This is a genomic window from Pectobacterium sp. CHL-2024 (assembly GCF_044751765.1).
Classification (GTDB): Bacteria; Pseudomonadota; Gammaproteobacteria; order Enterobacterales; family Enterobacteriaceae; genus Pectobacterium; species Pectobacterium brasiliense.
Genome location: NZ_JBIXKO010000011.1, coordinates 1 through 56,462, shown reverse-complemented (window position 1 = coordinate 56,462; position 56,462 = coordinate 1). Strand labels below are relative to the sequence as shown.

Below are 56,462 nucleotides of genomic sequence, written 5' to 3'. Positions count from 1 at the left end.
GGATCTAATTCTTATCTGGCCGCGACACCGGAATCGGGCATTCAGCGCATTGAAGACCTACGCGGCAAGCGGATTGCGGTCTACAAGGGGACGGCCGATCAGCTGTCGTTTGAACGGGCGATTAAAAGTGTCGGGCTGAACGAGCGGGACGTGCGGGTGATCAATCTTGACTGGACGGCGGGCAAAGCGGCGCTGGCGGCCAGACGCGTGGATGCGGTGTGGGGCGGTGTCTCTCTGCTGGCGCTGCGTAAGCAGGGCATCAATATTGTGACCACCAGTCGGGCGCTGGGCTGGCCGAACACCACGCAGGCTGCCGTGCTGGCGACGCAGGACTTTATCGACCGTTATCCGGGCACGACGCAGCAACTGGTGAATGTGCTGGTGGACAATGCGCAGTGGATCGGCGATGCGCAGCACCTGCCGGAATACACCGCGCTAATGGCTGAACAGAGCCAGATTCCGCAGGCGATCTTTCAGGAAGAGCTGAAAGCGGAAGATCTCCCTTTCCAAAGCTCGCCGCGTCTCGACCCCTTCCTGCTCAGCAGCTTGCAGGACAGCATCGAGCGGGCGAAAGCAGCCGGGCTGATTCGCAATACGTTCTCGGCCAGCGACTGGTTTGCCGGCCAGTTTGTTGATAGGGCGCTGAAAGCCAAAGGGCTGGAATCAAACTGGGCGGTGTATGACGCCAGCGGTAGTCCCACGAAATAATCACGAATGCGCTCACAGGGTCGGCAGTGCCGGAGCCGGTGAGCGCAGCCTGTCCTGCGCCAGTATGGTTTCAATCATCAGTTCAGCCAGCGGTGGCAGCGTTCTCTGCAAACAGGTGACAATACCGAAGCGGGTTTGCATATTTCCCCATTCCGGCGGCGTGCCCGTCAGCGGAATTTCTACCAACTGATGGCTTAATCGTCCCAGCGCAAAGCCATCCTCGCTGGCAAAACTGATGGCCTGCGTGTGTCGCAGGATGCTGAAGACGGAATAGATATGGTCACACTGAATCTGTGGCCGATAATCGGGCTGACGCGTTAACGCCGCCAGCACCTTGCGCATGCCAACGGGCATAAAAGGGGAGGCGAGTGGAAAGCGCAGAAGATCGTCCGGCGTCACGTTTGCCTGCTGCGCCAGCGGGTGTGAAGAGTGGCAGATAAAGAAGCAGCGCTGCTGGCTTAATGGCTGTACGTGGAGGTTGGTTTCCATTTCGGCCTGCCAGGTGTCGGCAACGATAAAAGGCCACTCATCGGCCAGCAGCCGCTCACGCAGGGACTGCCAGTTATCCACACTGTAGGTGACTCTGGCGCGCGGACGAAGGGCATGGAAATGCGCGACCGCTTTGGGGATCAGCGTGGTCGACGGTGCGGGGCCGCAGCCAAACGTCAGTTCGCCTTCCTGTGCCTCGCTGATTTGCCGCATGTCGGTCATCAATTCCCAGGACAGTTCCTGCATACGCCGCGCAAACGGCAGCAGCGTATTGCCCTGCCACGTCAGTGCAAAACGGCGGCTCTGACGGTCGATAAGCGGATGCCCCATCGTTTGTTCCAGCGCCTGAATGCTGCGACTGAATGCCGATTGCGACAGGCAGACAGCCTCTGCGGCTTGTACAAAACTACCATGTTCGGCCAGTGCAAGAAAATTGCGTAATTGCCGTAAATCCAGATGCATGTTGCAGCTACCTAACATATCGATTTTCCCCACTTTTTAGGCGGAGGTCGGCTGGCAACGCAATGAACAAAAAGTCATAACTTATAGCGAATTGATTGCTATAGGCCTTCGGCGCACGCAGGCCGCTGTCTGGCGCGGTCAGCGGCTATTTCGCCAGCGCACAGGAAAAATCCTGAATTTCTTCCACGGACCCGAGACTCATATTGAATACGTCAAGGCTGCTGGCGAGCAGTACCTTTTCACCTGCTGGCGTGGAGACCATCGCAAGACCGTATTTGCCGATAGATTCATCCCGCTGCTGGGCGTAGCGATCGAGTGTTTTGAATGGATCGCTTTGCGTCAGTTCGTTCGCCGTGAGCGTTTTTGCCAGATAGGTATGCCCGTTGATTTTGACCGGCAGCGTTTTCCAGTCGGCAGAGAGTGTCGGGAATTGCTGATTCAACGTTTGATAAATTTCCGGGCGCAGGCAGGCAATGTGGATATGCAGCTGGTTTTGCGTGCGTCCATAGCGTGAATTAATCGCTAGCGAGAGGTAGTCATCTTTGATTGGTTTGCCCGCTTCACGTGAAAGATGGCCGCGCCGATCCCACGCCTGCATAAAGAAATTAGGTACGTTTTGCTGCAAGAGTTCAGGGCTCTCGATGCCGCTGATTTTATCTGTTGGGAGCAACAGGTCGTGATAGGGACCGTTTCTGTCATCGAAGAGCACGTAGCCCTCTGCCAGATTAACTTCCAGACAAGGGGCCGGATTGCCATTGCGTTGCTGATTGGGCACGCATTGTTCACTGACGATCTCCCACAGTGCATTGCTGTTTCCCCGACTAACCTTCCACCCTATTGCCGTGGCCGCCGTGAGTACAATGATGGCAGAAACAGTGAAGATCAAGATCGTGTTGCGTTTCATGACGGGTCTCCGGCAGGCGCAGAAAGCGCTAAGTAGCGGGGAAAAACGGGGCATGATAAATCAGTGATAAGCCAGTATGGGGCAGCGGCGATGTCATTAATATGACTTTGGTGAAAGGAGAAAGGCTAATCGGTAACGGATTGTAAGAGAGAACGGTGGTGGAATGGCACATGACACGGCCTTTTAACCTACACAGTAATGTGATTAAAAGGCCGCGGTAAAACGACAGGAATCAGAACAAGTCGACCCGCACGTCCACGCCAACGGTTCGGCCCTCGTTGACCTGTGCGTAGCCTGATGTACCACTCATAAAGCCAAAGGTGCGGTAGCGGCGGTCGAAGACGTTATCCACATAGCCAGCAATATTCACTCGATCGGTGGCCTGCCAACTGAGGCGCAGGTCGGTGGTGGTATAGGTGCCCTGACGCAACGCATTGTCGCCGTCGAAGTAGTGCGGCCCTACCACGTTGAAGGCTAGACGCGGCATTAACGCGCCGAACGAGGTATCGATCAGTCCGTTCAGGCTAGTGCCAGCCCCGTAGCGCGGGACGAAAGGTACACGTTTATCCTGATAGCTCTCGCTGTCGCCAGCGAATTCAGAGCGGACATAGGTGCCGTTGATATCCCATGACCAGTTAGGAACGAACTGCCACTTCAGCATCATCTCTACGCCACTGGCATCGGCGCTACCTGCGTTGCTGAGCGTTTGCATACCGACCGGGCCGGAATACAGCTGCATATCACGCGTATGGGTGTGGAACACTGCGCCCTGAAGCTGCACATCGCCGCTCTGATAGCGCGAGCCGATTTCATAGTTAATCGATTTCTCTGCACTATACGGAATGGCCTGCGTGCCAGCGGCAGGTGAATAGTTAAAGCCCGTTGGTTTGTAGCCCTGCGCGACGCGGGTATAGACACGCCAGTCATTATTCAGCAGATAGCTGGCGGAGAGCTGTCCCAGCACCTGATCGTCATCGACACTATTGCGGTCACCCACGTTCATGCCGGAGAACTGCTGGTGGTAACGGGTTTCGGCTCTATCGTGCGATACGCGCAGCCCGCCGCCCAGATCGATGCGGTCGGTCAGATGCCAGGTCAGATCGCTGTAAGCGGCTAACGTCTCCGACGATGTGTTGGCATTGCTTTTCATAAACGGAGAACCAGCCTGGATGTAGGTCAGATCGAGTTTCTGACGCGTGTTCTGGCGGTAAAGGCCGAACACCATATCCACCGTGCGGCCTGCGCCGTGCGTGGCGGCTCGCAGTTCCTGCACGTCCTGATTCCAGCGCTCCGGCATGTCGGCAATCAGCGTACCGTTCGGGAAGGTGCGGTCATAATTCTGCTGCTGCCACGCGCCGATCAGGCTGAAGATCCAGTTATCGGTGGTGTATTTTCCGCTTAGCGACTGGCTGTGCGTGCAGCGGCGTAATGTAGGATCGGGTGCGCCCGCGGCGATCTCCAGCGTCCGGTTTTTGGCATCGCCAAACGGCAGATAAGTGTCCTGCGTAGCGCGCGTGCAGTCTTCCGTCAGTGCCAGACTGGTTTCCCACGGCTGATCATCGGGGGCCAACCGGAGTCGAAGATTCCCGACGCTGGATTTTGTTCCGCCAAGGTTATCGCTGCCCGTGGCGGGGTTGGTCATCGCGCCTGAATCGACCTGACGTAGCAGCGTGACGCTGCCATACAGCAGGCCATCCTGAATGGGGCCGCTGAGGTTGATTTTGCCGTGATAGCCGTCGCGGCTGGCAACGCCGCCTTCGACATAGCCACGCGGCGTGCTGTCCGGCTGCTGAGTCACGATGTTGATAATGCCGCCCTGGGCGCTTTTACCGTACAGCGTTCCCTGCGGACCTCGCAGCATTTCGATGCTTTCCACATCGGAGAGTGCCTGCACGGTGTTGGTGGCGAGTTGTGGCACGCCGTCCACGTAAACCGTCACCGCCGGACTGTAGAAATCCTGGGCGGAAGACACGCCGCGCAGTGAGATGGAAGGGAACAGCAGGCTACCGTTATTCCCGAGGTTCAGGCCGGGCATCACGCGGGTCAGCTTGTCGGTGCTGGTCACGCCAGCGTCTTTCAGCTCCGGTGCCGTCACGACGGTAGAAGAGACGTTATTGGCCGAGGCGGAATAGGGCGACTGTTTGCTGGCGGAGACAACAAGCGTATCGTCCTGAGCGGCAAAGGCGCAGGAAGAGAGAAACACGCCGGTTAAGGCGAGCGGATAAAGACGCATTATTTTCATTATTAAATCCCTGAAAAGACTAAAATCGCTGTCAACGTAACGGCTTTCATCACGACGCGCTTTAGTACAATACGGAAAGCTACAATACGGAAAGCTACGGTACGAAAGCGTGTGAGACAGAGAGTGATGAAAGTTAAATGATAATCGTTTGCGTTTTTTGAGCTACCCGTATCGGGTCTATTTCAACCCGAATACAGCAGACTTCTTGCGCATTTTCCTGCCTTAATCCTGCCCCCGCTGGCTTGCTGTAGCGGGAGTGATTCCCTCTGAAAACGCGCGGAAAAGCCGCACAGATAGCCGTTTGGCGGGCCACAGGCTGGCGACGGCGAAGCAGGCCAGCACGCCCAGCGTGGTCTGGTAATTTGTGTGATGCGCTAACTGGAGCGCAGCAATCGACACGATCATGGCGACAGCTGCATCGGTCGATTGGAACAGCGCATAGTCGGAAGCGGGCTGATGCGGTCTGACTAAGCCCATCAGAACGTTGTATAGCGTGACAAACCCGACGGCGGCAGCCAGATTGACCACGCCAAAGAGCGCGATCCAGGCGTTCAATGAATACAGCGGGTAGCCGACGGCCAGCACAATGGCGAGTAGAGCGTGCACGACCATGACGGGCAGCAGACAGCGCAGCGCGCCCATACGGCGAATCAGGACGTTGGCGAGCACAATCCCGATGCCGCTGACGGCGGTGCTGTATACGGTCATGACGATGCCCAACTGGCTCAGGCTAAGCTGTCTGTCGATCAGCATGACGGTCTGTAGCGCCATCATGCCGCGCATCGCCAGATAGAAAATGGCCGTGAAGGCTACTACCGGCCAGAGCGCCTTAAGCGTCAGACGATTTAGCGTCGGGCGTGCGGCTTGCTGACTCTGACGAGCCGGACTCTGACGATCCAAAGTCTGACTGTGCTGGATAGGGGACTGCTGGATATAGCGCAGTGGCAAGATGAGCATCAGAAGCGATAGCCCCGCCAGCGCGAAGAAGCCGCCTCGCCATCCCGCCTGTTCCGCAATACTCAGGAATGCATAAGAGCCGAACAAAATACCCAAATAGCTGCCGCCGACCTGTGCAGTATTCGCCAGCGCGCGACTGGCGGCGTTGGTCGTGCAGATCGTGATGCCGTCGGCATAGATATCGTGGCTGGCGGAGAGCAATGCCAGCAGCATCAGCGCAATGATGATAGTCAGGACAGAGTGCTCGGGGGAGATGACGCCAATCACGACCAGCGTTGCCGCCATCGCGATCTGGAGCAGCACCAGACTGCCTAAATAGGGATTACCGCGCAGAGGAAGCGCGTGACGCTCGCCCCACGGTGCCCACAGGCATTTAGCAATCCACGGCAGAAAGGTCAGCGACAGCCAGCTTAGCTGCGCAAGATCCAACCCCGCGTGGCGAAAATAGCCTGCCACGCCTTGCATAATGAGTGCGGTGATCATGCCCTGATGGAGGTAGAAACACCAATAGGGCAGATAGCGTGTCATCGGGTTGTGCGTCATGGTTTGTCGCGATCCAGCAGCATTATCGCCAGCGCCTGTGCTTCAAGCGAGGTGGCGACGACAAAATAGGCATACGGCGCCTGCCCAGACTGCGCCCAGTTCTCCGCCCATTCCACGTACTTTTGTCTTTTGGTTTCGTCGCTTTCGATGCGAATCGCACCCGCACAGTATTGCTGTTGCAGGCTGACGTTATCGCGCGTCCACTGAAGATAAGCATTCATAAAAATAGGGGAGCGATGGGGCAGGTCGGCACCGGTCATACAGAGAACAAAGCGTTCTTGCGCGGCATACAGCTGCGCGATCTGCGCCATATAATCCGCGGATTCCTCGTCGGGCACCTGTTCTGGCATATGCAAGAAGACCACCGGCCAGGCGTCTGTATCAAGGAAAGGATGTGGCGTTGTAATGGAATCGGGCATAGCGGTTTCTCCGGTTTATTATGGAGAAAATGATAATCATTCGCTGTTACGGCGCTACCCGAATCCAGTCTATTTGTACCCGTATCGGGATGAACGGGACGTTGGTTTTCAGCTAAATGTTCAGGCGCTTGAAAGCAGAAGGCGTGACGCCAAACTGCTTTTGGAAGGCGGCGCTAAAGTGGCTGGCGTTGGCATAGCCCAGATCGGTGGCGACCACCATGACGGGTGCGCCTGTGACAAACAGCCGACGCCGCGCTTCGTGCATACGTTCGGCCTGAAATAACCCATAGATGCTGTTATTGAAGAGTTGGCGAAATCCGCGTTTCAGCTTGAGTACGCTTATTCCGGTTTCTCTGGAGAGCATGGCGATAGTAGGAGCCTGTGACAGATCCGCCAGCAGCAGATCTTTGGCCCGCAGCAGCTTTTGGCGATCGGCCAGGCTGAGCGTGTCCTGTTGGGGAACCGCGTCGGCATGTCCGGCGACGGCGAGGCTAACCAGAATCATGCTTTGCCCCAGTAGCCACAGGGGCGCATGACGGTTTTCACCAGCCTGCTGCGGGTGCGTCAGGCTGGACAGCGCGTGGCTCAATACCTGCGCGGTCGCCCGCATTTCGGCATTGCAGTCGCAGTGGGTGCAGAGCCGGCCGGAATCTAACTGCTGTTGCAGGTTACCGGTGAGATTCGGCACCCAGTTAGCCAGTAACTCAGGGCTCAGTGACACCGTGACGCTTTCAAACTGTCCGGCGTAGGATGACGTGCCCTGACAGTCTGGGGTGTAGCTAATACAACCCGATCCTTGCTTCAGCACGTGTTCTCGTCCCCGATCGCCTTTCAGTGCAAATTGCGAATCTCCTTGCAACGAACAGGAAAAATTGATGCGTCCCCAGTCGTCATGCAAATGCATGGTAGTGGGCTGTCGGAACTGTCCGCGCCACACCAGAATATCCAGCCCTTCCTGAAGCGTAGCGCGCAGCAGGCTACAGTCCGCACCGGTATCCGGCCGCATGACGTGCAGTTCAGCGATCAAATTTGAAATGGTGACTTCAGGCTCGCTGGTGGCTTTCAGTGGGGAGGCATTCAATGGACAGACTCCTGAAGAGACGGGTTGCGGTCATCGGACGATCCGGTAATTGGACGATCATCGCACCGCAGTTGATGACGGTAACCCGTACCGATTCGGGTAGAAATCGGCTCGAATCGGGTAGATACGCAATTGAGAATAGTTATTATTCCTGACTTTATTGCCGCCGTCGAGTTGATTTGCTTGCGTTACGGGTAAGCGACTGTGCGGGAAGGAGAAAAGAGAACAACTATGCCACATTCCGCTGTTGAGGGCGGTTCATCCGCTGCCACGCCGCCTTCTACGCCACAGAACCGAGCCTGGCACATTATGCACCCCGTAAGAGGGCAAATTCGTCTGGCGATGTGCCTGTCGGGGCTGTCGGTTCTGGCTGGCATCGCATTTCTGCTTTTTCTGGCGTGGAGTATCCAACTGCTGATCGTGCAATCCGCGTCATGGCCGCTGTTGACCATGGTCGGAGCGTTGCTGTGCCTGTGCGCCAGCTATCTGCTGCGTCTGCTGGCTTTTAATCAGTCTCACTACGCCGCGTTTCGGCTGGAAAATCAGATTCGCAGCGCGCTGGCGGAGCAGCTGGCGCGGATCCCGCTGGGTGAGGTGCAGCGTCTGGGCACCGGTTCGCTGGCGAAGATCGTGCAGGATGATGTCAAAGCGCTTCACCTGTTTGTAGCGGACAGCACGCCGCTCTATGCCCGCGCCTTTGTGGCACCGCTGTGCACGGGAGCGTTACTGTTCTGGCTGGACTGGCGTTTAGCACTGGCCGCCTTGCTAGTGCTGGTCATCGGTGCCGTGGTGCTGATGCTGGCGATGCGCAATGCCGGCGAGATGAACCAGCGCTATAACCACGCGCGGGAAGAAGTCAGTACCGCCGTGATCGAATTTGTGCAGGCGATGCCGGTGGTGCGCACCTTCGATACCGGCGCGTCAACGTTTGGGCGCTATCAGCAGGCGCTGGAAAATTATCTGGACGTGCTTACGCGCTGGTATCAGCAGGCGGGGTTCTCGGCGCGTTTCTCCTTCGCGGTGCTTAACCCGCTTCCAACGCTGCTGGTGCTGTGCTGGGTGGCATACGGTTTCTATTACGCCGGCGAGCTGGACTTCAGCCTGTGGGTCGCGGTGCTGCTGCTCGGTAATGGCATGGCAGAAGCGGTTATGCCGATGATGGCGCTGAACCATATGGTAGCGAAAACCCGATTGAGCATCAGCCGGATTCAGGACGTGCTGGCGCTATCGCCGCTGCCGGAAACGGAAAGCGATGCCTTGCCTGCCGATGCCAGCGTGAGCTTTGAACAGGTGAGTTTCCGCTACGACCAGCACGCGAGCGACTGGGTACTGGAGGACGTTAGTTTTCAGGTGCCAGCCGGATCGGTTACGGCGCTGGTAGGGGCGTCTGGCGCAGGGAAAACCACCGTGGCGCGGCTCATTCCCCGCTTTTGGGATGTGACGGTCGGGCGCATTTTGATTGGCGGCGTTGATATCCGGCAGATGAAAACCGCCACGCTCATGCAGCAGGTGTCGTTTGTTTTTCAGGAATCCTTCCTGTTTGCGGACACCATCGCTAATAACATCCGGCTCGGCTTGCCGGAAAAAAGCATGGAAGAGGTGATTGCTGCCGCGACGGCGGCACAGGCGCACGATTTTATCATGGCGTTGCCGCAGGGTTACGACACGCTGGCGGGTGAGCGCGGCCAGTTCCTGTCCGGTGGACAGCGCCAGCGTATCGCCATCGCGCGGGCGCTGTTGCATAACCGGCCGATTCTGGTGCTGGACGAACCGACGGCCTTTGCCGACCCGGAAAACGAGGCGGCGCTGCTGGCGGCGCTCGGCGTCCTGATGCGGGGTAAAACGGTCATCATGGTGGCGCACCGCCTGTCGACGATCCGCGATGCTGACCAGATCGTGGTTTTCGACCGTGGACGGTTGAGCGAGTCTGGTCGTCATGACGTGCTGCTGGTCGCACAAGGTCGCTATAGCGAACTGTGGCGACACTATGAGCAGGCGCAGAACTGGGCGCTAGGTAACGCACCGAGCAACGGACAGTCAGGAGAGCGCGCGTGATGAACAAAAACCATACCGTCATAACGACGCAGTTATTCGCATGGTGGCACACGTATCGTCAATTGGAGCGGGTGACGGGTTCACAATCTCGACTGTTCCGTCGGTGTTGCGTAAGCCTGCTGGCAGCGGCTGTTGCGCAGGGGTTAGCGCTGGCGTGCCTGTTTCCGCTGCTGTCGGCGTTCACCCACGCGGCGGCTTCCCACGAGATAGCGATCTGGCTGGGACTGATGACATTTCTGAGTCTGCTGACGCTGGTGCTGCGCTGGTATGGCCAAGGGTTTGAATATCGCGGGCAGCTTGCGGCGGCAACCCATGAACTGCGTATGCGTCTGGGGGAACAGCTGCGGAATATGCCGCTAACCACGCTCCAGTCCGCGCGGGCGGGGGATATCAACGCGCTGCTGCTGGGCAGCGTGGATGAGAACCTGAACTATATGCTGGCGATAGTAAACCAGCTGCTGCTGGCTATCGTGACGCCCGTCATGATAGCGCTCGTCATGCTGATGGTGGAGTGGCGATTGGGCGTGAGTCTGTTGCTGATCTTTCCCGCCATCGTGCTGCTTTATCGCTGGCGGCGACCGGCATTTGCGCGCACGATGCAGGCGCTGGCGGAGGCGAATCAGCAAACCAGCGCCGATATTGTGGAATATGTGCAGGGGCTCGCCGTTCTAAGAACCAGCTGTCAGCAGGCTGAACGTACATCGGCGCTGCGCCAGCGTTTTCAGCATCTACAGCAGATACAAACGTCAGCTCACCGCAGCGGTGTCAAACCCGGTGCGGTGGTTGCCAGTGTCGTGGAGTTAGGTCTTCAGGGCGTACTGATTCTGGGTATCAGTGGCGTTGTGGTGGGCGCGTGGGATATAGCTATCGTCGCCGCGATGATGGTGATTGTGGTTCGCTTCTCTGAACCGCTGGCGACGTTTGTCAGCTATACGGCCGTGCTGGAATTGATTAATACGGCGCTGCACCGCATTGACGATCTGCTGGCGATTGAACCGCTTCCTGTACATCGACCTGTCGACGTGCCGCTGACGTATGCGATTACGTTCGAGCAGGTGAGTTTTCGCTATGCCAATGAGGCTGAGGCGGTGCTCGATAGCGTGGACATCGCGCTGCCGGAGAAGGGGATGACGGCGTTGGTTGGGCCGTCGGGCTCGGGGAAAACGACGATAACGCGACTGCTCATGCGCCATGCGGATCCGCAACGCGGACGCGTGTGTATCGGGGGCGTGGATATTCGGCACATGCCAACGCGTGAAGTAAATCGGCTGATTTCCGTGGTGTTTCAGGATGTCTATCTGTTTGATGATTCAGTGCTGGCAAACATTCGGATGGCCCGCCCGGATGCCAGCGACGCAGAGGTCGAGCGGGCTGCCGAGGCTGCCCAGTGTCTGGACTTTATTCAGCGGCTGCCGCAGGGATGGCAAACGCGGCTGGGCGATATTGGCGGCAGATTATCCGGCGGCGAACGGCAGCGTATTTCGATTGCGCGAGCCTTATTGAAGGACGCGCCGATTGTGATTCTGGACGAACCGACGGCGGCGTTGGATACCGAAAGCGAGCTCGCCGTACAGCGGGCGATTGACAAGCTGGTTCAGGACAAAACGGTTATTGTCATCGCGCATCGGCTATCGACAATTGTGGGCGCACATCGAATTCTGGTTGTCGAGAATGGGGGGATTTCCCAGCAGGGAACGCATAGCGAATTACTGCGTGTTGAAGGCCGTTATCGCGCGCTGTGGCACGCGCAACAGTCTATCTCACTAAGGTGAAATAGACTTGATAATGATTATAACGGTTCAGGCTTGATAAGCTGTAATTCTACGCCCAGTCTGATGGCGTGTTTGGCATTCAGCACGCCCAGTTTTTTTACCACATTACCAATATGGAATTTCACGGTGCTGATTTTGATATCCAGAATCAGCGCAATTTCCGGGTAAGTTTTTCCCATGCTGGCCCAGTACAGAATTTCGTTTTCGCGCTGGGAGAAAATCTCTTTGTCACCTTGCTTTTTGCTTTGAGGGCTTTGCGTCATCTCTTTGTAAAGCGTGGTAATTTTCTCATGAACGGCAATCAGCAGCATTTGCAGTTTGTCTTTGTTTTCCTCAACAATATTTTCCATATCCGTTGGCGCGTGCTCTTCAAACATAATCGATAACGCTGCCAGATTATTATTGTTGTCATGCAAGACAAAGGTGTAGCCATTAACAATATCGTACTCTTTTGACAGATTAAAAATCTTGGAGAACTTCAGCTTAGAGTTAATAACGATGTTGTCTTCCCAGGAGAACGGCGAAACTTTATTTATCGCCGTCAAAATAACCGGATCAATATGCTGATAGTTATTCTCTTTATAGGTATTAACCCATTCCTGCGGGTAATTTGAGATGATCACAACCTGAGAGGGGTTCTTCTTGTTCATGATCATGTAGGCGTATTTCAGGTCGCCATACTGCTTTAATTTTCGGCCGAGATAGCTTTTTATCGTGTTATTGATAATTTCATTGTCAGAGCAAAATACAGACATGTAACGGCCTCAATAAAAGCAAGAAAGTACCCATGATATAGATGGCATCCTAAAAGTATAGTGCTGACCTATACCTAAGTCTAACTACTGTTACCCCATGATATCACTTATAATTTTTTCATGAACAGGACAATTTATAAAAAATTTAAGAAAGTAAATTTTAAAAAAATTGTTACAAATTGATTTGCCAACCCAGGGAATTACCCATAATTTTGTTCCTGTTCTGTCTACTGAATTTAGGGTGTGTGGTATCAAGCCACACGCCCTAAAAACAGGGATCCCGTCATTCGGAGCTGGATAGTAAATAATCCGTTTTCGCTTATCAACCCCCGTCGTCCTTTGCTGTTCATCGTCATGCCTTTCTTGTTCTTCTCCCGCTGTTACAGGCTGCAATGCTGCGTTATGTAAAGAGGCGGCGGCGAGGCTAATGTTTTGATAATATTGCTATATCGAATCCTATTTTGCTCGTCAGCATCGGCTGGCAGGAGTGGTGATGAAAGTCCGCACTAAGGCTCGCCGTGAGGCCATCGTTAAAACGGCGGCGCAGCTTTTTCAGGAAATGGGCTATGAACGCGCCACCATGAATGAGCTGGCGAAGCGGGTCGGCGGTTCCAAGGCGACGCTGTATGGCTATTTTTCAACCAAAGAAGAGCTGTTTACGGCTGTCGTTCGCGAACATGCGACGATGCATCTGTCCGAAGCCACGGCGGAGCTGATGACGGACACGCTGGCAGCCGAAACGCTGGACGTGCAGCTGACGCGCTTCGGCGAACGCATTCTCTACGTGTTGACCAACGATAGTAGTGCGATGGCGATTTATCGGATGGTGGTGGCAGAGGCCGGGCATTCCGATATTGGTTCGCTGTTTTATGATTCTGGCCCGAAAGAGAACGTCGATAAACTTTCCGAACTGATGGCGGCTGCGATAGCACGGCAGGAACTGAAGCCGGGAAACCCACGTTTGCGGGCGCTACAGTTTTTGGCGCTGCTGACGGCAGAAATCGATGATCGTATTTTCCACCGTCATTTACGGCCAATAAGCCTCGAGCGTATCCGCGAGATCGTCGGGGATGCGGTCAGTATGTTTATGGCCGGCGCGGCGGCGTAAGGCAGGTGCCTTGGCGATCCGGCATCCAGCGGGTCGCCGTTGCGGCGATCTGCTCCGCTAGCCGAGCGATGATCTGCTGCTGAGCGTGCAGCATGGCGGTATCACTGCCCACCGCCTGCTCGGTAAACTGGCTGCGACAGATCAATCGTGCGCGCCCATTTTCTTCTCCAACGGCGCTAAGGCTCCAGTCGGCGTCGAACGCCACCGATTGACCGGGCCAGCTATCAAATCGCCGAACCTGAAGGTGAATTCTGACCACCGGCGTGTCTGCCGAACGCACCAAGCCTGAAACATCCTTCGTGTTGAGACGCTGCGTCAGATCGGCGGAAAGCGCGGTACGGATTTCTTCATTTAGCGGGCTGAGCCAACGCTCGTTATCCAGCACGACAGCACCGCTATCCCCCTGTCGAATAACGATCTGCGACGTATCAAGCTGTGCCGGGACGCCAACAGGCAGCACATCGATGAAAAAGGGTGCCGCGTGCGTTGTGTTTGCCATAAAGGATAAGGTCGCAACGGGCGAGGCGGGCGTCAGCAGCGTGTGGTAACGCACCGGAGGCGACGAGCAGGCGCTCAGCAACGCAATAACGGTAAGCGATAAGAGTGGTGCCACTCGTTTCATCTTGAAGATCCTTCTCGGGAAAGGGGATCGCGGTTCAATGCCGCCGACGAGGCATCACTTGGTCGCCCTTGTAGCAGCGACTCCGGATGACGGTCAATCTGCTCGGCCAGGCTGCGCAGGGCGCGTAAGGTGCGCTGAATTTCCTGTAGTGACTGCGTGATGCTCAGTTGTAGCGGCGAATCCTCTTCCAGAACATCCTGTGCGCGGCGTGTGGCCTGCTGCATGTTTTGCATCAACCGATTGGCCTCCGGCAATGTCTGCCCGTTAACCTGTCGCAGCGCTTTATTGGCTTCTACCAGCGTAGTGTTCATGTTGCGGCCGATCGCATCCAGCGGCAGGCTATCGATCTTGCCGATGATACTCGCCATCTGCGTTTGTAATCGGTCAAATCCCCCATCGACGGTGGGCAGCACTAACGGGCGGGCGTTGAGATCAAACGGTGTCTTTGCCGCATCGGGCACAAAATCAAGTGAGATATAGAGCTGTCCGGTCAGCAAATTGCTCGGTGCCACCTGTGCACGCAGGCCATGTTCAACCAGATCGCGCGTAAACTCAGCCGTTTGCTGTTCGAGCGACGTCGCCTGTTTAGGTAACTTATCCAGCACGTTGCCGAGACGGTTAGGAAACACGTCAATGCTGACGACGGTTGGAAAGCGGTAGCCCGTTTTGCTGTAATCCAGCTCAATGGCGGTCACATGGCCGATTTTGACGCTGGAGAATTCCACGGGTGCGCCGATCTCCAGACCGTGCAGCGAACGGTCAAAGCGGAGTTTGAAGCGGGTAGGCGGGCCATCCGGTGGTGACAGGGCAGATTCCCGATCGCTCGCCAGCTTGTAGGTGGTCAGCGGTTCCGGTCGGGCAATGGCGTTGTCCAGATCGGGCGTGGAAAATGCGATGCCGCCGGCCATGATGGCCGCGAGGGTTTGTGTTCTGAGACGAAAACCGTTGGCGTCTACCGAGAGATCGACTCCGCTGGCATTCCAGAAGCGGGTATTTGGCGTAACAAAGCGGTCGTAGGGCGCATCAATGAAAACCTGAAGCTGGACGCTGCGGCCATCGCGATTCAACTGGTAAGACGCGACGCGGCCGACGGGGATGCGGCGGTAGTAAACCGGCGAACCGTTATCCAGCGATCCGAGATCGTCCGCCTGAATGATAAAACGGCTGCCCGGCATGCCGTTAATCACCGCAGGTGGCGACTCTAAACCGATAAAGCGAGTTTTTTCCTGAGTCGATTCGCCTTTATCGGCCCCGATATAAGCGCCGGAAAGCAGGGTATCAATCCCCGTCACGCCGTTGATGGCGACGCGTGGACGAACCACCCAAAAACGGCTATCGGCATGCGCCAGATTTTCCGCATTTTTATTGAGCTGTACCGTGACGAGAACCTGCTGACTGTCCTGACTCAGCGAGATGTCTTTTACACTGCCTACCACGACGTCTTTATATTTGACGACGGTGCGGCCCGCCTCAAGACCGCTTGCGCTCTGAAAGGAAATCACGATTTCCGGCCCGGTGTCCGACCAGGTGTGAATCAGCATGGCAAGCCCCGTTAGCATGGCGAGCGCCGGTACCAGCCAGATTAATGCGATTCGCCAGCGTTGGCGGATAATCACCGGCTCGCCGGGTTGTTCGTGGATCATTTCTTGTCACCTTTCCAGATAAGACGCGGGTCATAGCTCATGGCAGATAGCATGGTCAGTATCACCACCAGCCCAAAAAAAAGAATGCCGCTGCGAGGTTCCGCTTCACTCAGCGGCGGAAATCTGACGAGCGCAGAGACGGCGGCAATGACGACGACATCCAGCATGGACCAGTAACCCACCCATTCCGTTAGCCGATACAGCGCTGCACGCTCGGCCATCGCTTTACTGCTTTTTTGGCGAGACATGACGAGCAGCAGGCCGAGAATCAGAAATTTCATACAGGGGATGACAATGCTGGCGGTAAAGATCAGCAGGGCGATGCCGTAATCGCCGCTGTGCCAGAAATCCATCACGCCGCTTAGGATGGTGCTTTCGCTCCCCAGCCCGAACAGGCGGGTATACATCACGGGCAACACGTTAGCGGGAATATAAAAAATCAGGGCGGCGACCAGTAACGCGCAAGAGAACGTGGTGCTGTCTTTGTGGGAAGACGTCAGCCGCGACCGGCAGCGTGGGCAGCGCGCCGCGTCGTGCGTGTCGGTATCATGCTGGCAGACGAGCCCGCATACCGGACAGGCAACCAACGGCTGGGCGGATGGATTACTTTTCATGGTTGACCACGCTGCGGTTTCTGTCCGTGGGCATCAGCGACCACAGCGGGCGCAGATCCAGACTGTTGACGACAACGAGCAGCAGCATCAGCGCCGCCAACGCCCAGCAGCCCGCTCCCGGCATGACCTGCATAAAGCCGGAGAGCTTGATGGCGGCGATCAGAAAGCCCAGCGTCGCAATCTCCAGCATGCTCCAGGGACGAAGCCACAGCAGTATCTTCATCACGGGAACAAAACCGGGCGCACAGCGGCCTTGGTTGGCGAACATCAGTACCCAACCGGTCAGCATGATTTGCAGAAACGGGGCAATAATCAGGAGAAAAAAACAGCCTATCGCCAGCGGCAAGGTCGCCCCGTTAGCCAATGCGAGCGCCGCTTGCCACAGCGTGGCCGTATTCTGTAGCGCATGGAAACTAACGCGCAGTACCGGATAGCTATTGGCGATAAAAAACAGGATGGCCGCCGTTTGTATCAGCGCCAGCCGATGCCCGATATTCATCCAGCCTGAACGATAAAGTGTGGCCTGACAGCGTGTGCAGCGTGCCGCCTCACCGGGATTTAACGCCCGGTAATGATGCACGCTGTCGCAGTGCGGACAGATAATTAAGTGGGGATAGATTGTCATCATGCTGTTCCGCACCGTTATAGTCGCTTTTCGCTTACTTCAGCATGTCCGCCAGTTCTTCAGCGGCTTTATCGATACCGACTTCCGCAGCACTCAGTGCGCCCACGCTGGCGCTGACATTCATGGCGTTCGGATACTGCTTCGCGACATAGGCATTGAGCAGTTTGTTGGTCGTCGCATCATAAATTTCAACGGCATAGTTCACGGATCCGTTGAGCAGACCTTCTTTGCCACGGATGGACTGCACGATGTTGTAGGGCCCGCCAGCCAGGTCGAATTTGGTAAACGTACCGGCAACCGGCGTCGTGGTATCGGCACCCGTCAGCGTCAGTTTCAGCCGCAATGTGCCGGGGGCAGGCGAGGTCACTTCGTTGAAACGAGAACGCAAGGTTTTACTGAACGTATCCTGCATATAGGCGGCCAGCGACTGCTTGTCCTGCTGTGACATGTCCTTGAACTGGTTATCGCTGCCCTGATAAATGCTGACCGGGTCGATGATGATGTGAGTGTATTGCTTCCAGTCGACAGGCGTAGTGTAGCGGTAAGGAATGCGATCCGCGTGCTCACCTGAGTTTTGCGCCAATTGCGAAGACGATGCGATGCCGCTGTAGCGCACGGGGGGATTGCTCGCGCAGCCCGTGAGTACGACAGCCAGAGCCAATACGGTAGGACGTGCAACCCGGGATAATGTGAACATATGAGAATCCTGTAAAGAGAACCGCGAAAATAGCGTGATAACACGCAGCCTTAGCCACACGACGCCCAGTCACGCCAGCCGCTTAGGTGTCAGAGCACCTTCACCGTTGCTATGCGTAAATGTCGGCATGCGTACTTTTTATAAAACTGAACTGTACGGTATGTTTTTAGTTTTTTCTGACTGCGGTGTCAAGAGAGGTGAGAGGTTTTCTTCTCAGGCAACATTTCTGTCACGATTTGGGATAAGGTGTTGGCAAATTCTGCCGATATTAATGATTCAGGGAATGCTATCTGCACCTTAAGGATGCTAGCCGACTGTTATACTGAAGAGGGCTGATATCCCGTCTACTGGTCCGATGATTTGCATCGTTGGATGATAAGGTTGACACACTTAATAAATATTTACGTTTGACGCTGGATAAGATTGAAGAACACGACTATCACGTACAGTGGAGCGGTCGGATGTTGGTTCCTGTTTGCTCACATCTCGAATGTTGCCTTGTTACGGTATACCTATAATGACAATGACTCGCACTGAGGAAAGCATGGATAATTTTCAAAAAGAAATTGATGAGAGAACAAACCTCACCTCTGCTAATAAATTTGAACTCTTATTATTCCAGCTGGGCAAATCACCTGAAGGTGGCAAATCTGAGCTGTTTGGCATCAACGTGTTTAAACTGCGTGAAATAGTGCCGATGCCTACGCTGACCAAAGCGGCTGGCATGAAATCGCCTATGCTGGGTATGGTCAACATTCGTGGACAAATCATTCCCGTTATCGATCTTCCTGCCGTCGTCGGCAGTTCATCAGAAACCGGTCTGAACATTCTCCTCATCACTGAGTATGCTCGTAGTACGCAGGCATTCGCCGTGGAGTCAGTCGACGATATCGTTCGTCTGGAATGGAGTCAGGTTCTGGCCGCTGAAGCGGGCGTGAGCAGCTCCTATATCACCAGTATTGCGCGTCTTGATAACGATAAAGACAGCAACCGTCTGGCGCTGGTGCTGGATGTTGAACAGATTCTGTTTGATATCATTCCTGGCGATCGCGAAACCAAGCTCAAGAACGCAGAAGAGAAAATTTACCCTTATACGCCAGGTGCGATTGCGATTGTGGCGGAAGATTCCAAAGTCGCTCGTTCGCTGCTTGAGCAGGGGCTAACCCAGATGGGCATTCCGTTTAGTATGCACATCACCGGACAGGATGCCTGGAACAAGATTCGTGAAATTGCCCAAGAAGCGCAGTCAGAAGGACGACCCATTTCGGACAAGATCTCAATGGTTCTGACCGATTTGGAAATGCCGGAAATGGACGGCTTTACGCTGACAAGAAATATCAAGCGTGAAGAATATCTGAAGAATATTCCTGTCGTGATTCACTCTTCACTGTCCGGTAGCGCGAACGAAGACCACGTACGCAACGTGGGTGCAGATGCTTACGTCGCGAAATTCGAGATCAATGAACTGTCGACGGCGATTCAGACCGTGCTGAATAAAGTGAAAGTCCGCCGCTAGTTAGTCAAGCGCACGTATTACCCTATTCGGCCTTTGCCTCCTCCTTGGCGGGAGAGGGCAGAGGCCGATTTTTTTAGTCGCTAGTTATCTGAATAGCGTGCTTTCTGGCTCCTGAATACGCCAAACCAGAAAGGTGTCGCTGTCAGAAAAATATGACTATCAGAATGAGGTGGTGACCCCCGCATAGTAGGCACGTCCCGGCTCATTGTAGGTAGACGCGCCTTTCGCCTCGCGATAAATCTGCTTATCAAACAGGTTACTGATACCTGCATTGACGCGCAGGTTCTTGTTGAACTGATAGTTCACTCCCACGCCCGCAACGGAGTAGCTGCCGATTTCGCGCGAAGAAAGCCCACCAGCCTGGCTCTCTATATGGTTCGTCGCGTACTGACGCGGTTTTTGTTTGCCGTACATCGTCCAACTGACGTTGGCAGACAGCTTGTCCGTAGCCTGCCAGTCCAGCATCGTATTGACGGTGTATTTCGGGATGATCGACAGCGGATTGCCGGTATCTTTATTTTTCGATTCAATCATATAGGTGGCGTTGGTGCTCCAGTCCAGCGTGTCGTCAATCACCGGCACCAGCAGGTTGGCTTCCAGCCCTTCTACCAGCGCTTTACCGCCATTTTCCCAACGCAAGATCGCCGCATTTGACTGCGTCAGCCCAAGAATATCGGTACCGGAAACAATCTTGTTTTTATAGTCATTGCGGAAGTAGGTCACACCTGCCTGCCAGCCGGCATGTTTGAACTCCAGCCCGACTTCTTTGTTGACGCTGATCTCGGGATCCAGATTGTCATTGCCCGCCAGATAGCAGCCGCCGCCGTTATTATAATCTACGCCGAACGGGCAGCCGTTACCGCGTGAATAAAGCAAATAACCGGTAGAGGATTGGTAAAGATTTGGTGCTTTAAAGGCGCGCGCGATGCCCGCTTTCACGCTGAACATCTCGCCCAGTTCCTGTTGGATGTTCAGGCTGGGGCTGTAATTACCGCCGAATTTATCGTGATAATCGAAGCGCAGGCCGGGAATCACTTTGGTGCCGGGTACGACTTCGATGTTGTCTTCAAAATAGAGCGCACTGAGTTCGGCGCTGTTTTTGCTGCTGCGCTGAGAAGGGTTGACTGATGTACCGGGAATGGTGTCGCGGCTGTCTCCTGGGTAGCTGCTGGCGGAGGGATCGTTTAACTGCTCCCGATTCCACTCTGCGCCCAGTGTAAGCGTTTGCTCGGCCCAAAGCTCAAGTGGAATATTCAACTCACTATTAATACGCAGATTTTTTAAGCGGCTGGTGCTGTAGCGATCGCTATTAATTGATCCTTCAAAACGGCCATACAATCCTTCGTCAAGCCGGGTGTTATTCGTTTGATCGTAAGCGATGCCCAGCTTGGATTGCCCCCAATCCCAAATTCCATTGTGGGTGATGGCATAATTCTGGCGATACAGTCGGTTGGTTTCAGCCCCGCTTTTTGCCAGACTTTCGGGGATGACCCCTCCGCCGCTGAACTGCGTATCGCCGGTATAGATATTGCCCTGACGGCTATAGCCCGCTTCAATATCAACGATCTGCTGTGGTGAGAGTTTCCAGGACAGTAGTGTATTGAGGTCTTTATTGCGCACGCCTTCACGGCCGGCCGCGGCAGAACCGTTCTGGTTACGGTTGATATCCCAACTGTCAGAATCGGTTTTATTGATATTGCCATATAGGCGCATGGTGAGCGCATCACCGGCCAGCGGGCCGCTCAGGTTGATATTGGCGCGACGTGTGGCACCTTCTTTGCTGTTTTCTGGCTGATTGCCGTACAGCGAGAGTGAGCCAGTCCAGACGTTGGACGGACGCTTGGTGATGATATTCACCACACCGCCAGCCGCACCGGAACCGTAGCGTGCCGCCGCCGGGCCACGGATGACCTCAATGCGTTCCACTTCTTCTACCGGTACCCAGTTCGTATCGCCTCGGGTATCCCGCTCGCCGTCCCAGGCGTAGCGAACCGCGTTACGCGAGGTCACCGGACGACCATCAATAAGAATCAGCGTATTTTCCGGCCCCATTCCGCGCAGGTCGATCTGGCGGTTGTTGCCTCTGGCCCCGGTGGCGCTATTACCTGTGAGATTCACGCCCGGCATCTTACGGATAATGTCGGAGAGATCGTTAACGGGCGGTGCTTTTTTAATATCGTCCGCCGTGATGATCGATACCCCTGGCTGCTGTTTTAATTCCTGCTCGGCGGTGGCCTTGACGGTCATCACATCCTCGTCGGCGGCCTGCGCCGTGCCTAAGTGTGCGCCAAGTAGCCCGGCAACGATTAGTGCCAGTGGTTTTATGGTATGGAATTGCGGTTTGTGCATTTTTTATTTTTCATCCCTAACGACGCGCATATGTACGAATGCAAACGAGAGTTATTTGCGTTTGATAGTTTGATAAAAAATAGTACATATGTACAGTTTTTATTGTGAAGGGCAGATAGAGAGAAAAGGAAATCGACAATCATTGAGGGGTAAACGGCTTTCCCGCGAGAAAACCGTATGGTTTAGCGGAAGGCGTTATACAGCGCAGAAACCGACTGATAAACCAGATCGCGCGGCAGCGTGCGCTCGTGTTTTTCCAGCAGCGCGCGGATGAAAAAGCCGTTCATCAGTGTACCCAACGGCAGCGCGGCGCTGTCGGGAGCGACCACTTTGATGATGGCGACAACGGTGTTAGACCATTCGAGTGCGATAGGGCGCAAGGAAGGACGTGAAATAGCGGCGGTAAAGAGCTCGTACTCACGCGCCAGATCGTCGATATTTTCGATGCCGCGCATGACAAAATCGGTCAGGATATCACGCGGGTCGTCGTGGCGACGCTGGTGAAACCAGCTAAACATATCATCGCGAAACAGCGCAATTGCACTGCTCATCACGGCATTTAGCATGTCGTCCAGGCTATTAAAATGGTAGGTGGTCGACCCTAACGGCACGTGGGCTTCATTTGCGACAGCGCGGTGCGTTAAAGCGCTAATGCCGTCACGTTTGATGATGTTTGTGGCCGTTTCGACAATATGTGCCGCACGGGAATGCACCGCTTCCAACCCTGTACCGCTCGGCGTGACGCCTTTCTCAGCCAGCCAGGCGATCGCCTGTTCGGAGATCGTTTCTCCTGTGGGGATGAAAGATGTTTCTTGCTGATAAGTGGTGATGGATGACGGTGGCACCGCGCAATGAGCCGTGGTGGCACGTGCGGTCAGCGTACTGACACTATCGTCCGGCTGGAATAAGGATTTGGCATCATCGATCATCGTCTGCCGTTCCTCGCGATCCAGCGCCACGAAGCCCAGTCCCTGCAACAGAAAAACGCCTTCTGTGGCGAGAAACGCGAGGCGGATGCGCCGCATGGTCGGCGTAGCGTCACGTAACCGATCCAGTCGGGTGCGGTAAAATTCCCGCACGGGCTCCAGCATAGCAGGGGAGTGAACCAGCGCGGTAAGCAGACCCACCGCGCGCGATGTTGTCTCGTCTTCTTCCTGACCTATCGCTGTAATGTGGCCCAACACATCGGCGTGAGGCTGGTTGGCGTAGCGTGCGGTTTGCTGCTGCGCCTCCTGTTCAAAACGCGCCAGCTCACGCGACAGCATGGCCATGATCAACTGGTCTTTACTTGGGAAGCTGTAAACCAGTCCACCTTTACTTATGTCAGCTTCGGCGGCAACGGCATCTAGCGTAAAACGATGCACGCCATCGCGCAGCAGCACTTGTTCCGCAGCGTCCAGAATCCGATCGTTTCCAATGGTTTTTTTGCGCGCCATCACATTGCCTTGTATTTTCGACTGGTCAGTCATATATTGCGCTCAGCAATACGCATCTTATCCGATTCGCACTCCCTTTGCTGTCGGTTATTCATGATTGAGTGGTCCATTTTTGAGGTGTTATCGATGTCTGATTCGTCTTTACTGGCGTCGCGCAGTTTTATTCTCATCGGCATTTTAGGCATTCTGTGTGCGTTTGATGCCATGTCGATTGATATGTATCTCCCGGCTTTCCCTGCGATCCAGCAGGATATCGGAGCGGACGCGGCAGGAATGCAGACCTCTCTGTCGGTCTTTTTGATCGGGCTAGCGCTTGGTCAACTGGTCTATGGTCCGTTGACCGATCGCTATGGTCGAAAAGGACCGCTGCTGCTGGGCATTGTGCTGTTTTCCGTGTCTTCCTTGCTGATCGCCCATGCTTCCACGCTATCGTGGTTTGTCTTTTTCCGCCTGATGCAAGGTCTCGGGGGGGCCGCCGGATTAGTGATTCCGCGTGCCATCGTGGCGGATTTGTACTCGGAGCGCGATGCGGCAAAAGTGTTCTCGCTGCTCATGCAGGTGATGGCGATAGCGCCGATTGTCGCACCGCCGTTGGGCAGCCTGCTGCTTGGCTCGCTGGGGTGGTCAGCCATTTTCTGGGTACTGACGGTTGTCGGCATGTTGATGTTGTTTGCCACCTGGCGCTGGGTACCGGAAAGCCTGCCGCGGCGTGACCGCGTCGCCGGCGGCACGTTGTCAGCGTTAACCGGCTTTGCCGCACTATTGCGGCAGAGAAAATTCATGGGCTATACGCTGTCCGGTTCTTTTGTGATGGGTGGCCTGTTTACCTATATTGGCGCGTCTGCCTTCATCTTTATTGAATACTTTCACCTGTCGCCCACGACGTACAGCTACATTTTTGCGTCGAATGCGCTGGGTATGGTGGCGCTGGGACAAATTAATATCTTTCTGCTGAATCGCTGGCGTGAATATCAAATCTTGCCGATTGGGATAGCCCTGCATGTTGCGGGAGGGTTGGTGTTATCCGGCGTACTGCTGGCTGGCATTGCATCGCTGTGGATTGTCACGGCATTGTTATTCCTGACCATGAGCTTCCTGAGTCTGGTATTCGGCAATGTGGTGGCGGTGGCGATGAATGCGGCACCGGGTCAGACCGGTTCGGCTTCCTCGCTGCTCGGCGTATTGCAGTATGTTTTTGGCGGGGTAGCCGGCGTGATTATGGGGGTTGTACATGACGGCACGTTACTGCCGCCAGTGATGCTATTAACCGTCTGTGCGATAGGCGCATTGCTGAGTGGGTGGTATGCCTCACGACAGGCGGGTGTCGATAGTATGGAAGAAACATTGACCGATCGTCGCGCGCCGGAATAGGGAAGGGCGCTGAAGACAAAGTAGAATGCCGCCTGCATTGATTGGCAGGCGGCAGAAGATTAATCCAGATCGGATGCCTGATGGCGTTCGGCGACCTGCTCAGACTCTTCACCCCAGGTACGGTTGACCTTGCGACCGCGAATTACCGCTGGACGGGCGGCAATTTCGTCAGCCCAACGAATCACATGCTCATATTCGTGTACGGACAGGAACTCTCCGGCGGAGTAAAGCGCGTTCTGTACCAGCCCGCCGTACCACGGCCAGACGGCAATATCGGCAATGGTGTAGCTGTCGCCGGCCAGATAGCGGTTCTCTGCCAGTTGGCGGTTGAGCACATCCAACTGACGCTTGGTTTCCATTGTGAAACGGTTGATCGGGTATTCAAATTTTTCCGGCGCGTAGGCGTAGAAATGGCCGAATCCACCGCCAACGTAAGGGGCGGAACCCATCTGCCAGAAGAGCCAGTTCAGGGTTTCCGTGCGCGTGGCGAGGTCATTCGGCAGCAGCGCACCAAATTTCTCGGCCAGATATACCAGAATGGAGCCGGACTCAAACACGCGAATTGGTTTCTCGCCGCTTTGATCAAGCAGCGCCGGGATTTTGGAGTTCGGATTGACGTCGACAAACCCGCTGGAGAACTGATCTCCATCGCCTATTTTAATCAGCCAGGCATCGTACTCTGCACCTGAATGGCCCAGCGCCAGCAGCTCTTCCAGCATGATTGTCACTTTCACGCCGTTTGGCGTTGCCAGCGAATAAAGCTGAAGCGGATGTTTGCCAACGGGCAGCGCTTTTTCGTGCGTTGGGCCAGCTATCGGACGGTTAATATTGGCAAAAGCACCGCCGGAAGAGGCCGGCTGCCAGACTTTTGGCGGCACATACGTTGGGGAGGTAGCCATTCAAAAACTCCTTATGCATGAAAAGAGAGCGAGTTAAGTCAATACCATAACAAACTCATGCATTTTGCTGATACCGTTCTGTGCTATCTCTACTACATATTGATATAACGCGAGATCCGCACATTGCTGAGGGAAGAAATCAATGTACGGATCGCCATCAAGGTTTAATAGCCGACGGTAAAGCGTTGACGAGAGTGTGCCGGATTTTCAATTTCATCAACCAGCGCGACAGCGTAGTCCTCAAAGGAGATGCTGCTGCCTTGATCATTACTCAGCAGCGTGTCCTTGCCGAGACGGAAAGTACCTGTGCGCTGGCCCGGAACAAACTCGGCGGACGGTGAGAGGAATGACCAATCGAGATCTTTTTCCTGCTTTAACAAGTCGAGGAAAGCTGCACCACGGGAGGCTTCAGGGCGGTAAGCATCAGGGAAGTCCGGCTGATCGATCAGACGCTGACCCGGCGCAATTTCCAGACTCCCCGCGCCGCCGACGACCAGATAGCGTGTTACACCTGCGGTTTTAACGGCAGCAATCAGAATTGCTGGATCGGACGAACCAAATTTAACGGCGCTGACCACCGCATCATGCCCTTTAAATAAGGCGACCAGAGCGTCCTTGTCCAGTGCGTCTCCTTGTTTAGCCGTTACGTTCGGCAGCGAGGCAATCTTTTCTGGATGGCGCGCGATGGCGGTGACCGTATGCCCACGGTCTGATAATTCTTTAAGAATGCGTGAACCAGCATCGCCTGAGGCACCAATGAGTGCGATATGTGACATGTAGACTCCTTATTTTCTTTTTTTGGGACTAAGTAACAAAAATAGACTATAGAGAATCTGGATGGTACATTGCCGGCTTTTCTCCGACAAGAAGTCACCGGCATGCAACCAGGTCACACAGAAATGACTAATGACACACTCCTCACTGACACGGTTAACCCAAAAACGTCGCCGGCGGAAAGCCTCGACGATTCCGCGTTTGATCATCCTTGTCCGATCCGTGATGTGTTGGATCGCATCGGCGATCGGTGGAGTCTGTTAATACTGGAAGCGCTGGCGCAAAATACGCTGCGTTTTAACGAATTAAATCGCCATATCGACGATATTTCGCGTCAAATGCTGTCACGTACGTTAAAACGGCTAGAGACGGATGGGTTTATTCATCGGACGATTTATGCAGAAGTTCCCCCGCGCGTGGAATACACGCTGACGCCACTCGGGCATTCCTTTTTGCAGCCTATGCAGTTGTTGATTCAGTGGGCCGATAAGAACCATGCGGAAATCTGCCGCTCCCGCCGTCAGGCCAGACAGCGCGATGCCTAAACGGCTAATTGACGCTAATCAATAGGTCCCACCACGCTCTAAATACCACCTCATCGTGCGACCTTGTTCGCACGAGGCCAGCATGTCATTTCACTTGCATCGTAAATCTGGAATACCGCTTCGGCTTCTTTAGTTATGTCGGTGCATGTCGTTTTATACCACGTCATTATTCACATTATTGCTTTTAACCTATATAGCATTTGAGCTATATTAGAGGTGGCACTGTGTGGAAAATTGAAACGACGGACGTGTTTGATAGCTGGTTAAGTCCGGCAATGAAAAGCGCTTTTATGATGAGATGATTCCGCTTGCCGATCGGGAATTCACAAAGTATCTGAAAAAATCAGAGAAGAGAGGGTAATGCTATGGGCAGAACGCTGGAACAGCTTCTTGCGGATGAAAAACCAGACGTTGTCGTTGAGGCTCACGCTATAGCGGCAGACATGTTACTCAATATTCATCTCGCCGAACTGCGTGAGAGGGTGCAAAAAACGCAAGTGGAAATGGCGCAGGTGCTTGGATTAAAACAGCCAACCATTGCGGGAATGGAGAAACCCGGCCGCGATTTGAAACTTTCCACACTCAAACGCTATGTTGAGGCGACCGGCAGTAAACTGCGCCTTGATGTTGAACTGCCGGACGGTTCTCACTACGGGTTCACGCTGTAACGTCTTATTCTGTATGGCCGAAAAGACGATGTTTGTCCTATTTGTCCGCGCGGATTTTCGCGTCATTAAGCAGCGTGAGATAGCGTTGGCTTGAGATGTTCCTGCCGGTGATGACGCAGACGGTTTTGCGTCCGCCAATCTCTTTCGCGTAGCGAATGGCTCCCGCGATAGCGGGCACCCCTGAAGGCTCGACGACATGGCGATGCAGATCGAGCATTGACAGCATCGCAGCTTTGATTTCGTCTTCAGAGACGGTGAGCACACGATCGACGCGATCGCGAACCAGCGGCCAGGTCATCGCGCTGGGCTCTATATAGCCACTCACGCCCTCGGCGATGGAGGAGGCCAGATCGACGTGAATTGCTTCACCCGTTTCTTTCCAGCGGGCGAACGTTGGGCTCGCTTCACTTTGTATACCCCATACTTCGATAGCGGGATTGATTGCTTTGGCCGCTGTCGCAATTCCGGAGATGAGCCCGCCACCGCCGATGTTTACCAGAATAATCTCTGCATCCATCCAGTCTTCCATGATTTCAAGACCGACAGTGCCACCGCCTGCAATCATATGCGGGTTGTCGTAGGCAGAAACGAAGGTGGCACCTGACTGGTGCGCAGCGGCGATAGCCGCTTGCCTCGCTTCTTCGATGTCATCAAAGAACGTAATACGTGCGCCACAGTCTTTCATGGCTGCGACTTTCATTGGATCTGCCGCGCGTGGCAAAAAGATGGTTACGGGGATGCCTGCGACCTGTCCGGCATAGGCGAGCCCTAATCCATGATTTCCTGCCGTGGGGGCAATAACGCCAGCACGGCGCTGTTCTGCATCCAGATTGGCAAGAACGTTTGCCGCACCACGCAGCTTAAAGCTACCGGTCTGCTGGAGGTTTTCCATTTTGAGTCGGATTTCGGCACCGACAAGGGCGGATAGCGGCGGCGAAGGATCCAGCGGTGTCCTGCTTATTGTTCCCTTGATCTGCTGAGCGGCGGCGTAAATATCTTTCAACGTTACAGAGTCGGTTGCCCTTTGGTGTTCGCTTGTCATAGTATTTCCCTATCAACTGTATATGGAAATGACTATATAGGTATTTGGCTATATGAACAAGCATGTGGCGACAACGGCCGATTTGCTGCGAGCGCTCGGCAATGAGCAACGACTCATCATTCTGGAATGGCTGGCCGATCCCCGCGCGCACTTCCCGGAACAGCAGGACGGGGATCTGGTTAACGATGGGGTCTGTGTCGGTTTTATCACCGAGAAGATCGGCCTGAGCCAGCCAACTGTCACCGGTCATCTTCAATATCTTTCGAAAGCCGGAATTGTCACATCGAAGCGCATAAAAAACTGGGTGTTCTACAAGCTCGTCCCTGAGCGTTTAGAGGAGGCAACCTCGGTATTGTCTGAGCTTGCAAAGGTCGCCTCTCGTCAACATAAACCGTCAGAATAGGCCGTTAGCCGTCATCGCTTCGCCTGAGACTTAGCTGAGTGAGCCCGCGCAGCCCAGCTTGGCAGATGGGTGAAGGCAAGGACGACAAGTACGATACCGCCAGCCAAAAAGAAGGTCAGCTGCATGCCATGTGCGAGAGAAGTGGGGGCGGCATGGGCAAAATCTTCCGTACCGACACCCAAAGCGAAAATCTGTCCCATGAGCGATGCTCCGACGATCAGCCCAATATTGCGCGACAGGTTAAGCAGGCCAGAGATCGTACCGCGCTGATTTCCGGGAACCTGGGCAAGGGTGGCGGTGTTGTTTGCCGCCTGAAAGAGCTGATAACCCGGCGTCAGGACAATAATGGCAAGGATATAACCCGTGACGCCAAGCATTGTTGGCAAGATCGCCAGCATAAAGGTGCCAGCAATCACGAGGGTGAGTCCGGCGATGAGTGCCCGTCCAAATCCCCAGCTATCGACCAGTCGCCCTGACGGAATGCCGCAGAAAATCGCAATAGCAGGGCCAATGGCCATAACCACCCCCACCAACGTTTCCTTCAAACCCAGACCCTGACCAAGGTAGTAGGGGCCGACGATTAGCGTCGTCATCATGATGGCGGCGACGGCGGCATTGATCGTGAGGTTCGGCAACAGCGTCGTGTTCCGCAGCGGCAATCCTCCTGATAATGCAGCCTTTTCCTTCACCGGCGTGGCTGGCAGTAGGGTAAAAGCCATGAACAACACGATCGTGACCAGTGGGATCTGTATCCAGAACAGGCTACGCCATCCTGCTATCGCAAGCAGGAAGCCGCCGACAGAAGGGCCAAGCGCGGTACCCAGTGCGGATACCGTTCCCAATATTCCCATCGCTCGCCCGACATGCTTCTCCCCAGCCGTCTGTCTCAGCAGTGCCATGCCGAGCGTCATCAGGAAGGCTGCACCGATCCCCTGAAATGCTCTTGCCGCGATAAGTTGCCATAGCTGGGGGGCAATGGCGCACAGCAGCGACGCGATGGCGAAGAGCCCAAGACCTGCAATGAAAACGGGTTTCAGCCCATAGCGATCGCCAAGGCGACCCGCGATCACAACCGAAAGCGCCATGGCTGCAAGATAGGCGATGACAACGGCCTGCACCTGCGCGAAGGGCGCAGAAAATACGGCTGTCAGCGTCGGAAGGGCAATATTGGCAATGCTTGTTCCCAGCGAGGCCGACAGTATTGCGAGTGCCAGTGTGATGGTGACCCCCGATTTGGCGTGCTCTGGTTCGCCCGGTTGGTTAATTGTCATTTTTTATCCTTGTCAGAATGTGGGTTCCAGAGCATGCTACAAATTCAAGTCGACTTGAGGTCAAGCATGAAATTTCTGGATATAGGCGAAATCGCGGAGAAGAGTGGAATTAAGCCTTCGGCGCTGCGTTATTACGAGGAAATTGGGCTAATTGCTTCGGTGTCCCGACATGGGCTTCGGCGGCAGTTTCCTGCCGACGTGCTGCTGCAGCTCAGGTTGATTACGATGGGGAAATCGGCGGGGTTCTCACTGCAAGAAATCGCTGGCATGTTTAACAAGGATGGGATGCCGGACTTGCCCCGCACTGCGCTGCATCAGAAGGCCGACGACATCGATCGGCAAATCCATGAGCTGACGATATTGCGCGACACGCTGCGGCACGTCGCCGACTGTTCTGCGCCATCGCATATGGAGTGTCCGACGTTCAGGAAACTCGTGGAGACCACGCATCGAAAGAGCCAGATGCGCGATCAAGCGAGCAAGTCAGCCACGCGAAAAGCGCCTCAAAAAACGAAAAAATAACCTGCAATTCCGCTGTCTGGGGCCAGTTTTTCTACGCCGCCAGACCCGCTTGCACCGGATATGCAACCGGTTCCTTATTTCTGTTCATGCCCTCTCTTTTCCTCTAGAATTTCCGCCATTCGGGTCGTGCTGAATCAAAGCAACGTCAGGCAGAACCACGACATTAAAGAATCATCTTCGATAAATAATCAGCATTGATAAAGGATAAGTGCCATGAGCGAAAGATTTCCGCACGGCTTTATGTGGGGCGGGGCCACCGCAGCGAATCAGGTCGAAGGAGCCTACAATATCGACGGCAAAGGACTGTCGATTGTGGACGCAATTCCCGGCGGTAAAGCGCGTTTAAATATCGTGGCTTCCGATGCGTTTGACTTCACGCTGGATGAGCAGCGCTACACCTATCCTAACCATAAAGGCATCGATCACTACCATCGCTTCCGTGAAGATATTGCGCTGTTTGCCGAGATGGGCTTCAAATGCTATCGCTTTTCTATTGCCTGGACGCGCATCTACCCGAACGGCGTTGAGCAGCAGCCCAACGAAGCGGGGCTGCATCATTACGAACAGGTGATTGATACCTGCATCGCCCACGGCATTGAGCCCGTGATTACGATCTCTCACTATGAGATGCCGCTGCACCTTGCCACCGTCTTTGGCGGCTGGAAAAACCGTGAATTAATCGGTCACTTCGAGCGCTTTGCCCGCACGGTGCTGGAGCGCTTCGGCCACAGGGTGAAGTACTGGATGACCTTTAACGAGATCAACAGCGCTGCCCACTTCCCGATCATGAGTCAGGGGCTGACGGTGCAGACCGGTGCGCTGGATCCACAGGCGAAATTCCAGGCATGGCATAACCAGTTTGTCGCCAGCAGTCTGGCGGTGAAAATTGCGCATGAGACCCATCCGCAGATCCAGATCGGCTGCATGATCCTGTTTGCCACTAACTACGCCTATGACTGTAACCCCATCAATCAGCTGGCGGCGCTGAAAGAGACGCAGTCATTTAACTTTTACTGTGCGGACGTGCAGGCGGGCGGGAAATATCCCTACTACGCGAAAAGTCTGTGGCAGTCGCTGGGCGTCACGCTGGATATTCAGCCGGGAGATCTGGAGCTGATTAAGCAGCACACCGTCGACTATATCGGCTTCAGTTATTACATGTCTTCCACCACCTACAAAACTGACCCAGATGCGGCAACTGCCCACGGTAACCTGCTGGGCGGGGCGCGTAATCCGTTCCTGGAAGCCAGCGAGTGGGGATGGGAAATTGATCCGGTGGGGCTGCGAATTGCGCTCAACCAACTGTATGACCGCTATGAAAAACCGCTGTTTATCGTCGAAAACGGTCTGGGGGCGGTGGATAAACCGGATGAAGAACACTACATCGCTGACGACTATCGCATCAACTATTTGCGTCAGCACATCGAAGCAATGGCAGACGCGATTGCCGACGGCGTTGAGCTGATGGGATATACCCCGTGGGGCTGCATCGATCTGGTCAGCATGTCTACCGGCGAGATGAGCAAACGCTACGGCTTTATCTATGTCGAACTGGATGACACGATTTCCGGCAGCGGCAACCGCTATAAGAAGAAATCGTTCCACTGGTATCAGAAAGTGATTGCCACCAACGGTGGTGATATCAGCTAAATGAAGACTTCCCGATGCTGAGGGAATCGGCATCGGGAATGTTTTTTCGCAGACCAGAAATTTATCGTCCAGACTTAACCCAAAGACGTAGTCTGCGCAGGCATTGTGCTTTACACTGCGCGCTGCAAAAACTGAGCAGATAAACGATTAAGTAGGCGACAATGGCGATGAACGGAACGATCACAACCTGGTTTAAAGATAAAGGTTTTGGATTTATCAAAGATGAAAACGGCGATAACCGTTATTTTCATGTGATTAAGGTCGCCAATCCTGATCTGATTAAGAAAGATGCGGAGGTCACTTTCGAACCCACCACGAATAACAAGGGGTTGTCAGCTTATGCTGTGAAAGTGGTGCCGGAAAGCAAATACATCTATATTGCGGGTGAGCGCCTTAAGCTCACGTCGATTAAGTCTTATCTGGTTTACAGCGAAGAAGTGCCCGCCGACACCGGCATTGATAAAGAAAATGTGGTGCTGTCTGTGGGGATACTGATGAATAGTATCAGGCCGAAATCAACCGCTAAGCCGGGTGAAATGCGCTCGCTGAAAAAACTGGCGATCACCACCTTTCAGGGAACGACGTTAATCTTCTCGGAAGATGAGATAGACATCGATGCCACGGCGAAACTGCTCAAGGTCTGACATCATTCGGACTGATCCTGTGCCGAAATCTCTGCGCCACTCATAAGCAGAATTTCGGCATTGCTTCTGCTAGCTCCCTCCAAATGCACTCCACTCCGCGATCGCGTCCTGCAACCTGGTGCAGCCTCAAAAATTACAGGTATAATCCCACATATTATTTAACGGGTTTAGGAACGAAGATGACAAAGCTCACCTTACAAGAGCAGATGCTAAAAGCGGGATTAGTGACCAGCAAAAAAATGGCCAAAGTCCAAAGAACGGCGAAGAAATCACGCGTTCAGGCTCGTGAAGCAAGAGAGGCTGTGGAAGAAAATAAAAAAGCACAGCTTGAGCGTGATAAACAGCTAAGCGAACAACAAAAACAAGCTGTTTTATCTAAAGAGTATAAAGCTCAGGTGAAGCAGCTTATTGAAATGAACAGAATCAATATTGCAAAAGGCGATATTGGTTTTAACTTCACAGATAATAATTTAATTAAAAAAATAACTGTGGATAAGCTGACTCAGTCTCAGCTGATTAGCGGTCGCCTCGCCATTGCTCGTTTGGTGATTGATAGCAGCGGCGAGAGTGAATACGCAATTATTCCCGCGATCGTAGCCGATAAAATTGCGCAGCGAGATGCGAGCAGTATTGTATTAAATAGTGCGCTGAGTCAGGAAGAGCAAGACGAAGACGATCCGTACGCTGATTTTAAAGTGCCTGATGATTTGATGTGGTAATTAACGTTTTACCGATGCGTATATAGATGAAAAGCCCTTGCGGGCTTTTCATTAAGGCTTATGTATCGCTTAACTCGGGCTGAACTCGCTTCAAGCGATCTACTTGGCGACGTTATTTAGCCAAGAGTTCTTTTCGGACGATTGCCGCGCCGGCACTTAACGCATTGAGCTTGCCTCTTGCGACGCGACGAGATAAAGGCGTCATGCCACAGTTGGTAGACGGATAGAGCTTGTCAGCATCCACAAACTGAAGGGCTTTTCGTAACGTATCGGCGACTTCCTCTGGCGTCTCAATGGTATTGGTTGCCACGTCAATGGCACCTACCATCACTTTTTTACCGCGAATGAGTTCAATCAGGTCCATTGGAACCCGGGAGTTCTGACATTCCAGTGAAATGATATCGATAGCCGATTTTTGCAGTTTAGGGAAAATTTCCTCATATTGACGCCACTCGGATCCCAGTGTCTTTTTCCAGTCGGTATTGGCTTTGATGCCATAGCCATAGCAAATATGTACCGCAGTTTCACATTTAAGCCCTTCAACGGCTCGTTCTAAAGCGGCAATGCCCCAATCATTCACCTCATCAAAAAACACATTAAAGGCGGGTTCGTCAAACTGGATAATGTCGACACCCGCAGCCTCTAACTCTTTGGCTTCTTGATTAAGAATTTTGGCGAATTCCCAGGCGAGTTTTTCGCGACTTTTATAGTGGCTATCATAGAGCGTATCGATCATCGTCATGGGACCCGGCAGTGCCCATTTAATGGGTTGCGTGGTTTGCTGGCGTAAAAATTTGGCGTCTTCAACAAAAACGGGCTTCTGGCGAACCACCGCACCGATGACTGTTGGTACACTCGCATCATAGCGATTACGAATTTTAACGATCTCACGTTTCTCGAAATCAACACCGCTGAGGTGCTCAATAAACGTCGTGACAAAATGTTGGCGCGTTTGCTCGCCGTCGCTGACAATATCAATGCCAGCCTGTTGCTGATCCGCCAGACTCAAACGCAACGCATCTTGTTTGCCCTCAATCAGTTCCTCGCCTTGCAATTTCCAAGGGGACCAAAGGGTCTCAGGCTGCGCCAGCCAAGAAGGTTTCGGTAAGCTGCCTGCAGTGGAGGTGGGTAACAATATTTTCATAATAATCGGTGACCTTGTGTGTTTGGTTAATCAAAGAACGTAATTAGCAGACCATTGCTCAAGAATCGCTTGGTATGGTTTGATGAAGTTTTTCTCAGTAAACTTTCCCTGCTCGATAGCCAGCAGGCTACGTTCTTCTCTATCGTAAACAATTTGAGTGAATGAATGATCCTGATGATTCAGGCTTGGCTGATAGCATTGGCCTGCCGGAGAATTGGCATTGTAAATCTCAGGTCGGTAAATCTTTTGAAAAGTCTCCATCGTGGCGATGGTGCTGATCAGCTCAAGATTCGTGTAATCACTCAGTAAGTCACCAGAAAAATAGAAAGCTAAAGGCGCGACGCTATTTGGCGGCATAAAATAGCGAGCCTGCAATCCCATTTTATGGAAGTATTGATCGGTCAATGAATATTCATCTTGCTGGTATTCGACGCCTAACACAGGGTGCTGATTGCCAGTCCGATGATAGGTGTTTTTACTTGAAACGCTCAGGCAGATAACTGGCGCTTTACTAAAATTCTCTTTGTAACAATCTGAATTTACGAAGCATTTAAATAGATTGCCATGCAGGACGCCAAAGCTATCAGGGGTGCTAAATCCGGGGTGATTCTTATTATAATCTGACAGCAAGACGCTAAAGTCATAATCTCGCACGTAGGAGGAGAAGTTATTTCCTACAATGCCTTCAATGCGCTCGTTAGTTTTTTTATCAACAATATTGGTTTTCAGTATTTCAATGACGGGGAAGCTGCCGCCATTGCCTTCTATATCAACCTCAACGGAAATGATATCAAGTTCGACAGAATAGCGATCGCCTTTGGGGTTATCCCAATGCGCCAGAGAATTGAAACGATTGTCAATCATCGTTAAGGCGTTGCGCAAGTTCTCTTGGCGGTTTTTTCCTCTCGCCAGGTTCGCAAAGTTGGTCGTGATACGCGTGTTTTCGGAGGGGTTATAATTTTCATCGAAACACGTGTTCTTAATCGTAAAGGTGAAATTCTTATTCATCGCGATCTTGCATCCTAATTCTTGATATAAAACCTGAATTTATTGCTTGTTTTTCCAAGGTTTTCAGGTCTTATAATTTTGCAGGTTTCATATTGTCTATAGTAGTGCACAATTTATGCCAGACTCATCGAGTGAGTAAAAGTGATTTAATTTCAATAGACATGAGCCATCTTCATGACCTGGTGTACGGTGCGAATCGGCGCTGTTGCGGTAGTCTCTGTAAAGGTGTGTTTAAGTTTATAACTCAATAGGTTAATGGTGGTTGATTGCATGACCTAATAGTAAAGCTAAAACGAAAAGCTCACCCTGTCTTTTGCTCTTAAGAGGCTAAACGGTCCTCGTTTAGCTCCTTGCCCCACACGGATGACAGAAAAACGACATAAGAATGGTATTATTCAGGCCAGATGATGCAGGCATCAACGGCATAGACCTTAACCCTTGGGGACGACTGATGAACAATGAAATACCGCTTAAATTTTATGACATCACGGATGAGTATGCGACGGAATCTGAAAAACCGGTGAGCGAGTCAGAACGTGACGCTCTGGCGCACTATTTCCAACTGCTGATCACTCGCTTAATGAATAACGAAGAGATCAGTGAAGAAGCGCAGAAAGAGATGGCCAGTGAAGCCGGTATCGACGCGTTTCGTATTGATGAGATCGCGACGTTCCTGAATCAATGGGGCAATGAATGACGCTTGTTAAGGGCGTTTGGAAACAAGCAACATTGAGGTTGTGATGTTCGCGTCCCGCTTAGGTAACCGTAAGCGGGATTTTTCAATTTGGCTGGGGCAGGGCGATGGGCGTATTTGATTTATAACGCTACTGGCTTGTCTGTGGCTGTAACTGATAAACCCATGCCGTAACCTGTTGGTTTTCCGCTGTAATAACCACAACCTCAACGCGATCATAGCCCTCTTCAAATTCATCCAGCATTGGCCAGTGCGCCTCGAGATTATCAGATAAAAATAGATAACCGCTGACGCGCGGCCCGTGATCGTCCAATACGAGCCCTGGGAATCCCTCAGCAGCGCCCCAGCCACTCTCATACAATGTGCCAGCCACATCACCCGGCAGCCAGTCTCCACCGATGTTTTCCAGAATATAGGCATTTTCGTGGCCTGGGCGCAGCGTCCCGTAGACAAACAAACGTTCCATTTTCCCTCGTCAATCAAAGCAATGAATATCCAGCGGGTGAAGAATAATGCTCACGTTAGGGTTTAATAACGCGGTTCGCAACAGGATCTTCACCGCTGATGAGCGGGTGCTGAGTGAATTGTGTTTTCCGCATAGCGATCTCCTCAGAGGTATGTGGTCAGGATGTTGGAAGATCTCTAAAAGTGAATGATGCTATTTACCGGGATCGATAACGCGGAGAAAATGCGGGTGTGCCCGGTGATTGCCGTCGGCACACTGATGATGGGTTAATCAAATCAGGAGGACACAAGATGTCAGATCATCCCACGATGGCTCTTCTTGGGCCGGGGGCAATTGGTACTACCATTGCCGCTGTGCTGCATGACGTTAACCGTACGCCAGTCCTTTGCGGACGCACTGCGCATCCGCAATTAGTTCTGCGTCACGATGATGGTGAAATTGTGGTGCCAGGCCCAGTATTGAGCAATCCGGTGGCTATCAGCCATCCATTCGATCTGGTGTTTGTCGCGGTGAAAACCACCCAAAACGTCGACAGCGCCGAGTGGCTGAATGCGTTATGCGATGAAAATACGGTGGTCTGCGCTCTGCAAAACGGTGTCGAGCAGAAAACTCAGTTGGAACCCTATGTCAACGGTGCAACGGTGTTGCCTTCAGTGGTCTGGTTTCCGGCTCAGCGCGAGCCGGATGCTTCAGTCTGGCTGCGTGCCAAACCGCGCCTGACGTTGCCGGATGTGCCGCAAGCAAAATGCGTCGCTGAGGCGCTCAGTGGTACACGCTGCACGGTTGAGCTGTCTGCGGATTTTTTATCTGTCGCATGGCGCAAGCTGCTGCAAAATGCGGTCGCAGGCCTGATGGTGCTTGCTAATCGCCGTGCCGGTATGTTCTCACGCGGGGATGTAACGGAACTGGCTCTGGCCTATTTGCGCGAGTGTCTTGCTGTTGCGCGTGCCGAGGGGGCTGTGCTGGACGATGGGGTTGCGCAGGAAATCGTGGATAATTTTCAGCGTGCGCCTGCGGATTTAGGCACGTCAATCCTTGCAGACCGGCAGGCGAACCGCCCGCTGGAATGGGATATCCGCAACGGTGTGGTACAGCGTTATGGTCGTGCACGGGGTATTCCTACGCCTATTAGCGATGTGCTGCTCCCGCTGCTGGCGGCAGGGAGCGAAGGGCCGGGTTAACGCCGTGACGTGAACTGTCGGCGTGTTTGTAAGACAACGACGTCATTCAACCTGACGCTATTCGTAGTATATTGAGAGCATTGTTTACTATCAGGCTGAGTACATGTCTTACTCCATCGGTGAATTTTCCCGGCTTTGTGGGATAAATGCGACGACGCTCCGCGCCTGGCAGCGTCGTTACGGCCTGCTCAAACCGATGCGCACAGACGGTGGCCACCGGTTGTACAGCGATGACGATGTCCAGCAGGCGCTAAAAATTCTCGACTGGGTGAAAAAAGGGGTCCCGGTCAGCCAGGTGAAACCGCTGCTGGCTCGCCCAGGCACGCGTCGAACAAATAATTGGCTTGCCCTGCAGGAAAGCATGTTGCAGCGGTTGAAAGAGGGAAAAATCGAATCCTTGCGCCAGTTGATTTACGACGCGGGCCGCGAGTATCCACGTACGGAACTGGTCCGTGAAGTATTGCGCCCGCTGCGCAGCAAAGTCTCGGCCAATATTCCGGCGATGATGACCCTGCGCGAAATCCTCGATGGCATCATCATCTCCTACACGTCGTTTTGCCTTGAAGGGGATAAAAGAGCGCCAGGTGATAACTATCTGATTACCGGCTGGCATCTGAGCGATCCGTGCGAAATTTGGCTCGAAGCGCTTATGCGCACCGGTCAGGGGCTTCGCATTGACGTCCTTCCCGTACCGCCAGCCACTCTGGCGCCGGAGATTTTCCCGGAGCGAAAATGGCTGCTGGTCACCACCGGTAAACTCACCGCGGCTCGCAAAAAACAGATTGACCTTTGGCAACAGCACGTCGCTTCCTTAGACGTCATTCCTCTGTAATTCCGCTTTTTCATCTCCCAATCCTTCACTTCGCTGCCACCTGTAAAGGTGGCGGACGGGTAACGCCTTCTAATAAGAGAAAATTTCACCTGTAAAATAGATATAAATAATCTATTGAAATTATTGTGAAATAAAAAATAACACTGGTAAAACTTGGACAAATAAAAATAATTGTGTAGATTTTAATTATGCGATTACGCCACGTTATTCCAAGCCCAGGTGAGACTCATGAACACATTGTCATCCGTCATCAACCGATTTGTGGATTACTACGCCGAGCTGGATACCCAGCAGCCATCGGCGCTGGCCGAGATTTATCATCCGGATGCTTCGCTTATCGACCCGTTTGGTGAACATGAGGGGCTGGTTGCGATCCAGCGTTATTTCACCCATCTGCTGGCTAACGTTGAGCAGTGCCGCTTTTCCATTGACCCTTCCCTCAGTAGCGGCCATCGTTTTGCCGTAACCTGGACCATGCACTGGGCCCACCCGCGAGTTGCCGGGGGAGAGGCGCTTACCCTTCAGGGATGCTCAATCGTGGATATTCAGGACGATCTGATTATTCGTCAGCGCGATTATTACGACGCCGGAGAGATGATCTACGAACACCTGCCGTTACTGGGCTGGGCGGTGCGCGGTGTGAAAAGGAGGGTGCGTTCATGAAAACGGTCCTCATCACGGGTGCAAGCTCTGGCATAGGCGAGGGGCTCACAAAATCCTGGGCCGATGACGGTTACCGCATCATCGCTTGCGGGCGAGATCCAGACAGGCTGGAGGCGTTACAACAATACAGCCCAAACATCACGGTTAGGTCGTTCGATATGACCGATCCTGAGGCCTGCCGTCAGGCGCTGTCCAACTGCGCTGCCGATTTGGTCATTCTCTGTGCGGGAACCTGTGAATATCTGGATCATGGCGTTGTGGATGCCGCGCTGGTGGAACGGGTGATGACCACCAATGTTCTGGGGCCGGTAAACTGTCTGGCCGCGCTACAGGGGCAGTTGGTTTCGGGAAACCGCGTGGTGCTGGTCAGCTCCATGGCGCACTGGCTGCACTTCCCACGGGCAGAGGCTTATGGTGCATCGAAAGCGGCGCTGACCTGGTTTGCCAATAGCCTACGTCTGGATTGGGAGCCAAAAGGGATTGCCGTCACGGTCGTCTCGCCGGGCTTTGTTGACACGCCACTGACCCGCAAAAATGATTTTGCCATGCCCGGTCAGGTGAGCGTGGACAGCGCCGTGGAGGCTATCCGTCGTGGTCTGGCTAAAGGGAAAGATCACATCACGTTCCCGACAGGCTTCAGCCTGATTTTGCGCCTGCTGGCAGGGCTGCCGAATTTTCTTCAGCGCGCGTTGCTGCGCAGGATGGTGCGTTCATGAACATTGCTATTATCGGCAGCGGTATCGCCGGGTTGACTTGTGCCTGGCGACTGGCCGGACACCATCAGGTTACGCTTTTCGAGGCCGAACCCACATTAGGTGGGCATACCGCTACGGTTGATGTCACTACTCCGCAGGGGACGTATGCCATCGATACCGGGTTTATCGTCTATAACGACCGCACCTATCCACGTTTTATGGGCCTGCTCAGCGAGTTGGGCATCCGTGGGCAAAAAACGCAAATGAGCTTCTCCGTGCATAACCCAGAGAATGGTCTGGAGTATAACGGCCATACTGTCGCTTCGCTGTTTGCTCAACGTCGTAATCTTGTCAATCCGACATTCTGGGGACTGCTGAAATCGATCGTACGTTTTAATCGATTGGCAAAAGAAGCGTTGGCGGGTGAGGTGGATGAGAGCGCTACGCTACAGACTTTCCTCGATCAGCACCGTTTCAGCGGTTTTTTCGCCCGTCATTACATTTTGCCGATGGGAGCCGCTATCTGGTCGTCGTCGCTTCAGGAGATGCGCCGCTTCCCGCTGCCGCTATTTTTGCGTTTCTTTGAGCACCACGGTCTGCTGGATATCGCTCATCGTCCGCAGTGGTACGTGGTGCCCGGCGGTTCGCGGGAGTACATTCGCGCTATGCTGGCACAGTTGGGCGATCGCCTGACCCTCCATCTTAACGCGCCGGTGCAGAAGGTGATGCGCCACGACGGAGGCGTTCAGATCCAGCTTGAGGGATCGAGCTATACGTTCGATCAGGTGATTTTCGCCTGTCACTCCGCGCAGGCATTGGCGATACTTGACGAGCCGACGTCTGCCGAGCGTGAGGTGCTGGGGGATATCGGCTGGCAGCGTAACGAAGTGGTGTTACACAGCGACCCGCGCTGGCTGCCGGTGCGCCAGCGCGCCTGGGCCAGCTGGAACTATCGCCTGAGCGAACATGAACAGGATAGTGCCTGTGTCACCTATAACATGAATATTTTACAAGGGTTGCCAGAGGGTAGCCCCTTGTTCTGCGTTACCCTGAACCCGGAAACACCGATTGACGAGCGCTATGTCTGGAAGCGCTTTGTCTATGAGCACCCGCTGTTTAACCCCAAAAGCTGGCGCGCACAGGCGCGGCGCGGTGAGATTAACGGCTGTCAGCGGAGCTGGTATTGCGGGGCTTACTGGTACAACGGTTTTCATGAAGATGGCGTACGTAGCGCACTCGATGTGGTGAAGGGGATCGCCGCCGCAGGAGAGGGGAACTGAAATGAACAGTTGCCTGTATCAGGGAGTTTTACGCCATCGGCGGCTCCAGCCGAAAGTGCACCATTTTCGCTACAGTATGTTTATGGCCTGGCTCGATCTGGATGAACTCGACGTGCTGCCGTCGGCAGGCATCCGCCGTAACCGATTTGCCGCTGCCGCTTTCCACGATGCGGACTATCCGCTCGGCACGCCGCTCAAAGAGAACGTCCTTGACCGGCTTGAAAGCCTGATCGGCGAGCGGCCTGATGGCCGGGTTATGCTTCTGACCCAGTTGCGCTATTTCGGGTTCCACTTTAATCCGGTCAATTTTTACTACTGCTATGACCATATGGGCATCTTGCGCTGGATACTGGCGGAGGTGCGCAATACCCCGTGGAACGAACGCCATTACTATGCGGTCGATGGTCATGCGGTCGATGGTCAGGAGGCCCGCCCGCTGGAAAAGGCGTTCCACGTATCCCCCTTTAACCCGATGGACATGGTTTATCACTGGCGTTTCAACAGCCCCGGTAAAACGCTGCATATGCATATCGAAAATCATCAGGAATCTAAAGTATTCGATGCCACGTTGGTGCTGCGCCGTGAACCACTGACGCGCGCAAACCTGACGTCACTTCTGCTGCGTATACCGTTGATGACGCTGAAAACGGTGTTCGCTATTTATTGGCAGGCGCTGCGGCTATGGCTTAAGCGTGTGCCGCTGTACAACCATCCCGTCAGCAGGAGTGAACGCTCATGACCGATCCCGTCTTTGCGCTTGAACCCGACATCCCGCGCAACGCTCGTATCGCGCGCTGGCTGCTCTTTCGTTTGCTAAGTGGTATCCGCGAGGGCGCGATCACGGTACGTGAAGGGGCGCAGACTTTCCATTTTGGCGATGCTGCCGCCACACTGCGCGCCGACGTGCAGATCCTTGCTCCAAGCGTGTACTGGCGTTTGCTGACAGGCGGTAGCCTCGGCGCTGCTGAAGCCTGGATAGACGGCGAGTGGGAGACCAATCAGCTCACCCCGCTGTTGCAGATTCTTGCGTTCAACAGCAAGGTGCTAGAGCAGATGGAAAGCGGTTTTCGTCTGCTGGGCAGGCCCGTTGAGCGGCTTCGCCACTGGACGCGGCGCAACCATCGGCAGCAGGCGCGGGAAAACATCGCTGCCCATTACGACCTGGGCAATGAGTTCTACGCACATTTTCTCGATGAGGAAATGCTCTACTCCAGTGCACTGTTCACCGCCGACGAGCAGGATCTTACCCTGGCCCAGCGGGCAAAGATGACCCGCCTGTGTGAACAACTGACGCTGACGGCCAGCGATCACCTGCTGGAAATCGGCACCGGTTGGGGGGCGATGGCGGAGTTCGCCGCTCGTCATTACGGCTGCCGCGTCACCACTACCACGCTGTCGCAGGAGCAGTACGACTGGGCGAAAGCGCGGATTGCCCGCGCGGGGTTGCAGGATCGAGTGCAGGTCCTGCTGTGTGACTATCGCGATCTGACCGGCGAGTTCGATAAGCTGGTGTCGGTCGAGATGATAGAAGCGGTAGGGCAACGCTACCTGCCAGCCTTCTTCCGCACCTGTCAGGCACGTTTGCGCCCGGGAGGGAAAATGGTGATTCAGGCCATCACCATTCAGGATCAGCGCTACCGCGACTACAGCAAAAGCGTCGATTTTATTCAGCGCTACATCTTCCCCGGCGGTTTTTTGCCAAGCATTACGGTGATGAGTGAGCTGATGACGCGACACACCGATTTTGTCGTCCGCAATCTGTTCGACATGGGGCCTGACTACGCTCGCACGCTGGCACAGTGGCGGCAGCGGTTTGTACACGCCTGGCAGGATATTGAAAAGCTCGGTTTTGATGACCGGTTTCGTCGTATGTGGCTCTACTACTTTGGCTACTGCGAAGCCGGATTTAATGCACGTACTATCAGTGCGGTGCAACTGACTGCGGAGCGCGTATGAAGCGCTATGTGCAGGTCTTTCTGATGGCAATCGCGTTCGATCTCTACTGGACGCTGGTGGTGTTGTTTCGTGAACGAGGCCTGTTTTTGTGGCTTGCGCTCGCGATACTGGCCTGCCTGATGCTATCGCCTGCACACCGTCTTTACGCCCTCCTGCTCGCCGCGGCGGGGAGCGGCCTTGATGCGTTCTGGGTATGGACGGGGCTGATCGACTTTGACGGCGACGTACTGCTGCCGCTATGGATGGTGGCGCTGTGGTTGATGTTCGCTACCGTCTGGACTGAACTGACCCGCACGACCACGCTGCCGGTGTGGCTACTGACGCTGATGGCGACCTTTGGCGGGCCAGTGGCGTACATCATCGGTGAACGTCTGGGTGCGATGACCTTCCTGAAGTCTGACATTATCGTCGCCAGTTGGATGGCGTCGGGCTGGCTGATTCTGATGCTGTTTTTCCACATGTTGATGGGGAAGCGACAATGAGAACCGCGTTATTGATGTTGCTGTGGCTGACGGCCATCACGCCCGTCGCCCATTCTGCCGACTGGTTAAGCTGGCGCAAAGTGGGTGATGCAACCCTAACCTGGGGGCCGTTCACCGTCTATACCTCCCAACTACTCACGCCGGACGGCCGGTATAACGGTCCGGAGCAGGATCAGGCGTTAATTATTACCTACAAACGCAATATCGACCGCGACGAGCTGGTCGAGGCCACTCGCGATCAGTGGCAGGCGCAGGGCGTTCTGGCACGCGAACCGCAGAGCGAATCCTGGCTGCGTATGCTGCATTCCCTCTGGCCCGACGTCACACCGGGGGCGCAGCTGGCCTTTGTGTTTAACGGTAAGCAAGGGCAATTCTGGTACCGCGCCTCGGCGTCACAAAAAAGTTTTGCCCCGCTCGGTCCGAGCCAGCCTGCAACCTTTAGTACATGTTTTCTGGCCATCTGGCTCGATCCTCGCACGCAATATCCCGAACTGCGTCAGCAGTTGATCGGAGGTAAAAAATGAAACGTATTCTGACACTGTGCCTGATGCTGGTAATGCTGACAGGCTGCAGCACAGAGGTTACTGACTACCGACAACAACAGCCGTCGCTAGATATCTTCCAGTATTTTCAGGGGAAAACCGAAGCGTGGGGCATGGTGCAGGATCGCAGCGGTAAACAACTGCGTCGCTTCCACGTCGACATCACCGGTAACGTCATTGGCGACACGCTGACGCTTAACGAGCATTTCGTCTATGACGATGGTGAGCAACAGCAGCGCGTGTGGCATATCCGGCGCATCGCTACCGATCGCTACGAGGGCACCGCGGGCGATATTGAAGGTGTCGCGACAGGTCAGGCTGCGGGCAATGCTTTTAACTGGCGTTACAGTATGAACGTTAAAGCTGACGGCCGTACCTGGCTGTTACATTTTGATGACTGGATGTACCTACAGGACGGCACGCATCTTTTTAATAAAACAGAGATGAAGAAATTCGGGATCACCGTCGGGACGGTCACGCTTTTCTTCACCCGAAATACACAGTAAAGAGGGGAGTGCCATGACTATTCAACCCGTCATTGGGATCAGCGGATGTTTAACCGGCTCGGCCGTACGGTTTGACGGCGGGCATAAACGTATGAACTTCGTCATGGATGAGCTGGCGCAGTGGGTGACCTTCAAACCCGTCTGCCCAGAGATGTCCATCGGCCTGCCCGTGCCCCGTCCGGCTCTGCGTCTGGTACAGACGGCAGAAGGCGACATTCGCATGCGCTTCAGTCATGCCCCACACGACGATGTAACGGAGAAAATGGCCGACTTCGCCGAGACTTACCTCTCACATTTGGGGCAACTGTCGGGCTTTATCGTTTGTGCCAAATCGCCGAGTTGCGGTATGGAGCGCGTGCGGCTGTATGACGAAAAAGGCAATCGCGGGCGTAAAGAGGGGGTTGGTCTTTTTACCGCTTCATTACTGGAGAAATACCCGTGGTTACCGGTTGAAGAAGATGGTCGCCTGCACGATCCGGTGCTGCGGGAGAACTTTGTCGAGCGTGTTTTCGCCCTACATGAGCTGAACACTCTGCGTGCCAACGGCCTCACGCGGCGTGCGCTGCTGGACTTCCACAGCCGCTATAAACTTCAACTGCTGGCACACCACCAGGCGGGCTACCGTGAGATCGGGCCGTTTGTCGCGTCGCTGCATGAATGGGAAAACCTGGATGATTTCTTTGTGGCCTATCGCGAAAAACTGATGACAATCCTGAAGAAACCCGCTTCGCGGAAAAATCACACCAACGTGCTAATGCATATTCAGGGTTATTTCCGTAATCAGTTGACCCTCCGCCAGCGTGGTGAACTGCGCGAGGTGATCCTGCACTATCGCGATGGACTGTTGCCCATCCTCGCCCCACTTACGCTGCTGAAGCACTATCTGGCCGAATACCCCGACCGCTATCTGCTAACTCAAAATTACTTTGACCCTTATCCGCAGAGTTTGGGTCTTCGCCTTCCGGTTCACTGAGGGAGAAAGAGGGAAAGGGCATGATAAATGGGGCAAAGGTTACTTAATCTGAATACGCGTATGGGAGTCCTGCATTATCACGGGAGTTTCCATTACCCTGAACATCTCCCGCGGATATTCATCAAAGAAATGTTTTGGTGGCGCGATATGATATCCTTGCACATTAAGGGATTCTGATTTGCCATAGTGAGCTGATGTTGAAACGAATGTAGCGTTCAGATCTGTCAGTCACCTAAACGTTAGATTTATTCAATAAAGACTAATATATGTTGAATAAGGTTTTTTCATCTTTATGACTTAATAAGAAACAATATATGGACCTAAATAAAAATTTTATTCATTATCTCTGTCTCGAAGCCTGATACGGTATTCAATCATCCATAAAAAGCACTCAATATTTTGTTATCAAAATGAGGTCTTATTGTCAAAGGAACATGACAATATGGGGGCTGCCCGTGTTGTGATTACATTCACTGTAGTTGCGAGTTCTACAATGCATTATTGACAGTTTTATTCTTTATTTGTTAGAGTTGGTGGTATTTAAAGGGTGTGCTTTTTCCTTAAAATAGGGTTAATAATATATTGTATATTAAATTAAATAAAACAAGGATGATACTATGTCACATATTGTTTATTTGACGTTGGAAGGTGAAAAGCAAGGGTTAATTTCATCTGGTTGTTCTACACTTGATTCGATCGGAAATAGATACCAACATGGGCATGAAGACCAAATACAGGTATTAAGCCTAAATCACACTATAACCCGAGAAGACAATGTAGCGCATCACCCAGTACAATTAACTAAACCTATAGATAAATCATCTCCATTACTTGGTGTTTCAGTTTCGACGAATGAGTCGCTTACAGCAACATTCTATTTTTATCGAACTAATCAGGCTGGGCAGTTAGAAAATTTTTATGAGTTGAAATTGACTGGTGCTAGAGTTGTTGCTGTTTCATCGACATATCCTCACTCAATTAATAATACAGAGTTAATTCCTTTTGAAGATGTTATGCTAAGATACAATACTATATCTTGGTCGCATAAAGTTGCAGGTACGTCAGGATATAGTATTTGGGGGTGAATTAGGAAGTTAATAAAAAGGAATTTATACATGCCAATTCATGGGAAGTTTATTGTTAATAATGCTGATTTCTCTCCTTTGATAATGTATGGTCTTGGTACTTTTTTGGCTTATTCTGGCAATCGTGTATACCGCAACCAAGCCGGTTGTATTGGAATACCAGACAATGGCCCAATTCCTGACGGTCTTTACCATATAGTAGATAGACCAACAGGTGGTTGGAAAGGAATGGTTCGAACAGATCTTCATGACTTTTATTCATGGCCCACCTCAACGCCAGTAATCAAATATGAGTGGTTCGCTCTTTATCGTGATGACGGGGTAATTGATGATTATACATGGGTTAATGGTATAAAACGTGGGAACTTCCGCCTGCATCCACCGGGCCCACTCGGCATCTCATTAGGCTGTATAACTCTACAACATAGAACAGATTTTTTAGCAATCCGCCGAACATTAGTATCAACCAGAAAAACGAAACTGGCTAATGGCCTGATGTCATATGGAACGATTGAGGTGATCCTTAATGGTCATGAAGCGTGTCCCAACGGGAGTTAAATTACTCATTGGTGCTGTGATTTATATTCTAACATTTTTGTTAGCAAGACCATCGGATCCTGTAACGAAGGGAGAGCGAGAGTTTTGGATAAAAGCGGCTGAGTTATTCGGAGAGCGTGACGCGGAAGGGTTTATAGGGATAGCTCTACTTATAGGTTGCTTTCTTGTAACATTGGTTAGCTATCTAACCGTTGTTCATATTGTAGAGAAAAAGTTAAATGAAAATCATTGAGCACTTTAGTGGGTATTGAATTGTTTTTTAATATATTCATGACTTATTTCATGTGTTGATTTTTATAACTCAGTTAGTTTGCTTTTTTCCATGATGCGCATTCTACACAAGGATAGTATTTCAATGATGAAAGCAAAAGGGCCTAATAGCTGACGGTTCACCATAAATAAAGACAGGCATAGAAGGTTGTGATCTACTTAGTGTTCCACCAAAAAGTAAGGTCACGCCTCTATGCTTGCTTCACAAGTTTGCCATAAATTTTTTAGCCAGCCCCTGAACTCACTGCATCAGTACCGTAAAATTGTAGGTATCCCTGAAATCCGCACCATTCTCTTTTAGAGATTCTCTGGCATGTGGATTAGGTTACCATGAAAGCGAACTTCCGTTTCTCGTTCATCGCAGATGTTATGTGGCCTCGAGTCTGTCCGGCTTGTGACAAAGCGGACATAGCTCACACAATTGAGAATTAGTCGTTTGAAAGCAGTTAACCTCAAATTGAAAACTTTCATTACATCCCATATATCGATGTAGAGGGCTTCCCTCTTAAACCGTTAAAGGATAACTATCATGGCTCTTAAACCTGGTCCTAAACCAATTGCTAAATCGACAGGAAAACCTGATAAACGTCGGCGTGATAATAAGGATACTCCCGGTAATACTCCGGAGTTAAAACCTAGTAAATCCACAGGGAAATAAAAAATAAGCCAGCGAATAATTTAGGGTGTAAATGAATTTTTATACCCTATTACGAAAAGAGACTACAGAATATTTTTCTGTAGCCAGATCTGCGTACCTTCTATGTCATATGCTTTTGCTCCATATCCTTTCGCAAGCAGGGACTCCGGCAGATAATCGTCATATTTATCCAGATATTTTTCTGGAACATCTGCAGCGAGTTCTGATTCTGAAGGCAAGCCCGAAAATAGCATTTGTTTTAGCGCGTGTTGGACAGTGGGTACACTTGCGTCATCTATTTCTATAACACCTGCAAATGAACTGGCTTTAAAGCTGCTACGCATGAGTAAGGCCGTTATTGTATTAACGACTTTATCCCCCATCCACGGGAGAACGTAACTACGCTGGCCGTCAGAAATAAAATGGGAGTTTTGCAGATTGAAACGCTTAAAACTGTCACATCCTTCTGCAAAGAGGCTTCTGGCGGTGGCATCGGCATAATCGACTCTCTTACTTCCTATCGCGATGCGATAATCATTCTCCCTGTATATGGCGAGCATCTCTTGGCGAACAACATCATGAACAGACATACCCCCACCACTAAACTGTGGCGGCTGGCCGCCTTTGGTCGCCTCGACATAGATAACTTTTTTTTCCACCTCGATCTCTGTCACTTTCCAGCGGCGTCCACCGAAGATTATGTGCTGGTCAGGCAGAAGGGGAGAGTCCACTGGTACTGTGCCAAGGGTTCGGCTTCCTGCGACAATGCGGAACTCTTCTGGAGTATTGAACACGGCGTAAAACGTATAATGGTTAGTCAGTTTCTCCCCCTCAGCCCCGATAACCATTTCACCGCTAGCAAGTTGTGTCAGCAGACCGTATCCCCCCATATGCCGAAGCAGAGTTTTGAAATCAGTTAAGTCGATGTTCCGGAAGGGGCCTGTCTGGCACAGTTGTGACCAAAGTTGATCGGCTCGAACCCCGCCCCATTGCGCTGTGATCGCAAGGATTTGGTGCAGCAACGTGGAGTAATGCATCTGGCGGGCATCAGCCGGTTCGAACCATCGCTTAGTGATCATCAATCTAATCATCGCCATCGACTGAACCAGTTGTAGCCGCAAGCGGTCTACCATGTCGCTGGTTGCGGTAAGTTCTTGCTCAGAGATCAGCATTCTCAGAACCGATGGCGAATCTCGCCGTCCTGACCGGCCCATACGCTGACGTAGGCTGGAGACGGAATGTGGAGGAGTAACCTGTATAACCGACTGCACCTTACCGATATCAATACCCAGCTCAAGCGTCATGGTACAGACTGCTGTTGTAGGCAAATTACCCTGCTGTAGGCGGGCTTCGAGCGTCTCGCGTAATTCCCTAGACAGGGAGCCGTGATGGGGAAAGAATTCATTAGGAACAACATTTTCCTCACACATGTCGCTCAGCGTCGCCGCAATGCTTTCAGTGCGCTTTCGACTGTTTGCAAAAATTAAATGGGAGTCTCCACGGCAGAGTCTGAAAATGTCAGCGCAGACGTGTTTTTCTGCTGAGCTTTGTGGCTCTTCTCCTTTTTCGGTCACCGGTATCAGATAGCCTTTAACCTGCACTTGCAGTGTGGCTGTGCTATTGCTGTCTGTCACAATTTCGCAGGGCAATCGCTGATCCGGACGCAACAGTTCGGGCACTTTATCCAGTTCTCCTAATGTAGCGCTCAACGCAACGCGGGGAACCGGATTCGCATGACGGCCCAGTACATGATCAATTCTGTTGAGAAGGGAGAGCAACTGCATGCCGCGCTCAGTACCAATAAAGGCATGAAACTCATCAATAACAATGTAGGCTACTGGCGAAAAAGTCTGTTTAATCCAACCCGATGAATTTATAAGTAAAGACTCAAGTGATTCTGGCGTAATAAGAAGGATACCCGCTGGGTCAGTCCGTATTTTCTTCTTTTTGCTTTGCGGTACATCACCGTGCCATGGTGTCACCGGCATATCCAGCGCTTCGCCAAGGCTCTCAAGACGTCGATACTGGTCGTTAATCAGCGCCTTAAGCGGGCTGATATAGATAATACCAAATCCACCTGTGATATCTGCAATCGCTGAACAGGCAGGCAGAAAGAAAGCCTCTGTTTTACCCGCTGCCGTACCTGCACTGATTAGCACGTCTTGGTCACGGGCTAAAACTACCGGGATAGCGCTCTCTTGCAGGGGCCTTAATGCAGACCAGCCCTGCTTATAAACCCACTTACGGACGCGGGGATCGAGACTATCGTATGCGCTGCTCATAATTTGAAGTTGGCCAGGCCGTTATCATCCTCTTCTTCCTGCGCAATGGTCTCATCCATGTCGCTGGGCCTGTCATCTTCAATCGCCACACCCGAGATTAGCGTCTGCCAGCTTATCGTACTGTTTTGTTCCAGCACGGCCAGCATATCCAGGAAACCTTTGATGGTGTTTCGGGGGGTACGGAAGTAAGCATCTCCGATGCTTTTACTGCAGTGGTGCAGAAAACCGGTAAGTGCATCATCTGATACCAGATACTTTTCTGGCTCTCCGCCTGCATAAACATGGCGAAGATTTTTCAGTAAAATATACAATTCCTCTGGGGTGAGGCTGGCAAGATGTAGCGTAGGTGACGAGTAGTCAATCACTCCTGCTTTCTGAGCGAACCGATTTTCCGCCAGACGCGATTGCAACGCCTCATAGCTGTAGAGCCCTTTACGCGGATCAAACAGGAACTCGGGCGTGCCTCCAAGAACAAAACCAATATTCTCGGCAGAACCCTGCAGACAGTCATTCAGGATCCGCAGGATCTGTTCATAGTTTGCAGTCCTCGCTTGAGTGTTGTTCAGCTTATAAAGGTTTACCATCTCGTCGAGGCTGACCAGTAACCCTGCATAGCCTGCCTGACGAACAAACAGGCTTACCAGCTTCAATGAATCGTAAAACGAGGCGTCTGAGATAATAGTCCGGACGTCGAGATCGTTTCGGGCATCGGTTTTTGTGGTGTATTCGCCCCGCAGCCAGCGAATGGCATTGGATTTTAACGTCTCGTTATCCTGTTCATGTCCGCGCCAGAATGCATCGATGACTTTAGCAAAGTCATATCCCCCCACCATATCGGACAGAGCAGCCAGGCGTTGGTGAATAACCGACGAGACTGTAGTGCCATCCGCATCAGCCTCCTTCCTTGCCTCCGTGACGAACCGCTCCACAACACTGAGTAACGCATTACCATCAGGTTTGTTGCGGGTGGACATGTTCTTCATAAGCTCCGAGTAGAGATTGCGCGCCTGACCTCCCGATGAGTGAATGCGCCTGTCGGGGGAAAGGTCGGCACTGACTGTTACCAGCTTTTTTTCCAGCGCAATAGAACGTACAACGCTCAGAAAGAACGTTTTGCCTGAGCCGTATTCACCGATGATAAGTCTGAAGCTCGCGCCGCCGTCCGCGATCCGCTCAATATCCTGATGGAGAGCCGTTATCTCATTCATCCGGCCCACCTGGATGTGCTGAATGCCTATTCTTGGCGTTACACCAGACTTCAGTGATTGGATAATAGCATCCCGCTCTTTAACTCTTATGCGTGTCACAGACATTAACTATCCCTCTAATTCTTTGGCAATTTCCAGGTCTACCCAGATATCATCATCGTCATCATCCAGCACTGGTGCATCAACCACTGCATAGGACCAGTCATTAATAACCTCAAGTGCACCGCTGAGCATCAAATTAAAATTCTCGCACAGTTCCGACACCTCTTTCCGGGGCCACTGTTCCTTTTCCAAAAGCCTGTGGTAAAGCTGGCTATGTGCATTATCAAGGCCACTATCATGCGCTCCGGCTGCGGGAGTGCTCTCGCGCAATTCCGGTTCGTCCTCGGTGAAAATTGCGCTAAGCAATTTACGGACATCGTCTGTGGCTGACTCATGGTGAGCCAGCACGCTGGCGTCCAGCGTGAACTCAGCGGCCCCAAGACTCGCTGATGCAGACGACAGCGGGGTAACCTCTGCCGTAGAATGCTGATGGATGTTGCCGGAGATAGTGGAAGGATCCAGTCCTAGGCCTGAATAAATTTTTTCCAGCTGTTTGATTTCGGCGGGCTCAATTCTGCCATCTGAGCAGGCTACTCCCACGATAACCTTACCTACTGCTGATTTTTCCATCGCACTCAACAGCGCTATTCTATTTTTCATGCCTGCCATGTTGGCCGGGGTATGAAGTTGCCACGTCAAATACGCATGTAAGGAGCGTTTTTCATCTTCGCTAAAGCCAGAATTATGGTCGATAGCATTTTCCAGCACTTTCTGCTCGGCCTGATCAAGGCTATTGTCGGTTAAAGCCACCATTGACCCCAGCCTTAGCGCCATCACCGCTGAGATAAATGCCGGAGATGGTGGTAAGCGCGCTCCCTCACCAGCGGCAAATAAAACCAGTGAGCCGCCAGCTTCTGCTTTCACATGGTGGTAAAGCGGATCAGGTGCCAGGCAGTAGCCCATTTTCAGTGCAAAGGCCTGCATCAGGTCGGCCTCTTTTTTATTGATTTTCGCCGGGCAAGTGGCTCCCATATGTGCCCAGAAGTCAGCAACGGTGGTTAGCCCCTTGTGGCTCGCTATCACTTCATCAGCCCAGCGTTTGAATGTATTTAAAACTTTTCCTGCGCTTTCATTGATGATTTCCATAGGCAACAACATGATTGCCGCAGTATCATTTTCTGACGTACCTTTCCTGCCAAGATAGCGGCTGTAAGCATCCAGTTCATCTGTACAGATCTCTGCAAGCGTCATGATCTTCTGGACTGGTCCCTTCAATGCACTAGGGTCAGGCAAGTCTGGAACAGGAAGGCGAACGCCACGCAAGCTGGGACTTGCAGGGTTGTAATCCAGACGCAGTCGCGTTTTATTCGGTTTGACAACCATACCTTCACCGTATTTGAGGGTATAGCGCCGTTTGAAAAGCGCAGCGAATTCTTTCGCACAGCGGCGGGCGGGAGTTCGTAACGCATACTCCGTGTGATTTGTTACCCACGTCAGCGCCAGATCGGCTGACACAGGAACTCCAGCATCCACAGCCTTTGCCAGCGCTAGCTTAAACAACATACCATTGCTGAAACTCGAATCACGGCCAAGATCGGCAACCAGATCAACATCTGGGCGCAGAATAGACATTGCTTCCAGTAACTGGGACGAGTAATTCCGGAAAGAGCGGTTCTCAATGAATACCGATCTTAACCGGCAGATTTCATTAAATAGAGTACGGAACTCTGCGTCAGGTGTATTACCATCCCGGCAGTCAACAAGTGCCTTTCTTTCCAGCCCATACAGATAGATAAATACGTAACCTACAGGGCATGACGCGTCGGACCTATCACTGGCAAGCCAGTTTAGATACGCGCCGCGCGCATCAGCTGAAAGCGAGGAATAGCTGGGCCAGTATCCCAATGAACCATCTTCATAAAGATAAGGTTTGTGGCGAATATTGAGCGTGTCGTCAATTAATGATGCCTCAGTGCCATCATCATAATAGCCACTTAAGCTCTGCCCAGCAGGCTTCATCCGCTGACCGAAATAAAAGTAACCACCGGTAATCTCCACACCACCCACAGTGGCCACATCACCCGGCAATACCCATCGAGCCAAAGTACCAGTAGTAGTTTTTGAGGTATTCTGACGTTGAGTCGTTGTTATTCTGTATTCGACATTACGACCGCCCAGTGTAAAAGTTGCCAGATCATCATCTTCACTGTCATCGTTTCTCACAACAGCCTCTTTTTTCTTGATGTCAGCAAGCCATTCTTTAGGTGGCGCTTTCACGATTTTGGAAGGATAAGAATCTGCAGATTTATATTTTTTCTTTTTGAAAAACAGTAGATAAATTACATAAATCGCCGCTATAAATATCCATAGCTCCATGGGTAATAACCTTAAGAATGACTTTTCTCATACGCCGAAAAAATGGCGAGGGAAAATAGGGGGAAGTGGATTAATCCTAAAATAATACTTCTGTATTGCGAAGTTTAAAATCAAAACATGACCAAATTTAGCTCATTGGTTTTCACCGATAAAACCATTAGCTAGCAGCTAAATGCGCAAAGTCGGCAGTTAATTCTTAAGACGGACTAATGCTAGGCCTCCGGGTACTGTTGCGTTATTGCGTTAACATGTGAACAACAGCTACGTAGATGTAGACACGGCAAGACTTTACACTGACTGCAAAACTTACCTGTTTACTGAGCAGAGTTCACGATCCTGCTGGAGACCTAGTCTATTAATCTCTAGCGTTCCCGCTTTTTCATAAAGCAGACTGCCATATCTTATTGTTTTCTAACTCAGAATACTGACAGCTCAACTTTGAACTAATATCGTTAAACCCAAACCCATTTCATCGCTGCGGCCTAAGGGGCGCTACGCTCGATTATGCAGGGTCAGTTTTTTCTCCCGTGTGACTTACGTTCCCGAATCAGCTTCCGGTTAATCGTTTCCCAACACAACCCGTCCAGCAAGGGTAAATGGCACGCATTCTGCGTCCTTGCGTGCCGGAATGCTGTAGGGAAAGCGAACGAGCGTGCCTTACTGATAAGAGCGCGTGAAGCGGGTATTAACCTGAGTGCTACTCTGTCAACCGCACTGGATGCGGAGCTTCGCCGTCATGAAGCGAAAAAATGGCAGGAAGAAAACAGGGAGGCTATCGACGCATTAAATCGTTTTCATGATGAAAATGGCTGTTTCAGTGATGAATACAGGACGTTTTAACTACGCAATTTACCGTATACGGTAATACTGGGAAAAGCGCCGTTTATCCGCTGTTGCTCGATGTCACGAGCGATATTATTGGGAAATTGAATCGTCGGATAGTGATCCCATTGCTCCCTATTGAAAAGTATCCGGCAGGCCGCCGACCGGATCGCTTTGTCCCCGTCGTCAGGCTGACAGGCGGCAAAGAATACGCCGTAATGACCCACGAGCTGGCCAGTATCCCTGTCCAAGCCCTGGGCGCGGTGTTTTGTGATGTTCGCAGTACCGTTCTCAGTTAAAGGCTGCAATAGACTTCCTCATCGACGGATTCTGACGTTTCTTTCTATGCTGTTAAACAGGCATGCCTTTAATCGTGGGTGACGGGAGGCTGTTCAAGTTCGTCTATCGTGCGGAAGAGAAACATCTCCCGATTTTTCGCATCAAAAGGAACTGAAATTCCGTTCCTTAAGCGCCCAACGCTATGCGGATCTCTTTGCCACAAAAATAGTATCTGAAGTACCAGAGGCGCGAACCAGTAGGTTTAACGTGAAGATACAGGCCGTGAGAATCGGAAACTTTGAAGGGTTTTGCGGACGGTTTCACGTTGCGGATTTTTGAGTCATTAAGAGACATTTGGGGGTCACTCCGTCATCGAACCAGCGTGACCCCCAATCTGACCACCAAATTCTCCCGATGCAGAAGGAAAACAGAATGCGCATCGGAAATACTTTTGCACGTGAAGGCATTGAATAAAATGATAAAAACAAAAATCCCGCTTAAGTTTCCTTAAGCGGGATTTTCTAAATTTGGCTCCTCTGACTGGACTCGAACTTCATCTGTAGCTCCTGTTATTAGTGGATTAGTTTAAATACTGTTATTTTTTACCAGCATTTTTACCATCATTATTTAATCTTCAACTATTAAATGTCAATTAAAAACAATTTGTTGTTGTCATAACCTGTTGTTTATTGCTGCTTGTTCAAGGTTTTATTCTCAACATCATATTGTCAGTGTTACTATAATTTTTATGTTTGTGAAACAGATGATTATTGACTGACAGATCAATTTTTAACAGTGCTAATTGATTGGAACTGATACAGGCTGAAGCTTAATTCACTATGCGTGAAAATCTGCATCCACTTAATCATCTCCAGCAAAACCTGAAACACCTACATACGACAGGCTGATTTGAGCTGTGAGTTCAATGGGTCGATGCAACGCTATCCTTAATCAAGGGGGACGTTGCCATGAAACG

General features: G+C 52.5%; 54 protein-coding genes and 3 pseudogenes (1 of these 57 running past the window's edge). 31 read left to right on the top strand and 26 right to left on the bottom strand.

The annotated features are described in order from the left end of the window. Positions 1-708, top strand: the 3' portion of a protein-coding gene (locus ACIPUG_RS15845; protein ID WP_400339200.1) for an ABC transporter substrate-binding protein. 429 nt of this gene lie to the left of the window's left edge; the window shows 708 of its 1,137 coding nt (coding positions 430-1,137); the start codon falls outside the window, past its left edge; the stop codon is at positions 706-708. A gap of 12 nt (positions 709-720) precedes the next feature. Here ACIPUG_RS15845 and ACIPUG_RS15840 read toward each other — a convergent pair whose 3' ends face one another. The 6 genes from ACIPUG_RS15840 to ACIPUG_RS15815 all read right to left on the bottom strand — a co-directional run bounded on the left by ACIPUG_RS15840 (position 721) and on the right by ACIPUG_RS15815 (position 7,805). Continuing rightward, positions 721-1,659, bottom strand: coding sequence for a LysR family transcriptional regulator (locus ACIPUG_RS15840; protein ID WP_400339257.1), 939 nt, complete (start codon positions 1,657-1,659; stop codon positions 721-723). Positions 1,660-1,804: 145 nt separating this feature from the next. Continuing rightward, positions 1,805-2,563, bottom strand: a complete 759-nt coding sequence (locus tag ACIPUG_RS15835) for a CDP-diacylglycerol diphosphatase (protein ID WP_205538284.1) — start codon at positions 2,561-2,563, stop codon at positions 1,805-1,807. A 232-nt stretch (positions 2,564-2,795) separates the two neighbouring features. Further along, positions 2,796-4,805 carry a TonB-dependent siderophore receptor gene (locus ACIPUG_RS15830; protein ID WP_400339199.1) on the bottom strand — a complete coding sequence of 670 codons (2,010 nt, stop codon included), beginning with the start codon at positions 4,803-4,805 and terminating at the stop codon, positions 2,796-2,798. Positions 4,806-5,027: 222 nt separating this feature from the next. Next, positions 5,028-6,305, bottom strand: coding sequence for an MFS transporter (locus tag ACIPUG_RS15825; protein WP_400339197.1), 1,278 nt, complete (start codon positions 6,303-6,305; stop codon positions 5,028-5,030). Beyond that, complete coding sequence (locus ACIPUG_RS15820; RefSeq protein WP_400339196.1) at positions 6,302-6,724, bottom strand: hypothetical protein; 423 nt, start codon at positions 6,722-6,724, stop codon at positions 6,302-6,304. The genes ACIPUG_RS15825 and ACIPUG_RS15820 overlap by 4 nt, the downstream gene beginning before the upstream one ends. A 112-nt stretch (positions 6,725-6,836) precedes the next feature. Beyond that, positions 6,837-7,805 (bottom strand): helix-turn-helix transcriptional regulator, encoded by a 969-nt coding sequence (locus ACIPUG_RS15815; protein ID WP_400339194.1) that lies wholly within the window; start codon positions 7,803-7,805, stop codon positions 6,837-6,839. Positions 7,806-8,036: 231 nt separating this feature from the next. Here ACIPUG_RS15815 and ACIPUG_RS15810 point away from each other — a divergent pair, with 231 nt between their 5' ends. Both ACIPUG_RS15810 and ACIPUG_RS15805 read left to right on the top strand, forming a co-directional pair. Continuing rightward, positions 8,037-9,860, top strand: coding sequence for an ABC transporter ATP-binding protein (locus ACIPUG_RS15810; RefSeq protein ID WP_400339193.1), 1,824 nt, complete (start codon positions 8,037-8,039; stop codon positions 9,858-9,860). Further along, entirely contained in the window at positions 9,860-11,632 is a 1,773-nt protein-coding gene (locus ACIPUG_RS15805) for an ABC transporter ATP-binding protein (RefSeq protein ID WP_400339190.1), read from the top strand. The genes ACIPUG_RS15810 and ACIPUG_RS15805 overlap by 1 nt, the downstream gene beginning before the upstream one ends. A gap of 17 nt (positions 11,633-11,649) precedes the next feature. On the opposite strand, the gene ACIPUG_RS15800 is transcribed toward ACIPUG_RS15805, so the two are convergent. Continuing rightward, positions 11,650-12,387: a LuxR family transcriptional regulator gene (locus ACIPUG_RS15800; protein WP_014914840.1), complete on the bottom strand. Its 738-nt coding sequence runs from the start codon at positions 12,385-12,387 to the stop codon at positions 11,650-11,652. Positions 12,388-12,880: 493 nt separating this feature from the next. Between ACIPUG_RS15800 and ACIPUG_RS15795 the strand changes: the two genes are divergently transcribed. Continuing rightward, complete coding sequence (locus tag ACIPUG_RS15795) at positions 12,881-13,495, top strand: TetR/AcrR family transcriptional regulator (protein ID WP_205544045.1); 615 nt, start codon at positions 12,881-12,883, stop codon at positions 13,493-13,495. On the opposite strand, the gene ACIPUG_RS15790 is transcribed toward ACIPUG_RS15795, so the two are convergent. From ACIPUG_RS15790 to ACIPUG_RS15770, 5 genes are read right to left on the bottom strand one after another with little or no spacing between them, the layout of a single operon-like run. Next, a complete protein-coding gene (locus ACIPUG_RS15790) occupies positions 13,473-14,117 on the bottom strand; it encodes a membrane integrity-associated transporter subunit PqiC (RefSeq protein ID WP_400339186.1) in 645 nt (214 codons plus the stop codon). The genes ACIPUG_RS15795 and ACIPUG_RS15790 overlap by 23 nt on opposite strands. Then, complete coding sequence (locus ACIPUG_RS15785; protein WP_400339184.1) at positions 14,114-15,760, bottom strand: intermembrane transport protein PqiB; 1,647 nt, start codon at positions 15,758-15,760, stop codon at positions 14,114-14,116. The genes ACIPUG_RS15790 and ACIPUG_RS15785 overlap by 4 nt, the downstream gene beginning before the upstream one ends. Continuing rightward, positions 15,757-16,374 carry a paraquat-inducible protein A gene (locus tag ACIPUG_RS15780; protein WP_205531794.1) on the bottom strand — a complete coding sequence of 206 codons (618 nt, stop codon included), beginning with the start codon at positions 16,372-16,374 and terminating at the stop codon, positions 15,757-15,759. Before ACIPUG_RS15780 ends, ACIPUG_RS15785 begins: the two co-directional genes overlap by 4 nt. After that, entirely contained in the window at positions 16,364-16,999 is a 636-nt protein-coding gene (locus tag ACIPUG_RS15775) for a paraquat-inducible protein A (protein ID WP_205623814.1), read from the bottom strand. The genes ACIPUG_RS15780 and ACIPUG_RS15775 overlap by 11 nt, the downstream gene beginning before the upstream one ends. A 34-nt stretch (positions 17,000-17,033) precedes the next feature. Further along, a complete protein-coding gene (locus tag ACIPUG_RS15770; RefSeq protein WP_320695694.1) occupies positions 17,034-17,696 on the bottom strand; it encodes a DUF3313 domain-containing protein in 663 nt (220 codons plus the stop codon). A gap of 544 nt (positions 17,697-18,240) precedes the next feature. Here ACIPUG_RS15770 and ACIPUG_RS15765 point away from each other — a divergent pair. Beyond that, positions 18,241-19,212 (top strand): chemotaxis protein, encoded by a 972-nt coding sequence (locus ACIPUG_RS15765; RefSeq protein ID WP_039468449.1) that lies wholly within the window; start codon positions 18,241-18,243, stop codon positions 19,210-19,212. A gap of 159 nt (positions 19,213-19,371) precedes the next feature. Here ACIPUG_RS15765 and ACIPUG_RS15760 read toward each other — a convergent pair whose 3' ends face one another. Both ACIPUG_RS15760 and ACIPUG_RS15755 read right to left on the bottom strand, forming a co-directional pair. After that, the gene (locus tag ACIPUG_RS15760; RefSeq protein ID WP_400339182.1) at positions 19,372-21,561 is read right to left on the bottom strand and encodes a TonB-dependent siderophore receptor; all 2,190 of its coding nucleotides are present in this window, start codon (positions 21,559-21,561) and stop codon (positions 19,372-19,374) included. Between the two features lie 182 nt (positions 21,562-21,743). Next, complete coding sequence (locus tag ACIPUG_RS15755) at positions 21,744-23,030, bottom strand: TetR family transcriptional regulator (RefSeq protein WP_400339180.1); 1,287 nt, start codon at positions 23,028-23,030, stop codon at positions 21,744-21,746. 93 nt (positions 23,031-23,123) lie between these two features. On the opposite strand from ACIPUG_RS15755, the gene ACIPUG_RS15750 reads away from it, so the two are divergent. Continuing rightward, entirely contained in the window at positions 23,124-24,368 is a 1,245-nt protein-coding gene (locus ACIPUG_RS15750; RefSeq protein ID WP_400339178.1) for a multidrug effflux MFS transporter, read from the top strand. A 59-nt stretch (positions 24,369-24,427) separates the two neighbouring features. Here ACIPUG_RS15750 and yghU read toward each other — a convergent pair whose 3' ends face one another. Both yghU and ACIPUG_RS15740 read right to left on the bottom strand, forming a co-directional pair. Then, positions 24,428-25,267: a glutathione-dependent disulfide-bond oxidoreductase gene (gene yghU / locus ACIPUG_RS15745; protein WP_010284408.1), complete on the bottom strand. Its 840-nt coding sequence runs from the start codon at positions 25,265-25,267 to the stop codon at positions 24,428-24,430. Positions 25,268-25,431: 164 nt separating this feature from the next. Next, a complete protein-coding gene (locus ACIPUG_RS15740) occupies positions 25,432-26,043 on the bottom strand; it encodes an NAD(P)-dependent oxidoreductase (protein WP_039516062.1) in 612 nt (203 codons plus the stop codon). A gap of 102 nt (positions 26,044-26,145) precedes the next feature. On the opposite strand from ACIPUG_RS15740, the gene ACIPUG_RS15735 reads away from it, so the two are divergent. Beyond that, complete coding sequence (locus ACIPUG_RS15735; RefSeq protein ID WP_400339175.1) at positions 26,146-26,586, top strand: winged helix-turn-helix transcriptional regulator; 441 nt, start codon at positions 26,146-26,148, stop codon at positions 26,584-26,586. A gap of 365 nt (positions 26,587-26,951) precedes the next feature. Beyond that, complete coding sequence (locus ACIPUG_RS15730; protein ID WP_010284412.1) at positions 26,952-27,254, top strand: helix-turn-helix domain-containing protein; 303 nt, start codon at positions 26,952-26,954, stop codon at positions 27,252-27,254. A gap of 37 nt (positions 27,255-27,291) precedes the next feature. Here ACIPUG_RS15730 and ACIPUG_RS15725 read toward each other — a convergent pair whose 3' ends face one another. Beyond that, entirely contained in the window at positions 27,292-28,296 is a 1,005-nt protein-coding gene (locus ACIPUG_RS15725; protein ID WP_400339171.1) for a threonine/serine dehydratase, read from the bottom strand. A gap of 52 nt (positions 28,297-28,348) precedes the next feature. Here ACIPUG_RS15725 and ACIPUG_RS15720 point away from each other — a divergent pair, with 52 nt between their 5' ends. Beyond that, entirely contained in the window at positions 28,349-28,699 is a 351-nt protein-coding gene (locus ACIPUG_RS15720) for a helix-turn-helix transcriptional regulator (RefSeq protein ID WP_014914858.1), read from the top strand. An 11-nt stretch (positions 28,700-28,710) separates the two neighbouring features. Here the strand turns inward: ACIPUG_RS15720 and ACIPUG_RS15715 are convergent, their stop codons facing one another. Beyond that, complete coding sequence (locus ACIPUG_RS15715; protein ID WP_400339169.1) at positions 28,711-29,970, bottom strand: MFS transporter; 1,260 nt, start codon at positions 29,968-29,970, stop codon at positions 28,711-28,713. Positions 29,971-30,036: 66 nt separating this feature from the next. Between ACIPUG_RS15715 and ACIPUG_RS15710 the strand changes: the two genes are divergently transcribed. From ACIPUG_RS15710 to ACIPUG_RS15695, 4 genes are all read left to right on the top strand, one after another. Continuing rightward, positions 30,037-30,492, top strand: coding sequence for a helix-turn-helix domain-containing protein (locus ACIPUG_RS15710; RefSeq protein ID WP_349908155.1), 456 nt, complete (start codon positions 30,037-30,039; stop codon positions 30,490-30,492). A 213-nt stretch (positions 30,493-30,705) separates the two neighbouring features. After that, entirely contained in the window at positions 30,706-32,142 is a 1,437-nt protein-coding gene (locus ACIPUG_RS15705) for a glycoside hydrolase family 1 protein (protein ID WP_400339166.1), read from the top strand. Between the two features lie 161 nt (positions 32,143-32,303). Continuing rightward, the gene (locus tag ACIPUG_RS15700) at positions 32,304-32,786 is read left to right on the top strand and encodes a cold-shock protein (protein WP_010284438.1); all 483 of its coding nucleotides are present in this window, start codon (positions 32,304-32,306) and stop codon (positions 32,784-32,786) included. Between the two features lie 179 nt (positions 32,787-32,965). After that, positions 32,966-33,505, top strand: coding sequence for a DUF2058 domain-containing protein (locus ACIPUG_RS15695; protein WP_268198545.1), 540 nt, complete (start codon positions 32,966-32,968; stop codon positions 33,503-33,505). Positions 33,506-33,617: 112 nt separating this feature from the next. On the opposite strand, the gene ACIPUG_RS15690 is transcribed toward ACIPUG_RS15695, so the two are convergent. Next, on the bottom strand, positions 33,618-34,649 hold the full coding sequence (locus ACIPUG_RS15690) for a methionine synthase (RefSeq protein ID WP_014914865.1): 1,032 nt from the start codon (positions 34,647-34,649) through the stop codon (positions 33,618-33,620). 30 nt (positions 34,650-34,679) lie between these two features. Further along, complete coding sequence (locus ACIPUG_RS15685) at positions 34,680-35,657, bottom strand: DUF1852 domain-containing protein (protein WP_400339163.1); 978 nt, start codon at positions 35,655-35,657, stop codon at positions 34,680-34,682. 451 nt (positions 35,658-36,108) lie between these two features. On the opposite strand from ACIPUG_RS15685, the gene ACIPUG_RS15680 reads away from it, so the two are divergent. Then, positions 36,109-36,354 carry a YmjA family protein gene (locus tag ACIPUG_RS15680; RefSeq protein ID WP_010284447.1) on the top strand — a complete coding sequence of 82 codons (246 nt, stop codon included), beginning with the start codon at positions 36,109-36,111 and terminating at the stop codon, positions 36,352-36,354. A 127-nt stretch (positions 36,355-36,481) separates the two neighbouring features. Here the strand turns inward: ACIPUG_RS15680 and ACIPUG_RS15675 are convergent, their stop codons facing one another. Continuing rightward, positions 36,482-36,817 (bottom strand): gamma-glutamylcyclotransferase, encoded by a 336-nt coding sequence (locus tag ACIPUG_RS15675; RefSeq protein WP_400339161.1) that lies wholly within the window; start codon positions 36,815-36,817, stop codon positions 36,482-36,484. Between the two features lie 290 nt (positions 36,818-37,107). On the opposite strand from ACIPUG_RS15675, the gene ACIPUG_RS15670 reads away from it, so the two are divergent. The 15 genes from ACIPUG_RS15670 to ACIPUG_RS15600 all read left to right on the top strand — a co-directional run bounded on the left by ACIPUG_RS15670 (position 37,108) and on the right by ACIPUG_RS15600 (position 48,498). Further along, positions 37,108-37,998: an oxidoreductase gene (locus ACIPUG_RS15670; protein WP_400339158.1), complete on the top strand. Its 891-nt coding sequence runs from the start codon at positions 37,108-37,110 to the stop codon at positions 37,996-37,998. Between the two features lie 103 nt (positions 37,999-38,101). Next, positions 38,102-38,830, top strand: a complete 729-nt coding sequence (locus ACIPUG_RS15665) for a MerR family transcriptional regulator (RefSeq protein WP_014914870.1) — start codon at positions 38,102-38,104, stop codon at positions 38,828-38,830. Between the two features lie 228 nt (positions 38,831-39,058). After that, positions 39,059-39,493, top strand: a complete 435-nt coding sequence (locus ACIPUG_RS15660; RefSeq protein WP_104209643.1) for a nuclear transport factor 2 family protein — start codon at positions 39,059-39,061, stop codon at positions 39,491-39,493. Continuing rightward, positions 39,490-40,209, top strand: coding sequence for an SDR family NAD(P)-dependent oxidoreductase (locus ACIPUG_RS15655; RefSeq protein WP_400339155.1), 720 nt, complete (start codon positions 39,490-39,492; stop codon positions 40,207-40,209). Before ACIPUG_RS15660 ends, ACIPUG_RS15655 begins: the two co-directional genes overlap by 4 nt. After that, positions 40,206-41,468 carry an NAD(P)/FAD-dependent oxidoreductase gene (locus ACIPUG_RS15650; RefSeq protein WP_400339153.1) on the top strand — a complete coding sequence of 421 codons (1,263 nt, stop codon included), beginning with the start codon at positions 40,206-40,208 and terminating at the stop codon, positions 41,466-41,468. Before ACIPUG_RS15655 ends, ACIPUG_RS15650 begins: the two co-directional genes overlap by 4 nt. Position 41,469: 1 nt before the next feature. Beyond that, positions 41,470-42,207: a DUF1365 domain-containing protein gene (locus tag ACIPUG_RS15645; protein ID WP_205560627.1), complete on the top strand. Its 738-nt coding sequence runs from the start codon at positions 41,470-41,472 to the stop codon at positions 42,205-42,207. Continuing rightward, positions 42,204-43,424 carry a class I SAM-dependent methyltransferase gene (locus ACIPUG_RS15640; RefSeq protein ID WP_400339150.1) on the top strand — a complete coding sequence of 407 codons (1,221 nt, stop codon included), beginning with the start codon at positions 42,204-42,206 and terminating at the stop codon, positions 43,422-43,424. The genes ACIPUG_RS15645 and ACIPUG_RS15640 overlap by 4 nt, the downstream gene beginning before the upstream one ends. Next, positions 43,421-43,906 carry a DUF2878 domain-containing protein gene (locus ACIPUG_RS15635; protein ID WP_400339147.1) on the top strand — a complete coding sequence of 162 codons (486 nt, stop codon included), beginning with the start codon at positions 43,421-43,423 and terminating at the stop codon, positions 43,904-43,906. The genes ACIPUG_RS15640 and ACIPUG_RS15635 overlap by 4 nt, the downstream gene beginning before the upstream one ends. Beyond that, complete coding sequence (locus ACIPUG_RS15630; protein ID WP_180774758.1) at positions 43,903-44,430, top strand: hypothetical protein; 528 nt, start codon at positions 43,903-43,905, stop codon at positions 44,428-44,430. Before ACIPUG_RS15635 ends, ACIPUG_RS15630 begins: the two co-directional genes overlap by 4 nt. Next, the gene (locus ACIPUG_RS15625; protein WP_400339144.1) at positions 44,427-44,954 is read left to right on the top strand and encodes a DUF3833 domain-containing protein; all 528 of its coding nucleotides are present in this window, start codon (positions 44,427-44,429) and stop codon (positions 44,952-44,954) included. Before ACIPUG_RS15630 ends, ACIPUG_RS15625 begins: the two co-directional genes overlap by 4 nt. A 13-nt stretch (positions 44,955-44,967) precedes the next feature. Next, a complete protein-coding gene (locus tag ACIPUG_RS15620) occupies positions 44,968-45,927 on the top strand; it encodes a YbgA family protein (RefSeq protein ID WP_400339142.1) in 960 nt (319 codons plus the stop codon). A 617-nt stretch (positions 45,928-46,544) separates the two neighbouring features. After that, positions 46,545-47,012: an Hcp family type VI secretion system effector gene (locus ACIPUG_RS15615; RefSeq protein WP_072010364.1), complete on the top strand. Its 468-nt coding sequence runs from the start codon at positions 46,545-46,547 to the stop codon at positions 47,010-47,012. Between the two features lie 30 nt (positions 47,013-47,042). Next, on the top strand, positions 47,043-47,570 hold the full coding sequence (locus ACIPUG_RS15610; protein ID WP_072013536.1) for a DUF2778 domain-containing protein: 528 nt from the start codon (positions 47,043-47,045) through the stop codon (positions 47,568-47,570). Next, entirely contained in the window at positions 47,539-47,802 is a 264-nt protein-coding gene (locus ACIPUG_RS15605; protein ID WP_141210026.1) for a hypothetical protein, read from the top strand. Before ACIPUG_RS15610 ends, ACIPUG_RS15605 begins: the two co-directional genes overlap by 32 nt. A gap of 567 nt (positions 47,803-48,369) precedes the next feature. Continuing rightward, positions 48,370-48,498, top strand: a complete 129-nt coding sequence (locus tag ACIPUG_RS15600) for a hypothetical protein (RefSeq protein ID WP_009113454.1) — start codon at positions 48,370-48,372, stop codon at positions 48,496-48,498. A gap of 62 nt (positions 48,499-48,560) precedes the next feature. Here the strand turns inward: ACIPUG_RS15600 and ACIPUG_RS15595 are convergent, their stop codons facing one another. From ACIPUG_RS15595 to ACIPUG_RS15585, 3 genes are read right to left on the bottom strand one after another with little or no spacing between them, the layout of a single operon-like run. Beyond that, complete coding sequence (locus tag ACIPUG_RS15595) at positions 48,561-50,759, bottom strand: DEAD/DEAH box helicase (protein WP_400339139.1); 2,199 nt, start codon at positions 50,757-50,759, stop codon at positions 48,561-48,563. Beyond that, positions 50,756-52,072: an ATP-binding protein gene (locus ACIPUG_RS15590; RefSeq protein WP_039508987.1), complete on the bottom strand. Its 1,317-nt coding sequence runs from the start codon at positions 52,070-52,072 to the stop codon at positions 50,756-50,758. The genes ACIPUG_RS15595 and ACIPUG_RS15590 overlap by 4 nt, the downstream gene beginning before the upstream one ends. A 3-nt stretch (positions 52,073-52,075) precedes the next feature. Continuing rightward, positions 52,076-54,385: a TerB N-terminal domain-containing protein gene (locus tag ACIPUG_RS15585; protein WP_400339136.1), complete on the bottom strand. Its 2,310-nt coding sequence runs from the start codon at positions 54,383-54,385 to the stop codon at positions 52,076-52,078. A gap of 660 nt (positions 54,386-55,045) precedes the next feature. Here ACIPUG_RS15585 and ACIPUG_RS15580 point away from each other — a divergent pair. Together ACIPUG_RS15580 and ACIPUG_RS15575 are read left to right on the top strand one after the other, a co-directional pair. Continuing rightward, entirely contained in the window at positions 55,046-55,225 is a 180-nt protein-coding gene (locus ACIPUG_RS15580; RefSeq protein ID WP_320695790.1) for a type II toxin-antitoxin system CcdA family antitoxin, read from the top strand. Next, positions 55,210-55,541, top strand: a pseudogene (locus ACIPUG_RS15575) (CcdB family protein). The gene ACIPUG_RS15580 and the pseudogene ACIPUG_RS15575 overlap by 16 nt, the downstream one beginning before the upstream one ends. Before the next feature lie 33 nt (positions 55,542-55,574). Here ACIPUG_RS15575 and ACIPUG_RS15570 read toward each other — a convergent pair. Continuing rightward, positions 55,575-55,676: pseudogene (locus tag ACIPUG_RS15570) on the bottom strand (mobilization protein mobC); the annotation flags it as partial. Then, positions 55,676-55,840: pseudogene (locus ACIPUG_RS15565) on the bottom strand (Arm DNA-binding domain-containing protein); the annotation flags it as partial. The pseudogenes ACIPUG_RS15570 and ACIPUG_RS15565, both read right to left, overlap by 1 nt. Positions 55,841-56,462 lie beyond the last annotated feature (622 nt).

Excerpts from the sequence above, each read along its gene's own strand:
- ACIPUG_RS15635 (WP_400339147.1), top strand. The coding sequence starts at position 43,421 with ATGAAGCGCTATGTGCAGGTCTTTCTGATGGCAATCGCGTTCGATCTC.
- ACIPUG_RS15695 (WP_268198545.1), top strand. The coding sequence starts at position 32,966 with ATGACAAAGCTCACCTTACAAGAGCAGATGCTAAAAGCGGGATTAGTG.
- ACIPUG_RS15590 (WP_039508987.1), bottom strand. The coding sequence starts at position 52,072 with ATGTCTGTGACACGCATAAGAGTTAAAGAGCGGGATGCTATTATCCAA.
- ACIPUG_RS15640 (WP_400339150.1), top strand. The coding sequence starts at position 42,204 with ATGACCGATCCCGTCTTTGCGCTTGAACCCGACATCCCGCGCAACGCT.
- ACIPUG_RS15655 (WP_400339155.1), top strand. The coding sequence starts at position 39,490 with ATGAAAACGGTCCTCATCACGGGTGCAAGCTCTGGCATAGGCGAGGGG.
- ACIPUG_RS15650 (WP_400339153.1), top strand. The coding sequence starts at position 40,206 with ATGAACATTGCTATTATCGGCAGCGGTATCGCCGGGTTGACTTGTGCC.
- ACIPUG_RS15600 (WP_009113454.1), top strand. The coding sequence starts at position 48,370 with ATGGCTCTTAAACCTGGTCCTAAACCAATTGCTAAATCGACAGGAAAA.
- ACIPUG_RS15730 (WP_010284412.1), top strand. The coding sequence starts at position 26,952 with ATGGGCAGAACGCTGGAACAGCTTCTTGCGGATGAAAAACCAGACGTT.
- ACIPUG_RS15775 (WP_205623814.1), bottom strand. The coding sequence starts at position 16,999 with ATGACAATCTATCCCCACTTAATTATCTGTCCGCACTGCGACAGCGTG.
- ACIPUG_RS15605 (WP_141210026.1), top strand. The coding sequence starts at position 47,539 with ATGGTCATGAAGCGTGTCCCAACGGGAGTTAAATTACTCATTGGTGCT.
- ACIPUG_RS15790 (WP_400339186.1), bottom strand. The coding sequence starts at position 14,117 with ATGAAACGAGTGGCACCACTCTTATCGCTTACCGTTATTGCGTTGCTG.
- ACIPUG_RS15795 (WP_205544045.1), top strand. The coding sequence starts at position 12,881 with ATGAAAGTCCGCACTAAGGCTCGCCGTGAGGCCATCGTTAAAACGGCG.
- ACIPUG_RS15715 (WP_400339169.1), bottom strand. The coding sequence starts at position 29,970 with ATGACAATTAACCAACCGGGCGAACCAGAGCACGCCAAATCGGGGGTC.
- ACIPUG_RS15835 (WP_205538284.1), bottom strand. The coding sequence starts at position 2,563 with ATGAAACGCAACACGATCTTGATCTTCACTGTTTCTGCCATCATTGTA.
- ACIPUG_RS15765 (WP_039468449.1), top strand. The coding sequence starts at position 18,241 with ATGGATAATTTTCAAAAAGAAATTGATGAGAGAACAAACCTCACCTCT.
- ACIPUG_RS15690 (WP_014914865.1), bottom strand. The coding sequence starts at position 34,649 with ATGAAAATATTGTTACCCACCTCCACTGCAGGCAGCTTACCGAAACCT.
- ACIPUG_RS15760 (WP_400339182.1), bottom strand. The coding sequence starts at position 21,561 with ATGCACAAACCGCAATTCCATACCATAAAACCACTGGCACTAATCGTT.
- ACIPUG_RS15685 (WP_400339163.1), bottom strand. The coding sequence starts at position 35,657 with ATGAATAAGAATTTCACCTTTACGATTAAGAACACGTGTTTCGATGAA.
- ACIPUG_RS15705 (WP_400339166.1), top strand. The coding sequence starts at position 30,706 with ATGAGCGAAAGATTTCCGCACGGCTTTATGTGGGGCGGGGCCACCGCA.
- ACIPUG_RS15820 (WP_400339196.1), bottom strand. The coding sequence starts at position 6,724 with ATGCCCGATTCCATTACAACGCCACATCCTTTCCTTGATACAGACGCC.
- ACIPUG_RS15625 (WP_400339144.1), top strand. The coding sequence starts at position 44,427 with ATGAAACGTATTCTGACACTGTGCCTGATGCTGGTAATGCTGACAGGC.
- ACIPUG_RS15750 (WP_400339178.1), top strand. The coding sequence starts at position 23,124 with ATGTCTGATTCGTCTTTACTGGCGTCGCGCAGTTTTATTCTCATCGGC.
- ACIPUG_RS15825 (WP_400339197.1), bottom strand. The coding sequence starts at position 6,305 with ATGACGCACAACCCGATGACACGCTATCTGCCCTATTGGTGTTTCTAC.
- ACIPUG_RS15840 (WP_400339257.1), bottom strand. The coding sequence starts at position 1,659 with ATGCATCTGGATTTACGGCAATTACGCAATTTTCTTGCACTGGCCGAA.
- ACIPUG_RS15720 (WP_014914858.1), top strand. The coding sequence starts at position 28,349 with ATGAACAAGCATGTGGCGACAACGGCCGATTTGCTGCGAGCGCTCGGC.
- yghU (WP_010284408.1), bottom strand. The coding sequence starts at position 25,267 with ATGGCTACCTCCCCAACGTATGTGCCGCCAAAAGTCTGGCAGCCGGCC.
- ACIPUG_RS15680 (WP_010284447.1), top strand. The coding sequence starts at position 36,109 with ATGAACAATGAAATACCGCTTAAATTTTATGACATCACGGATGAGTAT.
- ACIPUG_RS15805 (WP_400339190.1), top strand. The coding sequence starts at position 9,860 with ATGAACAAAAACCATACCGTCATAACGACGCAGTTATTCGCATGGTGG.
- ACIPUG_RS15755 (WP_400339180.1), bottom strand. The coding sequence starts at position 23,030 with ATGACTGACCAGTCGAAAATACAAGGCAATGTGATGGCGCGCAAAAAA.
- ACIPUG_RS15665 (WP_014914870.1), top strand. The coding sequence starts at position 38,102 with ATGTCTTACTCCATCGGTGAATTTTCCCGGCTTTGTGGGATAAATGCG.
- ACIPUG_RS15740 (WP_039516062.1), bottom strand. The coding sequence starts at position 26,043 with ATGTCACATATCGCACTCATTGGTGCCTCAGGCGATGCTGGTTCACGC.
- ACIPUG_RS15675 (WP_400339161.1), bottom strand. The coding sequence starts at position 36,817 with ATGGAACGTTTGTTTGTCTACGGGACGCTGCGCCCAGGCCACGAAAAT.
- ACIPUG_RS15595 (WP_400339139.1), bottom strand. The coding sequence starts at position 50,759 with ATGAGCAGCGCATACGATAGTCTCGATCCCCGCGTCCGTAAGTGGGTT.
- ACIPUG_RS15725 (WP_400339171.1), bottom strand. The coding sequence starts at position 28,296 with ATGACAAGCGAACACCAAAGGGCAACCGACTCTGTAACGTTGAAAGAT.
- ACIPUG_RS15700 (WP_010284438.1), top strand. The coding sequence starts at position 32,304 with ATGGCGATGAACGGAACGATCACAACCTGGTTTAAAGATAAAGGTTTT.
- ACIPUG_RS15630 (WP_180774758.1), top strand. The coding sequence starts at position 43,903 with ATGAGAACCGCGTTATTGATGTTGCTGTGGCTGACGGCCATCACGCCC.
- ACIPUG_RS15780 (WP_205531794.1), bottom strand. The coding sequence starts at position 16,374 with ATGAAAAGTAATCCATCCGCCCAGCCGTTGGTTGCCTGTCCGGTATGC.
- ACIPUG_RS15620 (WP_400339142.1), top strand. The coding sequence starts at position 44,968 with ATGACTATTCAACCCGTCATTGGGATCAGCGGATGTTTAACCGGCTCG.
- ACIPUG_RS15830 (WP_400339199.1), bottom strand. The coding sequence starts at position 4,805 with ATGAAAATAATGCGTCTTTATCCGCTCGCCTTAACCGGCGTGTTTCTC.
- ACIPUG_RS15785 (WP_400339184.1), bottom strand. The coding sequence starts at position 15,760 with ATGATCCACGAACAACCCGGCGAGCCGGTGATTATCCGCCAACGCTGG.
- ACIPUG_RS15645 (WP_205560627.1), top strand. The coding sequence starts at position 41,470 with ATGAACAGTTGCCTGTATCAGGGAGTTTTACGCCATCGGCGGCTCCAG.
- ACIPUG_RS15610 (WP_072013536.1), top strand. The coding sequence starts at position 47,043 with ATGCCAATTCATGGGAAGTTTATTGTTAATAATGCTGATTTCTCTCCT.
- ACIPUG_RS15800 (WP_014914840.1), bottom strand. The coding sequence starts at position 12,387 with ATGTCTGTATTTTGCTCTGACAATGAAATTATCAATAACACGATAAAA.
- ACIPUG_RS15810 (WP_400339193.1), top strand. The coding sequence starts at position 8,037 with ATGCCACATTCCGCTGTTGAGGGCGGTTCATCCGCTGCCACGCCGCCT.
- ACIPUG_RS15735 (WP_400339175.1), top strand. The coding sequence starts at position 26,146 with ATGCAACCAGGTCACACAGAAATGACTAATGACACACTCCTCACTGAC.
- ACIPUG_RS15615 (WP_072010364.1), top strand. The coding sequence starts at position 46,545 with ATGTCACATATTGTTTATTTGACGTTGGAAGGTGAAAAGCAAGGGTTA.
- ACIPUG_RS15670 (WP_400339158.1), top strand. The coding sequence starts at position 37,108 with ATGTCAGATCATCCCACGATGGCTCTTCTTGGGCCGGGGGCAATTGGT.
- ACIPUG_RS15660 (WP_104209643.1), top strand. The coding sequence starts at position 39,059 with ATGAACACATTGTCATCCGTCATCAACCGATTTGTGGATTACTACGCC.
- ACIPUG_RS15770 (WP_320695694.1), bottom strand. The coding sequence starts at position 17,696 with ATGTTCACATTATCCCGGGTTGCACGTCCTACCGTATTGGCTCTGGCT.
- ACIPUG_RS15710 (WP_349908155.1), top strand. The coding sequence starts at position 30,037 with ATGAAATTTCTGGATATAGGCGAAATCGCGGAGAAGAGTGGAATTAAG.
- ACIPUG_RS15585 (WP_400339136.1), bottom strand. The coding sequence starts at position 54,385 with ATGGAGCTATGGATATTTATAGCGGCGATTTATGTAATTTATCTACTG.